Annotated in this window: 17 protein-coding genes (1 of these 17 running past the window's edge); 8 read left to right on the plus strand and 9 right to left on the minus strand. The window is 48.7% G+C overall.

The window, feature by feature from the left end; genetic code table 11:
* Positions 1–274 precede the first annotated feature (274 nt).
* From AAC854_RS01705 to fadR, 5 genes are all read right to left on the minus strand, one after another.
* Positions 275–712 (minus strand): GNAT family N-acetyltransferase, encoded by a 438-nt coding sequence (locus AAC854_RS01705; RefSeq protein ID WP_340615621.1) that lies wholly within the window; start codon positions 710–712, stop codon positions 275–277.
* A gap of 179 nt (positions 713–891) precedes the next feature.
* Positions 892–1206 carry a helix-turn-helix domain-containing protein gene (locus AAC854_RS01710; protein WP_340615622.1) on the minus strand — a complete coding sequence of 105 codons (315 nt, stop codon included), beginning with the start codon at positions 1204–1206 and terminating at the stop codon, positions 892–894.
* Complete coding sequence (locus AAC854_RS01715) at positions 1178–1351, minus strand: hypothetical protein (RefSeq protein ID WP_340615623.1); 174 nt, start codon at positions 1349–1351, stop codon at positions 1178–1180. Before AAC854_RS01715 ends, AAC854_RS01710 begins: the two co-directional genes overlap by 29 nt.
* Before the next feature lie 6 nt (positions 1352–1357).
* The gene (locus AAC854_RS01720) at positions 1358–1717 is read right to left on the minus strand and encodes an NAD-binding protein (RefSeq protein WP_340615624.1); all 360 of its coding nucleotides are present in this window, start codon (positions 1715–1717) and stop codon (positions 1358–1360) included.
* A gap of 350 nt (positions 1718–2067) precedes the next feature.
* Complete coding sequence (gene fadR / locus AAC854_RS01725) at positions 2068–2790, minus strand: fatty acid metabolism transcriptional regulator FadR (RefSeq protein WP_340615625.1); 723 nt, start codon at positions 2788–2790, stop codon at positions 2068–2070.
* Positions 2791–3054: 264 nt separating this feature from the next.
* On the opposite strand from fadR, the gene nhaB reads away from it, so the two are divergent.
* The 3 genes from nhaB to AAC854_RS01740 all read left to right on the plus strand — a co-directional run bounded on the left by nhaB (position 3055) and on the right by AAC854_RS01740 (position 6228).
* Positions 3055–4599: a sodium/proton antiporter NhaB gene (gene nhaB / locus AAC854_RS01730; RefSeq protein WP_340615626.1), complete on the plus strand. Its 1545-nt coding sequence runs from the start codon at positions 3055–3057 to the stop codon at positions 4597–4599.
* Between the two features lie 172 nt (positions 4600–4771).
* The gene (gene dsbB / locus AAC854_RS01735) at positions 4772–5290 is read left to right on the plus strand and encodes a disulfide bond formation protein DsbB (RefSeq protein WP_340615627.1); all 519 of its coding nucleotides are present in this window, start codon (positions 4772–4774) and stop codon (positions 5288–5290) included.
* A 176-nt stretch (positions 5291–5466) separates the two neighbouring features.
* The gene (locus AAC854_RS01740; protein ID WP_340615628.1) at positions 5467–6228 is read left to right on the plus strand and encodes an IS5 family transposase; all 762 of its coding nucleotides are present in this window, start codon (positions 5467–5469) and stop codon (positions 6226–6228) included.
* A gap of 49 nt (positions 6229–6277) precedes the next feature.
* On the opposite strand, the gene AAC854_RS01745 is transcribed toward AAC854_RS01740, so the two are convergent.
* The 4 genes from AAC854_RS01745 to AAC854_RS01760 form a co-directional block, all read right to left on the minus strand.
* Positions 6278–6778 (minus strand): adhesion domain-containing protein, encoded by a 501-nt coding sequence (locus AAC854_RS01745; protein ID WP_340615629.1) that lies wholly within the window; start codon positions 6776–6778, stop codon positions 6278–6280.
* Positions 6779–6798: 20 nt separating this feature from the next.
* Positions 6799–7785 carry an inverse autotransporter beta domain-containing protein gene (locus AAC854_RS01750; protein ID WP_340615630.1) on the minus strand — a complete coding sequence of 329 codons (987 nt, stop codon included), beginning with the start codon at positions 7783–7785 and terminating at the stop codon, positions 6799–6801.
* A gap of 303 nt (positions 7786–8088) precedes the next feature.
* The gene (locus AAC854_RS01755; RefSeq protein ID WP_340615631.1) at positions 8089–8808 is read right to left on the minus strand and encodes a tyrosine-type DNA invertase; all 720 of its coding nucleotides are present in this window, start codon (positions 8806–8808) and stop codon (positions 8089–8091) included.
* A gap of 335 nt (positions 8809–9143) precedes the next feature.
* Positions 9144–9299: a DUF333 domain-containing protein gene (locus AAC854_RS01760; RefSeq protein ID WP_340615632.1), complete on the minus strand. Its 156-nt coding sequence runs from the start codon at positions 9297–9299 to the stop codon at positions 9144–9146.
* A 949-nt stretch (positions 9300–10248) separates the two neighbouring features.
* Here AAC854_RS01760 and AAC854_RS01765 point away from each other — a divergent pair.
* The 5 genes from AAC854_RS01765 to AAC854_RS01785 form a co-directional block, all read left to right on the plus strand.
* On the plus strand, positions 10249–22560 hold the full coding sequence (locus AAC854_RS01765) for an amino acid adenylation domain-containing protein (protein ID WP_340615633.1): 12312 nt from the start codon (positions 10249–10251) through the stop codon (positions 22558–22560).
* A gap of 3 nt (positions 22561–22563) precedes the next feature.
* The gene (locus AAC854_RS01770; RefSeq protein WP_340615634.1) at positions 22564–31224 is read left to right on the plus strand and encodes an amino acid adenylation domain-containing protein; all 8661 of its coding nucleotides are present in this window, start codon (positions 22564–22566) and stop codon (positions 31222–31224) included.
* A gap of 244 nt (positions 31225–31468) precedes the next feature.
* The gene (ttcA, locus tag AAC854_RS01775) at positions 31469–32362 is read left to right on the plus strand and encodes a tRNA 2-thiocytidine(32) synthetase TtcA (protein ID WP_340615635.1); all 894 of its coding nucleotides are present in this window, start codon (positions 31469–31471) and stop codon (positions 32360–32362) included.
* A gap of 521 nt (positions 32363–32883) precedes the next feature.
* Entirely contained in the window at positions 32884–55695 is a 22812-nt protein-coding gene (locus AAC854_RS01780; RefSeq protein ID WP_340615636.1) for a non-ribosomal peptide synthetase, read from the plus strand.
* Positions 55695–57671, plus strand: partial view of an amino acid adenylation domain-containing protein gene (locus AAC854_RS01785; protein WP_340615637.1) — the 5' end (the start) only. Its footprint extends 4779 nt past the window's final position; only the first 1977 of its 6756 coding nucleotides appear in the window; the start codon lies at positions 55695–55697; its stop codon lies beyond the right edge, outside the window. The genes AAC854_RS01780 and AAC854_RS01785 overlap by 1 nt, the downstream gene beginning before the upstream one ends.

A 57671-nucleotide genomic window follows, 5' to 3' on the forward strand; every position in this document is an offset into this window, starting at 1 on the left:
GCAAGCATGAGCAAACCCGTTCCTCGCGTACGGATGTCCCGGTGTCTGTGATTCAGGGCAAGTTGTTGTAATGTAATACGTTCAGCTTCAGACAGTGTGATATTCGATTTCGATTTCAAAAGAACAGGCGGTAAGTCATCGGATGAGCGATTATAACACCAATGCAGATCATTTATCCGATCAACTTAGCTATAGTTTCTCCGTTGTATGAGCATAGCCGCGCTTTTGCGCGGCGTTGACTGACAGTTTTTACTGCCTAACCTGATATTGGATTTCAAACCCCGATAACAGCTAGCATCTCTTCAACTTCTTCATCCATGCCAACATCAACGAAACCAACACTGGCATAAAGATTTTTCGCAACGAGATTATCCGGACTATAACTGATTCCTATTGCTTTCAACGGATCTGTGCGCCTGATTTCATCAATTGCCAGCGATAATGCTTTACGCCCAATGCCCTTATTTTGATGGTTTTTATCCACCATAAAGCGCCAAATTGTTATTCTTTGGTCATCATCAGGCACCCACATGAAAAAACCAACAGGCTTCCCATCCAGACAAATTGCGCGCGTTTGGTATGAAGGGAAAAATTTGGATTGAGCAATGGAGTAAGCATTTTCCGCAATATAGTCAAGTTGGTCATTAGTTACTGATAGGTCGCAGACAGCGTCATAATTGTTTTTGTCTACGTCAGTTAAGGTGATCAACATACACCGCTCCTAAGTGATACATAATGTAGGGTTTGAAAACCGCCGATCACAAATCGGACGGTTTTCGATAATCATCTCTTCAAATAGACCTTCAAACATTCAATCACCTGATCTACATCGGCGTTTTGGGTTCGTTTATAAAAGAATGAGGCGGTCAGACCAAATTCAGCCTATTTCTCTCAGAGAAAAATATCTGGTTTAACATCAAAACGTTCGGAAAGCGCTTTGATATGTGCAATAGTTAATGAGCGTTTGCCAGAAAAAATTTGGCTAATAAGTGATTTTGAGCCTATCTCGTTTTGCAAATCTGAGTACGACAGGCCATGTTGAACCATTAACACTCGTAGAGCAGCTACACCAGTAGGCATATCTTCAACCGCTTTGTTAAATTCAGCAAAGTGTTCGCTGTTGTTTTCATACTCCGCTATTTTTGCGGCTAATATATCGATCAATGGGCTCTCATCATCATTTTCGATGAGATAATCCTCCTCCAATTAATCCCCCGCTAGCCACGGCAAGATTAAACCCTGTCACCAACATCGACTGTGCAACATCTGCACCATCACCAGCGGTATCAGCAATCGCCGTCTGTAATAATGTTGGTGCTCCACCAAAAGAGAATCCAGCCAGACTCAGCATTGTGTCTTATACAGAATCATAATGACTTGCAAAGTAAGTGGCGGCCATATCTTTATTGCCATGACCCGCTTGTTGTGCTCGTTTAAAGCGTTCAAGACCAGCTTCAACGCTATCCACTTTTACACCGGCACGTTTAGAGGCATCGACAATTAATTCAGCATCCTTAACCGCATTATCCAAAGAAAAGCTGGGATCATAATTTCCAGCAATTATCGCCGCAGATTTAAGCTGGAAATATGGACTATCCATTGGTCCATCCTTGACCACATCGATGACAAATGATGGATCAACACCCAGAGACTCAGCAATAGATAAGCTTTCAGCTATCCCATGTGTTAAAGCAAAAGCCCAGCCTGATGATGGCAACTATGACTAGGATTCTTTTTTTGAGTAGGTGCTGGCTGTTAGCGCGCTCTTATTAGCCTTTCACTGAATAGCCATGTTTTGACGCCTCAAATGAATAATGGTGAAATCATTGCCGACAACGCGACACGCAATGAATCCATCTATCAAACACGATCGTTTTCGGCACGTCTGATAAAATAGGTGAACTCAGGTATCTGTTGGCGGTTATCTCAGCTACCTGATTTTGAGCCAGAATGGGATAAAGGAATACCCCCAGAAACATAGAGAACTTTATAGAACATGACTATGTAACTGGGGCAAACAAGCGTCATCAACAACGCAACAAGTCAAAAAATAATATAAAAAGTATATCAGCCGAAATGTGATTCTGTTAACTCATTGATCATGGCGCCTTGTATACCATGCCAGATAATCCCGCTATCTTTACCGTAATTACGCACACAATCCATGATCTTGTCATACGATTGTTCCTGACACAGTAAACCTAACTGTTGGTAGAAATTCATTGCCAGCTTACGGGCTTCAGGGCTGGAGAAATAATAACGACCAACACGGGTATATAACCCTTTCAGCCCATTAATAATCAAACCATAGATCGGGTTGCCTGATGCAAAGGCCAAGCCACGGAAAATATTATAATCCACAGAACTGAAAGACTCGGCGGTATCTTCCACATTTTCTTTTTCTGCCAGAATTTCCAGTGATTTTTCAGGGTCATGCCTAAACGCCGTACGAATAAAGATAGCGGCGATATTCGTTCTCACGGCCAATAAATTGTCGATTAACTGGGGAACGCGATCATGATCAAGACGCGCCAAGGTTTCCAGAATATTAAGACCGGATGTTTCCCAGAAGTTATTGACCTTTGTTGGTTTTCCATGCTTAATAGTCAACCAGCCATCACGGGCAAGGCGCTGCAACACTTCACGCAAAGTCGTACGGGTGACACCGATCAATTCAGATAATTCACGTTCTGCCGGCAGTATAGAACCGGGTGGAAAGCGATTATTCCAAATACTTTCAATGATATACTCTTCCGCGAAACTCGCAGGACTTTGAGCCTTAATTACCATAATTTTAATTATTCCAAAGCAGTTTTCTTGGCTAATAATAGCTGTTGATCATACCAGAATGTGTTTGTCCGACATAGTTACCTGGTAAATAAACCGTGAAAGAGTGAAAGGGCTCATAAAAAACTCAATCATTCACGGATTAATTATGCGCTGATACCCTTAAATTGCTATCGTGTTGAGCGTACTATGGTTTAGTTTTGGATTGCCCAGATTTGGCAATTTAGAATTATTCCACGTATCCACTAAAGAGGAATGTTAACAATAATGGAAATCAGTATACGACGTGCAGTGGTGAAAAACTTTCTCGGCAATTCGCCGGACTGGTACAAATTGGCTATCATTGTTTTTCTTATCATCAATCCACTGGTTTATTTTTTTGTCAGCCCCTTTATTGCTGGCTGGATGCTCGTTGTTGAGTTTATCTTCACTCTGGCAATGGCATTGAAATGTTATCCTTTGCAACCCGGCGGGTTACTTGCCATTGAAGCAGTCATCATCGGAATGACTTCGCCAAAACAGATAGGCCATGAAATCAGCAACAATCTGGAAGTCATTTTACTCTTGATTTTCATGGTTGCAGGTATTTATTTCATGAAACAGCTCTTGCTGTTTGTTTTCACAAAGCTGTTATTAAACATCCGCTCCAAGAAAATGCTGGCACTGGCGTTTTGTCTGGCAAGTGCTTTTTTATCTGCCTTTCTTGATGCCCTGACTGTCATTGCCGTTGTGATCAGCGTTTCAGTCGGGTTTTACGCCATCTACCACCAATTCCTTTCCCAAAATGGCAGTTCTGAACTCAATGACGATAAGTTCATTGATAGCGAAGATAAAAAGCAGACACTGGAACAGTTTCGTGCCTTTCTGCGCAGCCTGATGATGCACGCGGGTATTGGTACTGCTCTGGGGGGCGTAATGACTATGGTTGGTGAGCCACAAAACCTGATTATTGCCAAGCACGTTGGCTGGGATTTTGTCACCTTCTTTATTCGTATGTCACCTGTCACTATTCCTGTATTTGTTTGCGGTTTGCTGGTCTGTTTGCTGGTTGAACATTTTAAACTGTTCGGTTACGGGGCTGAACTGCCTGAGCGTGTTCGTTCTGTTCTGGAAGATTATGACCAAAAAGCCGGGGAAAAGCGTACCCGTCAGGAAAAAGCCCAGCTCGCCGTGCAGGTGTTAATTGGTATTTGGCTGATTGTAGCATTGGCTTTCCACTTAGCCGAAGTGGGTTTGATTGGCCTGTCAGTGATTATTCTCACGACGGCGTTCTGCGGTATCACTGAAGAACACGCCTTGGGTAAAGCATTCGAAGAAGCCCTGCCGTTTACTGCATTGCTAACGGTATTCTTCTCTGTGGTTGCCGTGATTGTTGACCAACAACTGTTCACGCCATTCATCCAATTTGTCTTGCAGTCTTCGCCGGCTTCGCAGCTTTCCTTGTTCTATTTGTTCAACGGCTTGCTTTCTGCTGTTTCGGATAACGTCTTCGTTGGTACGGTGTATATTAGTGAAGCCCTGACCGCCCTGAACAACGGCCTGATTTCACAACAACAGTATGAATATTTAGCGGTTGCCATCAATACGGGAACTAACTTACCTTCTGTGGCAACGCCAAATGGACAGGCGGCTTTTCTGTTCTTACTGACTTCCGCCCTGTCTCCGCTGATTCGTCTCTCTTATGGCCGCATGGTGATGATGGCACTGCCTTATACTATTGTGATGACATTAGTCGGTTTGTTGAGCGTTGAGTTCTGGTTGGTTCCTGCCACTGAATATCTCACCAAACTGGGTTTGATTGCCCCGCTATAACTGTTAACAGAATTGACTGTTGTATCCTGCCGGATAGTGTGTAAAACCACACTATCCGGTTTTTTATTAACGCTCTTCCTGAAAAAATAGCGTAGTTGACTTTAATTTTATTTTTTTATGGCGGATGAAACGGCACAATAAGCCAATTATTTCATACATGGGAAGAACAAAAATGTTCCAGTTTTTAAAACAGAGTTCCCAAGGGCGAGGCACATGGTTATTAATGGCGCTGACAGCTCTTATCTTAGAAGCAACCGCACTCTATTTTCAGCATATTAGGCAATTACAGCCCTGTGTAATGTGTATTTACGAGCGTGTCGCCCTGTTCGGCATTTTGGGTGCTGCACTGCTTGGTGTCATTGCGCCTAAAACCCCTTTGCGCTGGCTGGCAATCCTGCTATGGGTTTACAGCGCATGGCAAGGTTTGCAGCTGGCATGGGATCACACCATGATGCAGTTACACCCTTCTCCCTTTAATACCTGCGATTTCTTTGTCAGCTTCCCGTCCTGGTTACCGTTGCATGAGTGGCTGCCTTCGGTGTTTCAGGCTTATGGGGATTGCTCGGTAAAACAGTGGGAATTGTTAACGCTGGATATGCCGCAATGGATGATTGGCATTTTTGCCGCTTATTTGGTGGTGGGTGTATTGGTGCTGGTGAGTCAGGTTTTTCGGGTTCGGAATAGGTACTGAGAATAAAAACTGCCCCTTGGTGTTGGTGGAGATAACGTTAGGGGCAGTTTTGGTTTTCATGATGATTTTATTTAAGTATTAAATTAGGGGCTGTTGACGTTTTGTGAAGGGAATTTGAACGGCATGATGATCTGGTATCCTTGTTTTCGCCAAAAAACCGTTACCTTGAGAACACCATGCCGAGAACGATGTTACCCGCTCCTTTGTGGAATAAGCTATTTTTATTCATGCAACAAAATGGACTTGTCTACAACAAAGAAGAACATCGCCTCACTTTCGAAGGCATTCTTTACCGCATGAGAACGGGGATTCCATGGCGTGACTTACCGGATGAATTTGGAAAATGGAACACGGTATTTCGACGTTTTAATGCCTGGTCAAAAAAAGCTATTTTTGGTTCATTATTCAAAATGTTGTCTGAAGACACGGATACCGAATGGTTGTTTATTGATGGCAGTATTGTCCGTGCACATCAGCATAGTGCGGGGGCCTCCTCAGAGGAAGATGAAGCCATCGGCAAAAGTCGTGGCGGGCTCTCAACCAAAATCCATTTAGCCGTAGACAGTTATGGTTTTCCTGTGCATTTCGAGCTGTCAGGGGGCCAAACCCATGACATCGTTCATGCTGAAAGTCTCGTCGCGCAATCCCCGGTCACAGATTTTGTGATTGCAGATAAGGGTTACGATAGCGAAGCCTTCAGGGAAGTCGTCAAACAAGCAGGCGGGACGCCGGTCATTCCCTACAGGAAAAACAGCCGCAAATCGGAGAAGAAGATTGATAACTGTTTATATCGTTACCGTCATTTAGTGGAAAATGCGTTTGCAAGAATCAAGCATTTTCGTGCAATAGCCACAAGATACGATAAATTAGAACGAAATTACGCCAGTATGTTAGCGCTGGCGTTTATCATTGTCTGGCTACCCATGTGGGCGGAATAAATGATGAACATAAAACATCAACAGGCCCTAGGAAAATAAAACTTATTTTTTAATTGTGACAACTTACAAATAAAAGTTGATTTGATCCCCAACGAACTTTATCTTTATTAAGATATATTGAAGCTCTCTCCTGACTAGAATTAACATCCGAAACATAATAATCATCATTAATAGGCCAACCATATTTTTGATGGATCACATAATTATACTTTTTAAGTAGTACACTCTTGACATCATTCAGACTTGCAAGTTTCAGACTCCTCGTACTCTTGCAATATGCTTCTATATTTGCAGACTTAAAATATGCCCATAGTTCATTACGATCCAATGGATCACTTCCTCCCCCATCTTTCGGATCTCCCTTGGTTTCTGTTAACAATGTAGGGCGATGAAAAGTCATTCCACCTGCTGATATTGTATTCTCCATATGCCCCCAATAATTAGCCACAGACACATCAGGGCTGGTAATCACCGTAAAGGTAACATCCTTATCTTTTTCTGGAAGAGCACCACTGGCCCCCTCCGCAGTCGCTTTCAAAGTCGTTTTCACCCCTTTTCCATTAGGGTCGGTCAACTTGATAACGAGATCACCATTTCCCCTCCGCCAGAGGCACTTTGCCGGCGGTCAAGCCCCAGGGTCACCAGCGGGATGGGGGTATAGTTAACCCCCAGCGTAAAGGCCGCCGGGTTTTTCTGCCGGCGTGTTTCACTCAGCAAGCCGACTTCATCCCCAAAGTACTGCTCATAGATTAGCTTGCCCCCCAGTTGCGGGTAGGCAGGCATGTACCCTTCGCCGCGCAGGTCAAATCCGTTGGCCTGACGCTCATCATAATCTTGCAGTTTCTTGCCGTCTTTCCAGCCGCTGGCACGGAAATAGCCGTTCGCTCCGAACTTCATAAAATCACGGGCATATTCGGCACCCACCCCGAAGCGAGTGTGGTCACGGGTGATGTCGTGGTCAAGAAAAGCGTTATAGCCAAACATGCCACCATCAAGAAAATGGCGTTGCCCCAGCACCCAGTTGGCGGTGGTGCGGCTGTCGATGTGACGCAAGCCGAACTGGGTAAAGGTCATCCGTTTTTCGGTGTCATACAGCGGCAGCAGCATATCAAACTGGCTGCCATCCAGCCGCCCGCGGTCATCCACATTGGCCTGTAATTTGACGGTGCCGTACCGTTGCAGCCAGTTCTGCACCGTCTGGTTGGCCTCGCTGACCGCCATGCCGCGTAACTGGCTCTTGGTGCTGTCCACAAGATTGCCGCTTTTCAGCAGGCCAGCGGCACGGGAGGCCGCACCTGCCAGCCAGCGCTCGGTGTTGTCCCCGGCATTGGCAGAGGGCGCGTCATGGCTGTCGGCTTGTCTCAGGCTATCTGCCAGTCGCTGACGGGACTGGGATGAAGGCACATCAATTTCATCGCCGGTTCTGGCGGTCGCCACGGCGGGAGAAAATGCCCCCGCCACGGGGAATAAAATCTGGGCAGCGATATTCACCCATGCTACCTGTTTCAGCCGGTAGCGTTGTTTTTCTGTCCACTGCCTGTCTTGTTTCTTTAGCATATTTATCAACCTTCCGAATCAACATTTATCCCCACCAGACGCCGTCAAGCGCCGGTGCGATTGACTCATCCCGGAGCGGTGTGACTATCCCCTCGGCGAATTGACAATTCGTACCAAACTGTTAACTAAGGATTTTTCATCCGAAAAATAATAAAAATTAGTCAATTAAACCAACTTAAACAGACATTTAAGCAAATGAATCTTTCGAATTTGAGTGATGCACAAGATTGGAAAATTGTATAGGAGAAGAGGAAAAAAATTTTCTGGCTATAGAAATGGGATTAATCAAAAACCAATAATTTATTAATATTTTAATATCAATATGTTATTTGGAGTTTTGCAGATAATAAGAAAATGAACTACGTTTAAAAATAGCTGTTTTAGGTGACTTGACAGTTTGGTATTAATTGTTAACTTTTTTCGTTTTCCTTTACCATCCCATATTGTCTCAAATCTTCCCGCATTACTCGCGGTGTAGCGGACGGTATGACGAATATTCCGGTGACCTAAATAGTCCTGAATCAAGCGTGTATCTACCCCATTGTCTGCCAACGCATAACCACAAGCATGCCTCAACATGTGCGGATTCGCGCAAATCGACAATTTTGCCTTTTGGCTGGTTTGCCGAAGAATTTTATAAACCTGCTGGCGTGACATACGTTGACCACTACGAGATAAAAATAACCAATCGGGTTCTTTACTATCGATTGCCTGCCCGTCTAATAATGCGGATTTCTTCGGCAAATACTTCGAACGTTCAGCTAACCAGAGACGTATCAATTGAATTTCACGGGATACTATTGGGTGAATAGTAGAAAAACCATTTTTTAATCGTTGTACCCGCAAACTTTTTCCTTCCAAATCAACATCAGAAATTCGCAAATTCAATAATTCAGATACCCGGAAACCATGAATAAATCCCATAAATATCATGCAAATATTACGTGTTGCGTGAGAATATTTATCCAACGCAGTGAGCAATACCTCAATTTCAGACTGAGTCAGATATTTACGCTTTAGCATATTTTTTATCTCCAGATAATTAATTGAAAAGAAGTTATAAGGAATACCTTAATTATTCTTGCTCATTATTTTCAGACTGCAACGTCAACCACAGAATAATCTGATAATTTTTCTGTAAATAAGATTTATGACGATAAAAACAATTGTCATTTTAACCAATAATTTCTATAGCTGTATCGTGTCAATTATCTAGAGAAAAAATAAATATTTTTACAGGCTGGATAATGTTTTTCCTTTTTACTAAGAAAAAACATTATAAGAATGAAATATTATGCGGATTAAAAGTTGACAGAAATATGTTTATGCAGGCAGTGACATATTTCTGTCATAAAGAATCAAATTGACGCACATCCGCCATCCAGCAAAGCCTGCTCATTACAGCGACGGCCATTTGCCAGTTGGCACACAGGAACTTTCTGACCATTCAATTGATTAGTCAGTGTCTGAATCCCGCCTGCGTCAGTGCAAGTTTCACTTGCATCTTTGCTCAAATGAATCCCCAGATCAGAATATTGATAATGTTTGTACCGATTTAATGAAGCACTTGTTTGATGCCCACTGCAACCAGCCAATATGCCTCCAACCAACAACAAATTACACAAAATAACTCTCCGCCTTAAAAGCATATTTCCCCCTTTGGATTATCGAGTTAATCTATACCCGTCGCCTTTCAAGTTGCCGCAATGATTAAAACGCCGGCAATAATCAGCAAAATGCCAATAACTGCGGGTAAATTCACCACAATTAAGAATGTAACGCTTTAACGAAAAGCAACATCACTTCTCTATCACAAACAATACCTCCTTCACAACAGATTTAATCAAAATACTTCACATGATTGATAAAAAGTATATTTAAAATGAATTAATAACCCAATGGTAAAATTACTTATAATAGCCATTTATTTCAATATAAAAAAGGATAAAAAGAATAGAAAGTTATTTATTTCAATAAAAACAAAATGATGAAAAGTTCAATATCAATTCAAAACCATAAACAATATAAATTGTATCGTATTGAGATTCATAAGCCATTAAAAAAATTAACCATATTAAATAAAAAATAATATAGACTTCAATCCAAATGACAATCACTATTACAGCGAAAATAATTATGACCATGTAATAATAATGAGTGGCAGACAATGATTTCTATAGAAAATAAAAAGAATTTTGGTGAAACAGGGTGGGTGACAAGGATGTATACTTGAAATAATCAGAAATAAAATTTTAACCATTGCCCAACCATTGACTGAAAAACAAACATTAACTATTTTGCATAAGGAAGAATGTTGAAAGATTGCGAGATTGGCTGTAATGATACCATAGTGAATAATGCTAAAAGCATAATTAAATTAAGGTTAGTCAAGCACTGAAATTTATCAATTTGTATCATAAATTACAAATAACTTGCAAGCGGAATGCATTCGTATAATTTATTATGAAAACAACTGAAGGTTCGCTAAATTCGAACTTATATGACCTTCACCCCGCTCAAGAAGATGTGTTTTACGAGCAAACCCTTTATGAAAACACTCCATTACACAATATAGGCTGGTATACCTTGATGGAAGGTGAGATTGATATCGTCATCTTGCAACAAGCCTGGCAATTACTGCACCAACATATTGATACACTAAGATTACGTTTCTCGATTAATTCGGATAATGAAGCAACGCAATATCTTGAAAATCAGAGTAATCCAGAGTCAATCATATTCCATGATTTTTCAACGCTGCCTGATCCTGAAGAAAAAGCCAGGCATTGGATGCAACAACAGGTAAGCCAGCCCATAAACTTCCCAAATGAGATCTTGTATCAGACTTCATTAATTCGCATTACTAGCGAAAGATTTTGTTTTTTCAATAAATTCCACCATATTATAATTGATGGAACCGGTTTATTGCGACTTCATGAATATGTTTTTAAGTTGTATTCATGCCTGAAAAATGGAACATCAACAGCCTGGTTATCAGAAATTCCACAATATTTAGATGTAATAGAGAAAGCGAAAGAATACCTGAATTCTTCCCATTACGAAGAAGATAAAAGCTACTGGTATGATTTTTTAGTAAAAAATGACATCCATCAATTAACGCCTTATTATCAAAATAAGGGTTCTGGTAGCGATGAGTTGGTATTGCCACTGTCAATTAAAGCTGACTTGCGCGCTTTTTGTGAAGAAAATAAAACGAACCTTCTCGCTGTCTTCTCCAGTCTGGTCATCATTATGATGTCAGAACTGACAGGGCAACAGGAATTAACATTTAATACCATCACTCATGGAAGAAAGTCGAAATCAGAGAAAAATACCGTGGGAATGCTGGCAAATATATATCCCGTACATTGCCATGTTTCAGACGAAATCAGTGTAATTGAGCAGATTAAACTAACAGAATCAGCGCTGAAAGAGAGTTATCACCACGGTCAATTCCCTCGTTCTCATTTGGTCAGAATGGCTAATCATCATGGAGTTGCTTTACCCAATATATTTATATTCTATGAAAGGCTTTCAGGGTCAACATCTGAAATCAGCCAAGCACAACATCATGTTATAGACGGGTTCTCTAATATTGATCCTATCGTTTTTCGATTAAAAGATTTTGGGCATAATCAGGAAATAACAATAACGATAGATTATTTGCAGGAATATTTTAGTCCTCAGGATATAAAAAAAATATTTGAACGATTGCAGAACTTATTGACTGCGTTGCTCGACTCACCTTCTTCATTAGTCAGTGAATTACCTGTTTTATTAGAACAAGAGCGCCATACCCTATTGCACTGCTGGAACCAGACCAACACTCCCTACCCGCAAGAGATGATCCTGCAACAACAGTTTGAGGTTCAGGCAGCAGCAACACCCGATAATGTGGCGTTGATATTCGAAGAGGAAACCCTGACCTACCGTCAGCTCAACGAACAGGCAAATCAACTTGCGGTTGTGATACGCGAATGTTACCAGCAGCAACATAATGCGCCAATGCAGGCAGATACACCAATAGCTCTCTACCTCGATCGCAGTCTGGAGATGGTGATCAGTATTCTGGCAGTGCTGAAAGCCGGCGGTGCCTATGTGCCTATTTCCCCCGAATATCCACCGGAGCGAGTTCAGTTTATTCTGGAAGATACCGGAATCCCGTGTGTGATAACCCAACAGCGATACCTGACGACACTGGAGAAATGTGCACATACCTTACCCATTCAACCCACTCTGATAGCCGCAGATAACGGTACAATTACCAAAGACCAACCAGCGGAAAACTTAGTGCCGGTGAACAAAAGTACGGATCTGGCATACATTATCTACACTTCCGGAACGACCGGTCAGCCGAAAGGTGTTGAGCTGACCCATCAGAACGTCATCAATCACCTGTGTTGGATGCAGGCTCAATATCCCTTAAGCGCATCGGATAAAGTTCTGCAACAAATCCCTTATACCTTTGATGCCTCAGTCTGGGAGCTGATTGCAGCTAACTGGTTTGGTGCCAGTATCGTGATGCCCTCACCGGATGTTCATAAACAACCCGAAGTCCTGCATCAACTGATACAGAAAACCGGCGTGACAGTTGTGCAGTTTGTCCCATCCATGTTAGGTGCTTTTTGCCAGACAATACGGGATTTAGGCCAGCAATTGCCTGACACTATCCATTATGTGCTATGTGGCGGAGAGGCGTTGACGATGTCCCATGTCAGCGCATTCAGAGCCATAAATAAGGGTTCGAGTATTTTAATCAACCTCTATGGCCCGACTGAAACGACAAATGATATCACTCACTTTGATGTCACTGATGAATTTAGTGGCCATGTCCCGATTGGCAGGGCACATCATAACACCCATCTGTATGTCCTTAATCATAATGGCAAACTATCTCCTATTGGTGCGCCCGGAGAGTTGTATATCGGTGGTGCCGGACTGGCACGGGGATATCGGAATCGTCCGGAACTGACTGCCGAGCGTTTTGTCGAAAACCCGTTTGCCAGCGCTGAAGATAAGGCTAACGGTTATACCCGTCTGTACAAAACCGGCGATTTGGTACGCTGGCTGCCGGATGGCAACCTCGAATATCTGGGGCGCAATGATTTTCAGGTCAAAATCCGCGGTTACCGCATTGAGTTGGGTGAAATTGAAACAGCTTTATCCTCCCACCCACAGGTGAAACAGGCCGTGGTGATTGACCAGGAGCATGCGGGCCATAAAGCACTGGCCGCTTATCTGGTGACCGACGAAACGCTGACCAATGACACTCTGCTGGAATATCTCTCCACCCTTCTGCCGGAATATATGATCCCCGCCAGCTTTACCCGCATTGACGCCATCCCCCTGACCACCAATGGCAAACTCGACCGTCATGCTTTGCCAGCGCCGGTATGGGAAAACCGGGATCGTTATATAGCACCGCGTACTGAGTTGGAAACCCAATTGTGCGCACTCTGGCAAGATGTTTTGGGATTAGAACGGATTGGCATTGAGGACAACTTCTTCCGTATCGGTGGCGATTCTATTGTCAGTATCCGGTTGGTTTCCAAACTGCGGCAGGCAGGCTTCTCTCTTCAGGTCAAATCGATTTTTGAAGCACCAACGGTATCGCGTCTGGCGCAACTACTGACACAAACAACACCCACAGTTGCCGTGATTGCTGAGCAGGGGTTATTAAGCGGGGAATTTGGTTTATTACCTATCCAGCAAGATTTCTTCAATCAAAATCTGCCATATCCACACCATTGGAATCAGGCATTTATATTCCGGCTTCCCGGAAATATCCAGCACGAATACATTGCACAGGCTCTGATAGCGCTGGCCGAGCGACATGATATGTTACGTGCCCGTTTTATCGACACAGCACAGGGCCATCGTCAGTACTATCACGCAGGAATGCCCTTCTGGCTGCCTGAATTACTGCATTGTGATGTGAGTGAGCTGGATGACGCTGAGCGACACCAGCAACTGACCCAATGGCAGAGTGGTTTTGATTATTATGAGGGGCCGTTATGGCAGGCCGCCCACCTGACCGGCTATGCCGACGGCAGTGCCCGGTTATTTTTCGCCTTTCACCACCTGATTATTGATGCCGTATCGTGGCGAATTATCGCTGAAGATATGCGCCTGCTACTGCAAGGCATAACGCTGCCAGCGAAAACCAGCAGTTACCGGCAATGGGTCACTGCTGTCCAGCGCTATGCCGTACAGCATCAAGACGAAGTGCCTTACTGGCAGGGTGTCATGGCAGGGAAAGAAAGCTATCCGGCGATGGGAGAAATCAACTCGCAACGGCTGAGCATATCATCCGAACTGACCAGTACCCTGCTGCGTGAAGCCAACTCAGGTTACCACACTGAAATCAATGACCTATTGCTCAGCGCCCTCACACTGGCCTTGCAGACAACCTTCGCCCAGCCGGTGAACACCATCATTCTTGAAGGGCATGGACGGGAAGCCATTGACAATACGCTGGATGTTTCAGAAACCGTCGGTTGGTTTACGACCGTGTACCCTGTTCGTCTGACCATGCAGGATGATATTGCAGAAACTATTATTCACACCAAAGAGATGCTTCGTGCTATCCCCAATAGGGGTATTGGCTACGGTGCTTTACATCAGGCGGGATACCTGACCGGTGATTTACCAGCCATCAGCTTTAACTATCTCGGTCAATTCCTCGGCAAATTGGGCGGTGAGACGGGACAAGCCAATCATCAGGATTGGGCGCTGACCGACGATAGCTGTGGCTCGATGATCGCCAGCGAGAACGGCAGTCATTTACTGCTGGATATCAATGGTGCTGTTCAGGCGGGAAGACTGCAATTCAGCGTAGTGTCCCGTTTGCCATCAGACCAGACGCAAATGTTTATCACCGCTTTTGAGCAAGCCCTCAATCATGTCATCACTGCCGGACAGAAACAGGCTCAATCGGGCGGAATAAAAACACCCAGTGATTATGAATTTAAAGCCGTTTCAATTGAACGCCTAAAACATCTGCAGCAAAGCTATCAGGTGGAAACCCTGTACCCTGCCACCAGTTTGCAGCAAGGACTCATTTATCATCATCTGGCTCAACCACGGGATGATGCCTATCGTGTGCAACTATTATTGGATTATCACACCAATATCGATCTTGCCGCCTATCAACAAGCCTGGACGCTGGCTTCACTGCGCTTCCCTATCCTCAGAACCGCATTTGATTGGGAAGGGGAAATTTTGCAGATTGTGACTGAGGGTCCAAGCCTTGGCCCGGCTGATTTCACCATCAGGGATATCAGTCAATTACCAGAAGAAGAGAAGGATCGGACGATTGAAGCGATCCAACAGCATGACCGTACCCTGCCTTTTGATTTAAATAAGCCCGGCTTAACCCGCTTTACGTTCATCAAACAACATGAACAGTTGGTAACAATACTGATCACGCAACACCACTCGATTATCGACGGCTGGAGCGGCCCTGTTTTATTACAAGCGGTACATGAGTATTACAACGCTCTGGTACAAGGAAAAAATCCTCAGATCGTCGTGGAACAGGCTTATCTGGCAACCCAGCAATACTATCTGGCGCATCAGGCTGAATCTGAAGCCTATTGGACTGAGCGTAAAACGCATTTCCGGGAAACTAATGATTTGTCCGCTCTGTTAAGTCATCACGCTGATTTGACACAGATTAAAACCGTCGAAAAACCAGCCGAACAGATGCTCACTGTACAGGAAGATTTTTATGGGCAACTAAAGAGCATGTGTCGGATGCAGGGCATTACGCTCAGTGTAGTCCTGCAATTTGCCTGGCATAAATTACTGCACAGTTACACCGGGGATGAACAGACCATCGTAGGCACCACCGTTTCAGGCCGTGATGTACCGGTGGATGGCATTGAGTCCAGTGTTGGTTTGTATATTAATACCTTGCCGTTGATGGTGCAGTGGACTCAGTCGGACAGTATCACTGCGGTTTTACAAAACATACAGAAAGATATCGCCGCACTCAACAGCCACAGTGCCGTATCACTCGCCAGCTTGCAGCCGGATGGAGAACGGTTATTCCATAGCCTGTTCGTCTTTGAAAACTACCCGGTTCCTGTAGTGAGCGAAAACGAGAAAGGGATTGAGAATACCCAGAAGTTCCGCCAGGCCATCGAAAAAGTGGATTATCCGTTGTCATTAATGGGCTATGAGCAAGATGACAGTTTAGTCATAAAATTAGGTTATGGTGAAGACTGGCTGGCAGATAAACAGGCGCAACGTTTGCTTGGTCAGCTTGAGCGCATTCTGCACGCCGTGGCCTGTGAGCCACACCAGCCGCATACATCAATAATGTTCCTCAGTGAGGAAGAGCGTCATACCCTGCTGCATACCTGGAACCAAACTGATGCCCCCTACCCGCAGGATAAAACCCTGCAACAGTTGTTTGAAGCTCAGGTGGAAATCACGCCAAACGATGAGGCGCTGGTGTTTGAGGGGGAAACGCTAACCTACCGCCAGCTCAACGAACGTGCGAACCGGCTGGCAAGTACCCTCCGCGAACATTACCAGCAACAAAAAAATGCACCGATGCCAGCCGGTACACTGATCGCCCTCTATCTCGACCGCAGTCTGGAAATGGTGATCAGTATGTTGGCAGTGCTGAAAGCGGGGGGTGCTTATGTGCCCATTTCACCGGAATACCCTGCGGAACGCGTCAATTTTATTCTGCAAGATACCCAGACCTCGTACGTATTGACTCAGCAACATCATTTGGCTGCACTGGCTGCCTATACCCAAATATTTGCTGAACAGCCGGCACTGATAGCCACAGATGACCCGACAGTCACCGCTGGCCGGCCCGTGGAAAACCCGGCACCGATCAACAAACCGACCGATTTGGCCTATATCATCTACACCTCCGGCACCACCGGTCAGCCAAAAGGCGTCATGATTGAGCATAAAAATGTTGCTCATTTAGCTGAGGCACAAACCAAAATTCTTAATGTCACAAAGAGAAAAAAAGCATTAATGTTTGCCGCTTATGTCTTTGATGGCTCTGTTTTTGAACTGTTTTTCAGTTTATTTAACGGTCTTACCATTTACATTTGCAGTGAAACAGAACGCAATGCCCCTGCGGTTGAAAAACTCATTCAGCGGGAAGGCATTGAAATAGCCATCTTACCGCCCGTGATACTGAAATTATTAAACGGTGCGGACTTACCCTCCTTACAAAGATTAGTTACGGGGGGAGAATCGCCCACATTAGACTTCCTTGAGCATTTCAGTAAAAACGCTTGTATGTTAAATGCTTATGGCCCAACAGAAGTGACTGTCTGTACAACCGTGAAAGAATACCAAAACGGGGACATCGCAACGAATATTGGCCGGGCTATTAATAACACCCATCTGTATGTCCTTGATAAACACGGTAACCTGTCTCCAATCGGGGCACCCGGAGAACTGTACATCGGTGGAGCAGGACTGGCACGGGGATATTTAAACCGGCCTGAACTGACCGCAGAGCGTTTTGTGGAGAATCCCTTTGCCACCACAGAAGACAAAGCCAGAGGCTATACCCGCCTGTACAAAACCGGCGATTTAGTGCGCTTGCTACCGGACGGCAATCTAGAATATCTGGGACGCAATGACTTTCAGGTCAAAATCCGCGGTTACCGCATTGAACTGGGAGAAATCGAAAACGCCCTCGCTGCTCATCCGCAGGTGAAACAGGCCGTGGTGATTGACCGCGAACACCAAGGGAATAAAGTACTGGCCGCCTATCTGGTGGCAGAGGAAGCCCTGTCTGATGAAACCCTGATTAATTACCTCTTCGACCGTTTGCCGGAATATATGCTGCCTGCCAGTTTTACCCGCATTGCGTCCGTGCCGCTGACCCTGAACGGCAAGTTAGATCGCCGCGCCTTACCGGAACCGACACAGGAAAATCGGGGCAATTATGTCGCTCCCCGTAATGTACTGGAAACCCAGCTATGTACCATTTGGCAGGAAGTATTAGATTTAGAACGTGTTGGCATTGAAGATAACTTCTTCCGCATTGGCGGTAACTCCCTCACGGCAATTAAGCTCACGGCAGCTATTCGCCGAACCCTGACAATGGAAGTATCACTGGCGCAATTGTTTGAGCTGAAAACCATCGCTGGCTTGGTCACTCACTCAGGACAGCAGCCCCATACGATCATCCCTCACCTTGCATTAGAACATTACCCTTTATCGTTTGCTCAGGAGCGGATGTTATTTATCGAGCAGTTTGAACAAGGCACTAACGCCTACCACATCCCTTATCTGGTTGAGCTGGATAACGATGCCTGTCTGCCCTTGTTAGAAACCGCCATTAACCGGCTGGTTGAACGCCATTCCGTGATGAAGATGATCTATCCCAATAATGATAAGGGACAGATTTACCAACAAATGTCGGGCGATAATTTAATTATCAAGTCACAATCCTGTGGAGATACCGGCACGCTTCTGAGCATGGTTCACGCTGAAATAGCCACCCCCTTTGATCTGGCTACCGAACCGAGCCTGCGTTTGTGTCACTATCATTTGATCAATAAGCAAGTGAGCGATAAACATTACCTGTTAATGTTGTGGCACCACATCGCCATTGATGGCTGGTCCATTGATATTTTTCTGGATGAACTGGCAGAGATTTACCATTCCTTGTCAGAAGGCCGTGACAGCCAACTGGCGCCTCTGGATATCACCTATGGCGACTACGCCGCATGGCAACGGGAATATTTACAGGGTGAAGTGCGTGAACGCCAGCTTACTTACTGGCAGCAAACCCTGTCCGGCTATGAACCACTGGCTTTACCGACAGACCACCCCAGACCCGCTCAGGTGAATTATCAAGGACGGGATTTCAACTTTACGCTGGATACAACGCTGTCCGAGCAGCTAAGAACATTGGCTAAAACTCAGGAAACCACCTTATATACTGTGCTGCTCAGTGGCTTTTATGTCACGCTGGCAAAATTATCCGGACAGGATGATATCGTACTGGGTACTCCTACCGATAACCGACACCATGCTCAAACTCAGTCCCTGATTGGTATGTTCGTCAACTCACTGGCCTTAAGAACACAGCTTCAACAAACTGCCAGTGTGGAAAGCCTGATTAAACAGACTCATAAGTTGGTGACCGAAGCCAAGAACTTTCAGGATATGCCGTTTGAACATCTGGTTGAAACACTGGGAATTGAACGTGACACCTCTCGCCACCCGATTTTTCAGGTGATGTTCAGCTTGCAAAGTTTTGGTGAGAGCCTGCCAAACGAAACCCCCCTGCCGTTTAATCCGGTTGTACTGGACGACTCTCTAGATAGTCCCGCCAAGTTTGACCTGAGCCTGTTTTTGTCAGACAGACAAACCGATATTACGGGTTGTCTGAATTACGCGGTCAGCCTGTTTGACGAGGAAACCATCGTGCGGTTGGTGGGTATCTACCAACGGGTGCTGGCCGCATTGGTGGCAAACCAGAAACAATCTCTGTCTGAGCTTGATATCCTGCCTGCACAAGACCGTCATACCCTGCTGCACACCTGGAACCAGACCGATGTTCCCTATCCGCAGGACAAAACCCTGCAACAGTTGTTTGAAGCTCAGGCAGCCCAAAACCCCGATGCCACCGCCGTCATATTTGAAGATCAAAGAATGAGCTATGGCGAACTCAACCGGCGTGCTAACCGTCTGGCGCATCATCTCATTGCGTTAGGGGTGCGTCCGGATGATTTGGTCGCTCTTTGTCTTGAGCGCAGTCCGGACATGGTGGTGGGATTGCTCGCTATCCTCAAGGCGGGCGGGGCTTATGTGCCGCTCGATCCGACTTATCCGGCTGAAAGGCTGGCCTATATGCTGGAAGATTCCAGGCCGGTGGTTTTACTGACTCAGACAGCACAGGCCGAGAAACTGACCAGTGACATCCCCATGACTTTGATCGATAACACCGTGTTGCTCGATAATCAGGCCCCACTCTTTGAAACTGTATTCGATAATAAAACCCTGCCGGACATTAATCCGGATACACAGGCTCTGGGGCTGACATCACGCCATCTGGCCTATGTGATCTACACCTCTGGTTCTACCGGACTGCCCAAGGGGGTGATGGTCGAGCACCGCAATGTACTGCGCCTGATTATCAATAGTGGCTTTGCCGACATTGGTCCCGATGACTGCATCGCCCATTGTGCCAATACCTCATTCGATGCCGCCACATGGGAGATTTGGTCTGCCCTGCTCAACGGCGGATGCCTGTATATTGTTCCATCGTCAGTGTTACTCGAACCGGTACGCTTCCGTCACACCTTAATCGAGGGAAAAGTCACCGCGTTATGGTTAACCGTTGGTTTGTTTAACGAGTACCTTGATACGCTTCTCCCGGTGTTCGGGCAACTGCGCTACCTGCTTGTCGGCGGGGATGTACTCAATCCACAGAAGATAAGGCAAGTGCAACTGGCAGAAACTTCGCCTGTACATCTGATTAACGGCTATGGCCCGACAGAAACGACAACCTTTGCCACCACTTATGCTATTACTTCCCTTGTCGATATGGGCCAGTCAATCCCGATTGGCCGCCCCATCGGTAATACCCGGATTTATTTGCTTGATCCTCATGGGCAGCTTGTTCCGGTGGGTGCAATCGGTGAAATTCATATCGGCGGAACGGGTGTCGCCCGTGGCTATCTGAACCGCCCTGAACTGACAGCAGAGCGTTTCCTGCCAGATCCCTTCTTTCCGGAACCGGATGCCCGCATGTACAAGACCGGTGATCTCGGTCGTTGGCTGCCGGACGGAAATATCGAATACCTTGGCCGCAATGATTTTCAGGTCAAGCTGCGCGGTTTCCGCATTGAGCTGGGGGAAATCGAAAATGCCCTTGCTTCCCATCCACAAGTCAAACAAGCGGTGGTGATTATCCATGAGCATAACGGGAATAAAGTACTGGTCGCATATCTGGTCACAGAGAGTGCACTGGCTGATGACACCCTGATCAGATATCTCTCCTCCCGCCTGCCGGAATATATGCTACCTGCCAGCTTTACCCGCATTGAATCCATTCCCCTGACCCGGAACGGCAAAGTGGATCGCCACGCCCTGCCAGAGCCAATCTGGGGAAACAGGGACAACTATGTTGCACCCCGCAATGAACTGGAAACCCAGCTATGTGCCATTTGGCAGGCGGTATTGGGGCTGGAACACATTGGCATTGAGGATAACTTTTTCCGCATTGGGGGTGATTCGATTGTCAGTATCCAGCTGGTTTCCAAACTGCGTCAGGCTGGCTTTTCCCTTCAGGTTAAATCGATTTTTGAGGCACCCACGGTGGCCCGGTTAGCCCAACTGCTGGCATTATCATCATCTACAGCAAAAGTCATTGCAGAACAGGGATTATTAAGCGGGGAATTTGGTTTATTGCCTATCCAGCAAACTTTCTTCGACTGGAGCTTATCGAATCCGCACCATTGGAATCAGGCATTTATGCTCCGGCTTCCCGGAGGCATCAAACAGGCGGATATTGAGCAAGCTTTAATAAGCCTGACTGAGCGGCATGATATGTTGCGTACCCGTTTTGCACATACTGAAAATGGCTACCGCCAGTGTTACTCTGCGAAAACAGCGCCCTGTCTGCCGGCATTACTGCACTGTGATGTCAGTAAGTTCTCAGAAGCTGAATTACATCAACAATTGACCCAATGGCAAAGTGGGTTTGATTACCATCACGGGCCATTATGGCAGGCTGCTCACCTGACCGGATACGCTGATGGCAGTACCCGGTTATTCTTCGCATTCCACCACCTGATTATTGATGCCGTGTCGTGGCGCATTATTACTGAAGATATACGTCTGTTATTGCAGGGCATGGCTTTGCCAGCGAAGACCAGCAGTTACCGGCAATGGGTGACCGCTGTCCATCATTATGCAGAGCAACACCAAGATGAAGTGCCCTACTGGCAGCGGATGATGGCACAACAAACGGCAGCAGGAAACAACCTCAAACCAGCGCTGGACAGCATCACCCAGCACGGGTTAAGCATTTCTGCTGAGATGACGAACATCCTGCTACACGAAGCCAACACCGGTTACCACACTGAAATTAACGACTTACTGCTGGGCGCACTGACACTGGCCTTGCAGGAAACTTTCTCACGAGATGTAAACTACATTCTTCTGGAAGGTCATGGGCGGGAATCCATTGATAACACATTGGATCTTTCCGAAACCGTTGGTTGGTTTACAACCATGTACCCCGTTCGTCTGGAAATGCAGGCTGAGATTGCAGAAACCATTATTCACACCAAAGAGATGCTTCGTGGCATACCAAACAAAGGCATTGGCTACGGCGCATTACATCAGGCGGGATATCTGACAGGCGATTTGCCGACCATCAGTTTCAACTACCTCGGACAATTAGGAGGAGCCAGCCATCAAGACTGGCTCATAACCAGCGATGGTTGCGGGGATATGATCGCCAGCGAAAACGACAGCCATTTACTGTTGGGCATCAACGGCGCAGTTCTGGCAGGAAAACTGCAATTTAGTGTGGATTCCCGTCTGCCCCCATCCCAGACAACGGTGTTTATCAAGGCATTTGAACAAGCGCTCAATAACATCACCGCGACGGGTCAGAAACAGGCTCAGGCAGGAGGAATAAAAACCTCCAGTGATTACGGTATCAAGGGCGTTTCGATGGAGCAGCTAAACCAGCTCACTCATCGTTTTGGTCATGTGAATAATGAAAATTCGCACCTCCACCCACAAAAGAAAACAATTTTGGACGTGTAAAAAATGTTGATGCTATTAAACGAACTCAAGAAAAATCATGTCGCAGTATGGGCTTGTGAGAATAAGTTGAAACTGGCATTTACAGGGGAGGCTCCCCCTGTTCAACTTATCGACAGAGTTAAAGAGAAAAGGGAAAACATATTAGATTTATTAAATGAGAGAAATATCTTCTCCGAAGAGGATTTTAAACATTTCACCTTTAGTGAAAATCATGCTGGTTCTGATTGGCCCGCCACATCCTCTGGGAATAACATTGAAATGATATTTCCCGCCACCAGCCTGCAACAGGGGTTTATTTATCATTATCTGGCCCAACCCCAGGATGATGCCTACCGTGTACAACTCCTGTTGGATTACCACACCCATATGGATCTTGCTGTCTATCAGCAAGCCTGGTCACTGACTTCACTGCGCTTCCCTATCCTCAGAACCGCATTTGATTGGGAAGGCGAGATTTTACAGATAATCACAACGGGTTCCAGTATTGGCCCAACGAATTTTACTACTCTGGATATCACTCAATCACCAGAAGAAGACCGCAACAAAGCAATTAAAGCGATCCAACAAAATGACCGCAATCTGCCTTTTGATTTAAATCAGCCCGGATTAATCCGTTTCACTTTTATCAAACAGGATGAGCGGCTAATAACCGTGTTAATCACTCTGCATCACTGCATTATTGATGGCTGGAGTTACCCGATTTTATTACAGGCTGTACATGAATATTACAACCAACTGATAAAGGGACAAATACCACAAGTTGTAGTGGAACAGGCTTATCTGGCAACCCAACAATACCATCTGGATCATAAAGCCGAATCAGAAGCCTATTGGACTGAATGTAAAGCACAATTTCAGGGAGCTAATGATCTTTCAGCTCTGTTAAGTCATCACACTGACTTAACGCAGATAAAAGCCGTTGAAAAGCCTGCTGAACAGATACTCACTATACAGGGAAGCATTTATGAACAGCTAAAAGACACGTGCCGGACACAAGGCGTTACGCTCAATGTGGTACTGCAATTTGCCTGGCATAAATTATTACATCTTTATACTGGCGATGACCAAACTATTGTTGGTACGACTGTGTCCGGGCGTGATGTGCCGGTGGAAGGGATTGAGTCCAGTGTCGGTTTGTATATTAATACCTTGCCGTTGATGGTTCAGTGGAACAAGGCAAACAGTATTATCAGCGTGTTAGAAGACATACAAAAGGACATCGCGGCACTCAACAGTCACAGTGCTGTATCACTTGTCAGCCTGCAACCCGATGGAGAAAGTTTATTCCACAGCCTGCTGGTCTTTGAGAATTATCCTTCTCCCGCAGCCCATGAAAATCAAGAAGGTATCGAAAATACACTAACGTTCCGCCAAGGCATCGAAAAAACAGATTATCCGTTGTCATTAATGGGCTATGAGCAAGATGACAGTTTAGTCATAAAACTGGGTTATAGTGAAGATTGGCTGACAGATAAACAGGCACTGCGTTTGCTCGGTCAGCTTGAGCGCATTCTGCACGCCGTGGCCTGTGAGCCACACCAGCCGCATACATCAATAATGTTCCTCAGTGAGGAAGAGCGCCATACCCTGCTGCACAGCTGGAACCAGACTGATGCCCCCTATCCGCAGGACAAAACCCTGCAACAGTTGTTTGAAGCACAGGTGGAAATAACCCCAAACGATGTGGCACTGGTGTTTGAGGGAAAAACGCTAACCTACCGCCAGCTCAACAAACGGGCGAACCGGCTGGCAAGTACCCTCCGCGAACATTACCAGCAACAAAAAAATGCACCGATGCCAGCCGGAACATTGATCGCCCTCTATCTCGATCGCAGTCTGGAAATGGTTATCAGTATTCTGGCGGTGCTGAAAGCGGGGGGCGCTTATGTACCCATTTCACCGGAATACCCTGCGGAACGCGTCAATTTTATTCTGCAAGATACCCAGACCTCATGCGTATTGACTCAGCAACATCATTTGGCTGCACTGGCTGCCTATACCCAAACATGCGCTGAACAGCCGGCACTGATAGCCACAGATGACCAGAGCATCACCGCAGGCCAGTCCGTGGACAATCCGGCACCGATCAATAAACCGACCGATTTGGCTTATATCATCTACACCTCAGGTACTACCGGGCAGCCAAAAGGCGTCATGATTGAGCATAAAAATGTTGCTCATTTAGCTGAGGCACAAACCAAAATTCTTAATGTCGCAACGCGAAAAAAAGCATTAATGTTTGCCGCTTATGTCTTTGATGGCTCCGCTTTTGAACTGTTTTTCAGTTTATTTAACGGTCTTACCATTTACATTTGCAGTGAAACAGAACGCAATGCCCCTGCGGTTGAAAAACTCATTCAGCGGGAAGGCATTGAAATAGCCATCTTACCGCCCGTGATACTGAAATTATTAAACGGCACTGACTTACCCTCCTTACAAACATTAGTGACAGCGGGCGAATCGCCAACATTAGACTTCCTTGAGCATTTCAGTAAAAACGCTTGTATGTTAAATGGTTATGGCCCAACAGAAGCGACTGTCTGTACAACCGTGAAAGAATACCAAAACGGGGACATCGCAACGAATATTGGCAAGGCTATTAATAACACCCGTCTGTATGTCATTGATAAACAGGGTAACCTGTCTCCAATCGGGGCACCCGGAGAACTGTATATTGGTGGAGCAGGACTGGCACGGGGATATTTAAACCGGCCTGAACTGACCGCAGAGCGTTTTGTGGAGAATCCCTTTGCCAGCGCAGAAGACAAAGCCAGAGGCTATACCCGCCTGTACAAAACCGGCGATTTGGTGCGCTGGCTACCGGACGGCAATCTGGAATATCTGGGACGCAATGACTTTCAGGTCAAAATCCGTGGTTACCGCATTGAATTAGGGGAAATCGAAAACGCCCTCGCTGCTCATCCGCAGGTGAAACAGGCCGTGGTGATTGACCGCGAACACCAAGGGAATAAAGTACTGGCCGCCTATCTGGTGGCAGAGGAAGCCCTGTCTGATGATACCCTGATTGATTACCTCTTCGACCGTTTGCCAGATTATATGCTGCCTGCCAGTTTTACCCGCATTGAATCTGTGCCGCTGACCCTGAACGGCAAGCTGAATCGCCGTGCCCTGCCAGAACCAACATGGGAAAATCGGGACAATTATGTCGCTCCCCGCAATGCACTGGAAACCCAGCTATGTATCATCTGGCAGGAAGTATTAGATTTAGAACGTGTTGGCATTGAGGATAACTTCTTCCGTATCGGCGGTGATTCCATTGTCAGTATCCGATTAGTTTCCAAACTGCGATTGGCGGGTTTCTCCCTGCAAGTCAAATCGATTTTTGAAGCACCAACAGTAGCAAGGCTGGCGCAACTCCTGACACAAGCGTCATCCACGGTAGCCATTGTTGCAGAACAGGGATTATTAAGCGGAGAGTTTGGTCTGTTACCTATCCAGCAAGATTTCTTCAACTGGAATTTGTCGAGTCCACATCATTGGAATCAGGCATTTATGATCCGACTGCCCGGTAACATTAGCCACGCCGCTATTGAACAGGCCCTGATAGTACTGGTTGAGCGACATGATATGTTACGTGCCCACTTTGTCAGTACAGAAGGCCGTTACCATCAATGCTACCACGCAGATATGCCATCCTGGTTGCCGCCTTTGCGACAGAGTGGCGTCAGTCAGTCAGATAAGGCTGAGTTACACCAGCAATTGACCCAATGGCAGAGTGATTTTAATTACAATAACGGTCCATTATGGCAAGCCGCTCATCTGACCGGATATACCGACGGCAGCGCCCGGCTATTTTTCGCATTTCACCATCTGATTATTGACGTAGTGTCCTGGCGAATTATTGCTGAGGATATACGCAGATTGTTACAGGGTGAAACACTGCCAGCGAAAACCAGTAGCTACCGGCAGTGGGTCAATGCTGTCCATCACTATGCAGAACACCACCAACAGGAAATTCCCTACTGGCAACAAGTGATGGCAGAGAACCAGATTCACTCTGTTTCAGATGAAAGCAGTCAACATATGTTGGGTATTTCCGTTGAATTAACCGATATTCTGTTGCGTGAAGCCAATGCCGGTTACCACACCGAAATCAATGACCTGCTTCTCAGTGCCCTGACGTTGGCATTACAGGCCATCTTCTCGCGCCCTGTTAACCACATCATACTTGAAGGTCATGGACGGGAAGCCATCGACAACACACTGGATGTCTCCGAAACCATCGGTTGGTTTACAACTGTGTATCCTGTTCGTCTGGCAATGCAGGATGATATTGCGGAAACCATTATTCACACCAAAGAGATGCTCCGTGCTATACCAAACAAAGGTATTGGTTATGGGACGTTATGTCAGGCAGGTTACCTGACCGATGAGCTTCCAGCGATCAGCTTTAACTACCTCGGCAAATTAAGCGGAGAGGATGAGCAAAACTGGTCACTGACCAATGACGATTGTGGAACCGTAGCGGCAGACGATAATCGTAGTCATTTGTTGTTGAATATTAATGGCCTGATTCAAGCGGGAAGATTGCAGTTTAGTGTCAGCTCGCACTTGCCACAGGCTCAGACGCAGGTATTTATCACCGCATTTGAACAGGCACTCAATTCTGTCATCATGGCAGGCCAGAAACAGGCTCAATCGGGTGGAATAAAAACCCCCCATGATTATGGCATTAAAGGAATTTCCATTAAGCTTCTGCGTCGCCTTCAGAAGATGTATCACATTGAAGCGCTGTATCCTGCTACCAGCTTGCAGCAGGGATTTATTTATCATCATCTGGCTCAACCACAGGATGATGCCTATCGCGTGCAACTGCTGTTGGATTACCGCACACAACTGGATCTTACCGCTTACCAGCAAGCCTGGGCGCTGGCTTCACTGCGCTTCCCCATCCTCAGAACCGCATTTAACTGGGAAGAGGAAGCCTTGCAGATTGTGACTGAGGGCGCAAGTCTTGGTGCGGCAAATTTCACCATCAAGGATATCAGCCAATTACCAGAAGAAGCCAGAAACAAAGCGATTGAAGCGATTCAACAACATGACCGCAATCTGTCTTTTGATTTAAGTCAACCCGGTTTAATCCGCTTCACCTTAATTAAACAGAATGAACAGTTAGTAACGGTTCTCATCACTCAACACCACTCGATTACTGACGGTTGGAGTAACCCGATTTTATTACAGGCTGTGCATGAATATTACAACGAGCTGATACAAGGACGGGCCCCCCAGATAACGTTAGACAAAGCTTATCTGGCAACCCAACAATACCATTTGGATCATAGAGCAGAATCTGAGGCTTATTGGGATGAATGCAAAACACAATTTCACAGAGCCAATGATCTTTCGGCTCTGTTAAATCACGACATTGATTTAACGCAAATAAAAGCGATTAAAAAACCAGCGGGAAAAGCGATTACCGTACAAGGAAACGCTTACCATCTGCTTAAAAAAATGTGTCGCGAACAAGGTGTGACTCTGAATGTGGTACTGCAATTTGCCTGGCATAAATTGCTACACAATTACAGCGGGGATGAACAGACCATTGTCGGCACGACTGTATCCGGGCGTGATGTGCCGGTGGATGGAATCGAGTCCAGTGTTGGCCTGTATATCAATACCCTGCCATTAGCAGTGCAATGGACTCCGGCAGGAAATATAGCTACGGTTTTACAAGACATACAGAAGGATATCGCCGCACTTAACAGCCACAGTGCCGTATCACTTGCCAGCTTACAGCCCGATGGGGAACGGTTATTCCATAGCCTGTTGATCTTTGAAAACTACCCTGACCCAGTAGTGAGCGAAAATGAGGAAGGAATTGAGAACACTCTGGTGTTCCGTCAGGCTATCGAAAAAGTGGATTATCCGTTGTCGCTGATGGCTTATGAGCAAGATAATCGCCTGATAGTGAAATTAAGTTACGGCGAAGATTGGATAACCGGGGAACAGGCACAACGTTTGCTTGGTCAGCTTGAACGCATTCTGCACATCGTGGCCTGTGACCCACACCAGCCACATACGTCCATGACATTCCTCAGTGAAGAAGAGCGCCATACCCTGCTGCACATCTGGAACCAGACCGATGTTCCCTACCCGCAGGATAAAACCCTGCAACAGTTGTTTGAAGCTCAGGTGGAAAGCACGCCGGATAACGTGGCGCTGGTGTTTGAGGGGGAAACGCTAACCTACCGCCAGCTCAACGAACGGGCGAACCAGTTGGCACACACTATCTGCGGGCATTATAAACAGCAATACGATCAACAACAGCGTAATGCACCACTGCAAGCCGATACGCCAATCGCCCTGTATCTTGACCGCAGTCCGGAAATGGTGATCAGTATGTTGGCAGTACTGAAAGCCGGCGGTGCTTATGTGCCCATTTCACCGGAATACCCTGCGGAACGCGTCAATTTTATTATGCAGGATACCCAGACCTCATGCGTATTGACTCAGCAACATCATTTGGCTGCACTGGCTGCATATACCCAAACATTCGCTGAACAGCCGACACTGATAGCCACAGATGACCCGACCGTCACCGCTGGCCGGGCCGTGGACAATCCGGCACCGATCAATAAACCGACCGATTTGGCCTATATCATCTACACCTCCGGCACCACCGGGCAGCCAAAAGGCGTGATGATTGAGCATACCAGCGTCAATAACTTAGCCCGGTTTATTGCCAGAACACATTTATTGTGCCCGCAAACCAAGGCGCTGTTTTTCTCCAATTACGTCTTTGATGCCTCTGTCTTTGAGATTTTCCCTGTTCTGATAACGGGAGCTTCCCTGTTTATTGCCCCCGCTTCGGTGACCAAAGACAGTGAACAACTGTTGGCATTCATCAATACCCATGACATTACCAAGGCGTTTATTCCAACGGCCTTGATGAACCATTTTTCCGCTGAATTATTCCAGTCCGCCTTGCAGGTTATCCATACGGGCGGGGAGGCCCTGAATGCCCTGAGTTTACGTTCAGGGATCACCCTGTTTAATCAGTATGGTCCCACTGAAATCACCGTCTGTGCGACCCAGCACTTATTACAGGACGGGGACAGAGCCATCGGTAAAGGCATCGACAATACCCGTCTGTATGTTCTTGATGATGACGGTCATCCGGCTCCTGTCGGTGCACCGGGAGAACTGTACATCGGCGGTGCGGGACTGGCGCGGGGATACTGGAACCGGCCTGAACTGACCGCAGAGCGTTTTGTGGAAAACCCCTTTGCCAGCGCAGAGGACAAAGCCAGAGGCTATACCCGCCTGTACAAAACCGGCGACCGGGTGCGCTGGCGACCGGACGGCAATCTGGAATATCTGGGACGCAATGATTTTCAGGTCAAAATCCGCGGTTACCGCATTGAACTGGGGGAAATCGAAAACGCCCTCGCTTCTCATCCGCAGGTGAAACAGGCCGTGGTGATTGACCGCGAACACCAAGGGAATAGAGTGCTGGCCGCCTATCTGGTGGCAGAGGAAGTCCTGTCCGATGAAACCCTGATTAAGCACCTTTCTGCCCGCCTGCCGGAATATATGCTGCCCGCCAGTTTTACCCGCATTGCGTCTGTGCCGCTGACCCTGAACGGCAAGCTGAACCGCCGAGCCCTGCCGGAGCCGGTATGGGGGACACAGGACAGTTATGTTGCTCCCCGTAATGCACTGGAAACCCGACTGTGTGCTATTTGGCAGGAAATATTGGGGCTGGAGCAGGTTGGCATTGAAGATAACTTCTTCCGCCTTGGTGGCAATTCCTTAACGGCGATTAAACTGACCGCCGCAATGCGCAATGAAACAGACGTTGATATTCCTTTAAATATTCTGTTTAGCTACAAATGTATTGATTTGTTGGTTCAATGGCTGGAAACAGGCAGTGTTAAACCTGATTTACTTAATTTCTTAACACCAGAATCAACGGCAACCAATAAACTGTTTATGGTTCATCCGGCTAATAGCGGTAGTGAAGTATATACCTCTCTGGCAAATACCTTATCTGATGCGTATAACTGCATAGGCATCAATAATTATAATCACTGCTTGGATAATCAAACAGACTCTCTACAGAAGATAACTCAAATTTATATGGAGTTAATCCTGACAGAAACTGCTATTGACCAACCTATTCGCATATTAGGTTGGTCATTGGGAGGGCAATTAGCTATGGAAATTGCATTTCAGTTAGAACAGCTAGGCGCAAAAGAGATTCATTTGTTCTTATTAGATACTGTCATCAATAACGATGCGATAAAAAACCTTAAGAATAAACTGGATATGCCAAGTGAATATAAGAAAGCCACCAGAAAATTGCAGGAAATGGGGGCAGGCGATGCTTATATCAATACAGTATTGAGTGCAATACCACTTGAGCTTGAAATAGGGAATGGTAATTTAAGCGGGAAACTAACACATACAGATATCACCTTATTTAAAGCGGGCAGAACAAACCCATACTATAAAGAAGGTGTTGGATTTGAGCTTAATCAATTAATAAGAAAAATACCGGATAATAATATTTCTCAATTTACAGACAATCCATTAATAATTACATTGGTTGATGATTTTTATCATGAGAATATTATAGAAGCCGCTCCCATTATCAGCACGGAAATAATCAATACATTATCAATTAAAGATAATATAAGTTAATTTGATTACAATTAATGAGGCCAGTTTTGCTGGCCTCATATTTTCTTACTTCTATTTGATTAACAATACCTTGTTTGAGCCATTCCCAATAAAATTAACTTTAGTTGATAAGCTAAGCGATTATCCGGCCTGATCAGACACAGATCTGTTTCAAAAAAAAAGAAAAATCCGTATAATCCCCCCCTGCAAAAAATTCCTATAAAAAATCTATCGTCGATACGATCGGCAATGGTGAGAAGTCGCAATGAATCAGAAAGATACGAGAAAAGAAACACTTGAATTCAACAAGCTCCAGAAACGACTGAGGAGAAGTGTTGGTAATGCTATTATTGATTACAATATGATTGAAGCTAATGATGTTGTAATGGCATGTATCAGTGGCGGCAAAGATTCATTTGCGATGTTAGATATTCTATTGAATCTGCAAAAGGCTGCGCCAATAAAATTTGAAGTCGTTGCAGTGAACCTTGATCAGAAACAGCCTGGTTTTCCTGAGTACATCTTACCTCAATATTTTGAAAGTCTGGATATTCCCTATTATATCGTTGACAAAGACACGTACTCAGTAGTGAAAGAAAAAGTACCGGAAGGCAAAACCACATGTGGTTTGTGCTCAAGATTGCGCCGGGGCACGCTTTACTCTTTTGCAGAAAAAATTGGGGCGACGAAAATTGCACTCGGACATCATCTGGATGACATTGTTGAAACCCTGTTTCTTAACATGTTCCACGGTTCACGAATGAAAGCAATGCCGCCAAAGCTACGTTCTGATGATGGCCGTAATGTCGTCATAAGACCGCTGGCATATTGCCGGGAAAAAGATCTGATTAACTATGCGGAATACAAAGCATTCCCAATCATTCCCTGTAATTTATGTGGTTCTCAAGAAAACCTACAGCGCAAGGCAATCAAAGCGATGTTGATGGATTGGGACAAGAAAACACCGGGCAGAGTAGAAAGTATTTTCAAATCCCTGCAAAATGTCAGCCCAAGCCAATTGGCCGATAGAACGCTTTTCGACTTTGTTAACTTGCCATTATCCCGCGAGGGAGAAAGAGAAGAGTATGCGTTTAACGAAGCGGTCGTATCATCGACAAACATTAATGAAGCAATGTTTATTGATGTTACAAACATTTAAAAGCACATATTTAAATTAATGCCCCCACTGACAGCGCACATAATTGTGCCTGTCAGAATTCCCCTGTATCTCCCAAAGCAGCCTTTATGACAGGCTGCTTGAATTCTTTTTTTGCCCACCATCAAGGGAAATACGCCCACTGCCTTTCCGGTTGCACCTTAACCCCAACCCATAATACCAATCGACATAGAATCCACATGGGTGCTAATAAATATTAGTTAAGAAAATATTTTCCATTACTGGACATCCACGATTTTCCCGCCATACACGAATTACGTTGAATATGCAGATAAATTTATTCGTCATGCTATTTATCACGACAGCCATATTAGAATTTTTATAAGACTCTATCAAAAATAGATGAGGAATTGCTCTTTCATAATGGAAATTAACAAAATAAAGTAATCATTTATGGTTACTGAATGGTTAATCCTTTAACGTCTTCATCTTATCGCGATGTCACATAAACCACATTTAATTCATTAGTCTGGTTTATTTGAATCGCGAGCAGGAGTTAAGTAATGTCTATGTCATGCAATCGCATTAACAACGAAAATCAACTTTCGTCTGAAAATTGTTCTTCCTCCCCCTCTCACCTATTTCCCCTCAGCTCTCCCCAGCAAGTCGTCTGGCTTGACCAGATTCTTCGCCCTGACAGCACCTGTTACAATCTTGGTTCAGTTATTCTCATTGAGGGGGAGCTGGATGAAGCGCTGTTAGTACGCGCCTTTGAAACCGTTGTTAATCGTCATGATGGATTGCGCTTACGACTCGTTAATACCCAGGAATTACCACTGCAAGAACTGACAGACACTTTGCCCGTTTCCGTAACAATTCATGATTTCTCTGGTCATGCCAATTCAGAAGAACTTGCTGAGCAACATATTCGGGCAGCCCTGATACGTCCGTTCGATTTGAATGGTGAACTATGGCGCTTTGAGCTGCTGCGGGTGAATGATAACCGCTGGTACTGGCAGTTCAGTTGCCACCACCTGATTGCTGACGGGATAACGTTAGGACTTATCCCCGAAGAGATAGCCAACACTTATAGTCACTTAGCCAAAGGTGAGGAACTCACCGAAGCGGTTCCCTCTTATCTCGACTTTATTAAGGAGGACATCGCTTACCTGAACTCACAACGCTATAGACAAGACCGGCAATTTTGGCTGGAACGCTATAAAAATTTACCGCCCGCATTAATTCAACCATCAAATTCAAACAAAATAACAGAACACGAACACCCTGAACCTTTAATTTGGCAACTGGATAAGGCGATTTATCAGCGAATTGAAGATCTTGTGGCCGCACAAGGGTTATCTGTCCTGCATTTTATGTATGCCGTTCTGGCTAGTTACTTCTCACGCACCAGCCATGTTGAGGAAATTGTTCTTGGCATCCCCGTGCACAACCGTAAAAACGTCAAACAAAGACGCATGGCAGGGATGTTTTCATCCGTTATTCCCGTCGGTATTACCGTCACCCCGCATGATACTTTCCTCGATGTGATGGGAAAAACCGCAGCAGAATTGCGTCGTTGCTATAAACGTCAGCGTTTACCGATTGCAGAGCTGAACCGGCACATACAGGCCCAACAAAAGACCGGGCAAACTCAATTATTCGATATCATGCTGTCATTTGAGCAGATCGAAGTGAATGCCAGTATGCCAAACACCACTCTCGAATACTCAAAAATACAACGTGGTGCCCCATTCCCTCTCGTCGTTGCAATCCATCAATACGCCTTCGCCAACAGTAAAGATGCCCATAAACCTTACACACTTGAGTTTGATTATTCACCCGATTATCTGAGTCGTGCCGAAGCCATCGCGCTCCAATCCCGCCTGATGACACTGATAGAAGGTGCCCTCACGTCTCCGGAGACTCAGGTCCGCAACCTACCGATATTACCACTGGCAGAACACCAACAATTGTTGGTGGATTTCAATGCCACGCAGGCGGATTACCCGCAAAATGCTTTAGTTCATCCATTGTTTGAAACGCAGGCTGCACAGCAGCCTGATGCCACAGCCGTGATGTTTGCAGAACAAACACTCAGCTATGGCGAACTCAATCGCCGCGCCAACCGTTTAGCGCATCATCTGATTGCGCTGGGTGTTCGACCGGATGAACGGGTGGCGATTTGCGTTGAACGCAGTCTGGAGATGGTGGTGGGGTTACTCGCTATTCTCAAGGCCGGTGGTGCTTATGTTCCGCTCGACCCCGCCTACCCGACCGAACGGCTGACGTATATGCTCAGGGATTCGGCTCCGGTGGCATTACTCACCCAGACGGCCCTCGCTGAAACCCTGAACGGTGCCGTACCTGATGCCGGATACACAACCGTATTACTGGATACCCGGCAACCTTATCTGGCTGAACAGCCAACTCATAATCCGGATACTCAGGCTCTGGGGCTGGCATCACATCATGTGGCCTATGTGATCTACACGTCAGGTTCAACCGGATTACCCAAGGGGGTAGAAATGCCGCTTGCAGCGTTATCAAATTTGCTGCATTGGCACCGACATTCCCCTTCAACTCCCACCGGTACCGGTAAAACCCTGCAATTTGCTGCACTGGGATTCGATGTTGCTTTTCAGGAAATCTTTACCACCCTGTGTGAAGGTGGCTGCCTGATTCTGATTAATGAAGCCATGCGTCGGGAGCCTCAACAGTTCCTGCGGCTGATCCGGCAAAAACAGGTTGATCGTATTTTTCTTCCCTACATTGCCCTCCAGCACCTTGCGGAAGCCGCCAGTGACAGTGAGGACGATTTTTCTTATCTGGCTCATATTATTACTGCCGGTGAGCAATTACGTATTACACCCGCCATTCAGCGGTTCCTGCAACGGGCTGGTCACTGCCAGTTACATAATCACTATGGCCCGACAGAAAGCCATGTCGTAACGTCATATACCTTGGGCAAGGACATTGAACAGTGGTCAACGCTTCCTCCCATCGGCCGCCCGATAGCGAATACCCGGATTTATATTCTTGACGAGTATGGTCAGCCGGTGCCCCCTGGCATAACGGGAGAAATCCATATCGCGGGTGCGGGGGTTGCCCGTGGTTATTTGAACCGCCCCGAACTCACTGCCGAACGTTTCCTTGCCGACCCCTTCTCCGCCGATCCGAATGCCCGCATGTACAAAACCGGCGACCTCGGCCGCTGGCTGTCTGACGGCAATATCGAGTACCTCGGCCGCAATGATTTTCAGGTCAAGCTACGTGGCTTCCGTATTGAATTGGGGGAAATTGAGGCCCGGCTGATGCGGTGTCATGGGGTACGTGAAGCAGTAGTTATCGCCCGCGAAGATACGTCTTATGAACAAGTCGGGGATTATGAAAAAACAGGGAGCCAGAAGCGGCTGGTCGCTTATCTGCGTCCACTGGAGGGGGTTGAACTGGTTCCCGCTGAACTGCGTCAGCAACTCGCCGAACATCTGGCGGAGTATATGCTGCCCAGCGCCTTTGTCACGTTAGCGACTTTCCCGTTAACGCCTAACGGCAAACTTGACCGTAAGGCACTGCCTACCCCGGATTCATCTGCCGTGGTGACGCGCGGTTATGCAGTACCGGTCGGTGAAATGGAAATCGCTTTGGCGCAAATCTGGCAAGACTTGCTGGGATTAGAGCGAGTGGGCCGTCATGACCATTTCTTTGAACTGGGCGGTCATTCCCTGCTGGCTGTCCAGCTCGTAGCTCGCATACGTCAGACGCTGGCTAGGGAGTTGCCGCTACAACAGCTCTTTGCACAGCCTGTTCTGATGGCGTTGGCGCATACCATTACCGAGGCGGCCACAACCACTCAGGCCATGATTGCCGTGGCTGACCGCAGCCAGCCATTGCCATTATCTTTTGCCCAACAGCGTTTGTGGTTCCTGAGTCAGCTCGATCCGGCGGCAAGTCTGGCTTACCATATTCCCGTGGCATTGCGTCTGACTGGTGAACTTAACTTCCACGCCCTGACGACCGCACTGGAACGTCTGGTTGCCCGCCACGAGAGCTTACGGACTCGTTTTGTTCTGGTGGAAGGTCAACCCTGCCAACACATCGATCCCGCTGATATTGGTTTTGCCCTGTCCAGCCATGACCTGCGTCAGCTCGATCCGGCTCTGCACATCAGCCATATCACCAAACTCACTGACCTTGAGGCGCAAACCCCTTTCGGTTTTACTCAAGGCCCGCTTATTCGTGGTCAATTGTTGCAATTGACCGACGAAGAACATGTGTTATTGCTCACCCTGCATCACATTATTACTGATGGCTGGTCTATTGGTGTATTAGTACGCGAATTTGATGTTTTCTATCATGCCGTCCTCAACGGCTATGACGCTCCCTTGCCGCCTTTGCCGATTCAATATGTCGATTATGCTGTCTGGCAGCGTGAATGGTTGCAGGGAGACAACCTTACAGAACAACGGAATTTCTGGTATGCACAACTCGAAAATGCACCAGCCCTATTGTCACTTCCCACTGATCGGCCACGCCCGGCGGTACAAACTTATGTTGGCAGTCAGGTGCCCTTCCATCTTGATGCCAACGTACTGACATCACTTAAGTCACTTGGACAACGTCATAACACCACCTTATTTATGACGGTACTGGCAGCCTGGAGTATTGTCCTTGCCCGACTCAGTAGTCAGGATGATATTGTGATTGGTACGCCGGTCGCCAATCGCCCACACCGTGAGCTTGAAGGGTTAATGGGCTTTTTTGTCAATACGCTGGCTTTGCGTGTCCGGCTCAGTGATGACCTCAGCGTTGCTGACCTGCTTACCCAAGTCCGGGAGCAGGCACTCGCCGCCTATGCCCATCAGGATTTACCCTTCGAGCAAGTGGTAGAAACGTTACAGCCTGAACGCAGTCTCAGCTACAGCCCCATTTTTCAGGTGATGCTGGCCTTGGACAATACGCCGGTTCAAGAGCAGACTTCGTCCGGCTTACAGATCTCACGCATTGAACAGGTAAGTCATAGCGCACACTTTGATTTGATGTTGTTATTGACTGAAACCGACACTGGCCTGATTGGCGGATTGGAGTATGCGTCTGATCTGTTCGATTCCGCCACCGTTGAGCGTATGGTCGGCTATTTACAACGAGTGTTGGCAGCAATGGCAACCGATACAACCCAAGCCATTGCGCGTTTACCGATGTTGTCAGAATCGGAGCGGCAACAATTGTTGGTGGATTTCAACGCCACCCGCGCCGATTTCCCGCAAGATGCCCTGATCCACCAGCTATTTGAAGCTCAGGCGGCTCAATGCCCTGCTGCAACAGCCGTTATATGTGAAAACCAAACGCTCAGTTATGACGAATTAAACCGTCACGCCAATCGTCTGGCCCATCATCTGATTGCATTGGGGGTACGCCCGGATGATCGGGTGACCATTTGTGTTGAGCGCCGTCCCGAAATGGTGGTTGGCCTGCTCGCCATTCTCAAAGCCGGCGGGGCATATGTGCCGTTAGATCCGGCCTATCCCACCGAACGGCTGGCGTATATGCTGGAAGATTCAGCACCGGTGGTGATACTGACCCAAACGGCACTTATCGACAAGCTGAGCAGCCCTGTACCCAAGGTTCTGCTCGATAATATACTCGGCCCCCAAACACCATTCCTGACAGAACAGCCAGACCACAATCCCGATATGCAGGTTCTGGGGCTGACTTCACGCCATTTGGCGTATGTTATTTACACATCAGGATCTACCGGTCTGCCCAAAGGGGTGGCAATCGAACACCGCAATACCGTGAATTTCCTGACATGGGCACAACAAGTGTTCAGCCCGACGGAACTGGCACACACGTTGTTTGCCACTTCGCTGAATTTTGATCTGGCTGTGTACGAATGTTTTTCCCCTTTGCTCTCTGGCGGTACAGTGCACCTTGTCCCTGATGTGTTGTCGCTGGTTAACGCAGAATCAGCCATCACAAAACAGTCCATCAGCCTGATTAACACCGTGCCATCGGCTATCGCAAGACTGATTGAAGTTAATGCAGTACCCATGAGCGTCCGAACCATCAATTTAGCTGGTGAAGCCCTGAAATCACACGTTGTTGAACACTTATTTGCCCACACCCATGTCCAGAATGTATGCAATTTGTACGGCCCTTCTGAAACGACAACGTATTCAACGTGGGCACGAATGAACCGTGCAACGGGATTTGACAGCCATATCGGCCGCCCGATTGCCAATACCCGGATTTATCTCCTTGATTCTTATGGTCAACCGGTGCCACTTGGTGCTGTCGGTGAAATCCATATCGCCGGCGTGGGGGTTGCCCGCGGTTATCTGAATCGCCCTGAGTTGACCACCGAACGCTTCCTTTCCGATCCGTTCTCTTCCGAACCCGATGCACGTATGTACAAAACCGGTGACCTCGGCCGCTGGTTGTCTGATGGCAATATCGAATACCTTGGCCGCAATGACTTTCAGGTCAAAATACGCGGCTTCCGTATTGAGTTGGGTGAAATCGAAGCGCAACTGATGCAGTGTCACGGTGTGCGCGAAGCGGTGGTTATTTCCCGTGAAGATGAGTCCGGACAGCCGCGATTAGTCGCCTATTTACGTCCACAGGAGGGTGTTGAGTTACTTCCCAACGAACTGCGCCAACAACTTGCCCAACATCTTGCTGAGTATATGTTGCCCAGTGCCTTTGTGACGTTAGCGGCTTTCCCGTTAACGCCTAACGGTAAACTTGATCGTCAGGCGCTTCCTGCTCCGGATGCCTTCGCTGTTATCGCTCGCGGCTATGAAGCCCCGATCGGAGAGGCGGAAACTGCGCTGACGCAAATCTGGCAAGATCTGTTGGGGTTAGAGCAAGTCGGCCGTCATGACCATTTCTTTGAACTGGGCGGCCATTCGCTGATGATTGTCAGCCTGATTGAACGATTGTACAGCCTCGGCTGGCAACTTGACGTTCGCAGTGTGTTTTCTGCTCCCGTACTGTCTGCAATGGCACAGGCGATTCAGGGAGATTTTGATACCTTCTTTGTGCCGCCTAACCGTATTACTGACAGTTGCACCGCCATTACACCTGATATGCTGCCGTTGGTATCACTCTCCCAAGCTGAAATTGATGCGATCGTCGCAGCAACCCCCGGCGGGGCCGGCAATATACAGGATATCTATCCTCTGGCACCACTACAGGAAGGTATTCTGTTCCATCACCTGTTACAAACGCAAGGCGATACCTATCTGTTGCATTGCATGCTCGCCTTTGATACCCACAGCGACCTTGATGCTTTCCTGTCCGGCCTGCAACAAGTCATTGACCGCCACGATATCCTGCGTACCGCCGCCTGCTGGCAGGAATTGGTCAAACCGGTTCAGGTGGTTTGGCGTCAGGCATCGCTGCATGTCAATGTGTTCACGCCAGCGACGGCGGATGACGTGCCATCTCAATTACAGGCCCATGCTAACCCACGTGAAAGCCGTCTCGACCTCAGCCGGGCACCGCTGTTTGCCGCGGATATCGCCCATGATCCCGCACAAGACAGATGGCTGCTGGCCCTGCGCTTCCATCATCTTGTCAGCGACCATATGACTCTGGAGCTGATTTTTGCTGAGATTGCCCAGATACAACAAAGGCAAACCGAAGCACTGCCTGCGGCACTCCCTTACCGGAACTTTATTGCCCAGACGTTGAATGTGCCGACAGATCTGCATGAAGCGTATTTCCGTACTCAACTTGCTGATATCGACACCCCGACCGCGCCCTTCGGTGTCCTTTCAATGCAGGATGATAATGAACCTATCGTTGAAGCGCATCTCTCGCTCGATCCTGCCCTTGCGGAAGCGATCCGCGCTCAGGCCCGCCGTCTGGGCGTCAGTCCGGGGGTATTATTCCATGTCGCCTGGGCGCAAGTGCTGGCACAAACCAGCGGTTGCAACGAGGTTGTTTTCGGTTCTGTGCTGTCAGGCCGTCTACAGGGCGGTGCGGGCGCGTCCCGAACACTGGGGATGTTTATCAATACGCTGCCGGTACGGGTTTCTCTCACCGGTCATCGTGTGCAGGATGTGATACAGGCCACCTATCACAATTTAACGGCCCTACTGGAACACGAGCAGGCACCACTGGCGCTGGCACAGCGTTGCAGCGCCGTAGCGCAGCCAATGCCACTGTTCAGTGCGTTACTCAATTACCGTCACACTCAACTTAATGAGACGGACGTTATTGAGATGCCCCAGATAGGTATGCGTATTATCGCTATTGAAGAACGGACTAACTATCCCGTCACGTTGACAGTAGATGATACGAACGTCGGTTTCCGCCTCACAGCGCAAACAGTCACCCGTATTGATCCAACACGCATTACCACTTATCTGATGACCGCCATTCGTGGTCTGGTCGATGCGTTGGCTCATCATCCGCAACAGTTGATTCAAGCGCTGTCAATCCTGCCAGCGGCAGAGCAACAGCAATTATTGGTGGACTTTAATGCCACGCAGGTGGATTTCCCACAAAATGCCTTAATCCACCAACTGTTCGAAGTCCAAGTACAACATCATCCCGATGCGATCGCCGTCGTGTTTGGAGGCGAGTCATTAAGCTATGACGAACTGAACCGTCGTGCTAACCGTCTGGCCCATCATTTAATTACACTGGGCGTACGTCCTGACGATCGGGTGGCGATCTGTGTCGAGCGTAGTCCGCAACTTATTGTGGGTTTGCTCGCCATTCTTAAGGCGGGTGGGGCTTATCTGCCGCTTGACCCGACTTACCCGGCCGAACGGCTGGTGTATATGCTCGAGGATGCAGAGCCAGTAGCCTTGCTGACTCAAACACCCCATGTGGACAAACTGGGCAGCCATATCCCTGCTGTGTTGCTTGATGTACAAGAATCGTTTCTGGCAACACAACCGGCGCATAATCCGGACATTCAGGCACTGAATCTGACATCACGCCATCTGGCCTACGTGATTTACACATCAGGCTCCACCGGATTGCCTAAAGGGGTGATGGTCGAACACCGCAATGTGCTTCGCCTTATCATCAACGGGGGTTTTGCTGATATTGGCCCTGATGACTGTGTTGCCCACTGCGCCAATATTGCTTTTGACGCATCAACGTGGGAAATCTGGTCTGCCCTGCTCAATGGCGGGCGTCTGCATGTTGTTACACAATCCGTACTGCTTGATCCGGTGCGTTTCTGCGATTCCCTGATCAAGGGGCAAGTCACTGCGCTCTGGTTGACGGCGGGCTTATTCAATGAGTACCTTGATGCGCTCAAGCCCCTGTTCGGGCAGTTGCGTTACCTGCTTGTCGGCGGTGATGTACTCGACCCCAAAAAGATACAGCATGTTCAGTTGGCTGAATCGCGGCCTGCCTGTTTGATTAACGGATATGGCCCGACGGAAACTACCACGTTTGCCACAACCTATGCGATTACCTCACCCGTTGATGTGACTCGTTCTATTCCCATTGGCAGTCCGATTGCGAATACCCGAATCTATATCCTTGATCCCTACGGGCAACCGGTTCCTCTCGGGGCGACCGGTGAAATTCATATTGCCGGCGCTGGCGTTGCCCGCGGTTATCTGAACCAGCCCGGACTGACCGCAGAACGTTTCCTCGTCGATCCGTTCTCTTCAGATACAGATGCCCGCATGTACAAAACCGGTGACCTCGGCCGCTGGCTGTCCGATGGCAATATCGAATACCTCGGTCGCAATGATTTTCAGGTCAAACTGCGGGGTTTCCGGATTGAACTGGGTGAAATAGAGGCAAAACTTGAGCAATGTGATGGCGTGCGCGACGCGGTTGTGGTCGTCCGTGACGATAAACGTCTGGTCGCCTATGTGCAACCGATGGATGGCATTGAGTTGGTTCCGGCTGAACTGCGTCAGCAACTCGCCAGACATCTTGCGGAATATATGCTACCGAGTGCTTTTGTCACGCTTAAGGCTTTCCCGCTGACACCTAATGGCAAACTTGATCGTCAGGCACTCCCAGCCCCTGATTTATCGGCTGTGATCGCGCGCGGCTATGAAGCGCCTGTTAGTGAGACAGAAATTGCACTGGCCCGGATTTGGCAAAAATTGCTGGGACTGGAACAGGTTGGCCGCCATGACCATTTCTTTGAACTGGGTGGTCATTCACTGCTGGCTGTCCAACTCGTCGCGCATGTTCGTCAGGATCTGGCGCGGGAGTTGTCACTACAGCAACTCTTTGACCAACCGCTTCTGATGGAGTTGGCTCAAACGCTTACTGACGCTTCGACAACCGCTCCGCTAACAATTCCTGTGGCTGAGCGAAATAAGCCACTACCGCTCTCCTTTGCTCAACAGCGGTTATGGTTCCTGAGTCAACTCGATCAGGCAGCCAGTCTGGCCTATCATATTCCCGTGGCATTGCGCCTTACGGGGCAACTCAATCATCAGGCACTGAGCCACGCACTTGATAATCTGGTCGCCCGACAGGAAATCTTACATACCCGTTTTGTGCTGGTTGCAGGTCAACCCTGCCAGCAAATCGATCCTGTTGATACTGGCTTTACCTTGTCTTATCAAGACCTGCGCCCATTGACACCAGAAGAACGTCATCGCCGGATGACTGAGCTTGTCTCGCTTGAAGCCCAGACACCTTTTGATTTTATTCAAGGCCCGCTGATCCGGGGCCATTTGCTGCAACTGACAGACGAGGAACATGTTTTATTGCTCACCCACCATCATATTATCTCTGATGGCTGGTCTATCAGTGTGCTGATGCGCGAGTTGAGCACCCTCTATCGTGCGGCCCTTGATGGTGAAAGCGATCCCTTGCCGCCCCTGCCCATTCAATACGCTGACTATGCCGTCTGGCAGCGTCACTGGCTGCAAGAAACGGCCCTGACAACACAACGCGATTTCTGGTGCGCCCGGCTTGAAGAGGCTCCGGCCTTACTGGCACTGCCGACTGACCGTCCGCGCCCGACAGTACAATCCTTCACCGGAGGCCGGGTTCCTGTCCATTTTGACAGGGAGCTATTGGCATCACTGAAAGGATTCGGACAGCGCCATAACAGCACCCTGTTTATGGCTGTGCTGACTGGCTGGAGTATCGTCCTTGCCCGCCTCAGCGGACAGGATGATATCGTCATCGGCACACCGGTCGCTAACCGGCCCCATCATGAACTTGAAGGGTTAATGGGTTTCTTCGTCAATACGCTGGCCTTGCGTGTCTCGCTGCATAATTCCATCAGTGTCTCTGAACTGCTCAGTCAGGTTCGTGAACGGGCACTCGCGGCCTATGCCCATCAGGATCTGCCCTTTGAACAAGTGGTGGAAGCCCTACAGCCTGAGCGTAACCTGAGCTATAGTCCAATCTTTCAGGTCATGCTGGCCCTGAACAACACGCCATCTCAAACGCTGACGTTACCGGACCTCCGGTTCACACCGGTTGAACAGACGCATTACAGTGCTCATTTTGATTTAACCTTGTCACTGACTGAAACTGAAACCGGTTTAGTGGGTGATCTGGTTTATGCCGCTGATTTGTTCGATTCCGCAGCCATTGAACGTATGGTCGGTTACCTGAACAATGTGTTAGCTGCAATGGTGGCTGATGAAACACAATCCATTGCCACTTTGCCGATGTTACCCGCATCGGAGCGGCAACACCTGCTGGTGGACTTGAATACCACTCAGGCTGATTTCCCACAAGACGCGCTGATCCACCAACTGTTTGAAGCTCAGGCGGCAAACACTCCCGATGCCATTGCCGTCGTATTTGAGGGGCAGGCGCTCAGCTATGAGGAATTAAACTGCCGCGCTAATCGTCTGGCCCATTATTTGCTCACACTGGGTGTTCGCCCGGATGACCGCGTAGCGATGTGTGTCGAGCGCAGTCCGGAAATGGTGGTCGGCTTAATGGCTATCCTCAAAGCCGGAGGTGCTTATGTGCCGCTTGATCCTGCCTATCCCGCTGAGCGGTTGACTTATATGCTTGAGGACGCGGCACCGGGAGTATTGCTGACACAAGAAACGCTGGCCGGCAAACTGCCCGATTCAGTCCCTGTGATACTGCTCGATAGCCAAGGCTTACTACTGGCTTCACAGCCAGCCCACAATCCGGATACTCAGGCATTAGGGCTGACATCCCGCCATCTGGCTTATGTCATCTATACTTCCGGCTCCACAGGGTTGCCTAAAGGGGTCATGGTTGAACATCGCGGCTTAAGTAACCTGATTACGACACAGCAGGATGCCTTAGCGATCACACCAGACAGCCGTATCCTGCAATTTGCTTCAAACAGTTTCGATGCCAGTATCTGGGAATGCTGCATGGCACTTTTGGGTGGCGCTCGTCTCCATCTTGCCCGCCGTACTCATCTTTTACCCGGCCCTGCATTGCAGGAGGTGTTAGAAACGCAGGCCATTACACACACACTTCTGTCCCCAACGGCACTGGCAGCCATGGATGCCATACCTGAAACACTGGAAACGCTGCTCGTGGGTGGTGAAGCCTGCCCAGCTTCACAGGTTAAACGCTGGTCAGAAGGACGGCGTATGCTGAACGCTTATGGCCCTACTGAAATTACAGTTTGTGCGGCGATGTATCTGTGTGACAGTCAGGAACAAAGCGCGCCACCTATTGGTCGCCCCATTGCCAACACCCAAATCTATATCCTTGATCCTGAGGGCCAGCCTGTACCTGTCGGAGTAACCGGCGAAATCTATATCGCAGGTGCCGGCGTTGCCCGTGGCTATCTGAACCGCCCCGAACTGACTGCGGAACGTTTCCTTACTGATCCATTCTCTTCAGAACCTGATGCCCGCATGTACAGAACCGGTGACCTTGGACGCTGGCGTGCTGATGGCAATGTTGAATACCTCGGACGCAATGATTTTCAGGTCAAATTGAGGGGCTTCCGGATTGAACTTGGCGAAATTGAAGCCAAACTGGTGCAATGCCAAGGCGTGCGTGAAGCTATCGTCCTTATTCGCGAAGATGAGCCGAACCAAAAACGTCTGGTCGCTTATTTGTGTTGCCAGACCGGCGTTAAACTACTTCCGGCTGAACTACGCCAGCAACTTTCCCTGCATCTTGCGGAGTATATGCTGCCCAGCGCGTTTGTCACGCTTGAGGCTTTTCCGCTGACACCCAATGGCAAGCTTGATCGTCAGGCGCTTCCTGCGCCTGATGTGTCCGCTTTGGTCGCAAATCACTATGAATCGCCAATCGGTGAAGCAGAAATCGCTCTTGCCCAGATCTGGCAAAATCTATTAGGGCTGAAACACGTCAGCCGCCACGACCATTTCTTTGAACTGGGCGGGCATTCGCTGATGATCGTCAGCCTCATTGAAGAATTGCGTGGCAGTGGTTGGCAACTTGATGTTCGCAGTGTGTTCGCTACACCGGTGCTTGCTGATATGGCAAAAGCGGCTCAGCGTGATGCCGACGCGTTTGTCGTACCGCCTAACCCAATCCCTGATGGCTGTACCGCTATCACGCCTGATATGTTGCCACTGGTTTCCCTGTCCCAGACTGAGATTGACGCCATTATCAGTAATATTCCTGATGGCGCGGCTAATGTTCAGGATATCTATCCGCTGGCCCCGTTGCAGGAAGGTATTTTGTTCCATCACCTGTTACAGACACAAGGTGATGACTATCTGTTACAAGTCTTACTTGCCTTTCATACCCGCGAGCGCCTTGATGCTTTTCTGGGTGCTTTGCAACAAGTTATCGACCGCTATGATATCCTGCGCACCGCGGTCTGCTGGCAGGATCTGGCAAAACCTGTTCAGGTGGTTTGGTGTCAGGCACTTTTGCCCATCAATGTGTTTACCCCGACGACGGGAGATGATGTTACCACCCAGTTGCGGGCTCACACTGATCCGCGCCGGCATCGTATCGATCTGACTCAGGCTCCCTTGTTCGCGGCTGATATTGCTCACAATTCGGCCCAAAATGAGTGGCTGCTGGCCCTGCGTTTTCATCATGTCGTCAGCGATCATATGACGCTGGAACTTATCTTCGCGGAAATTGACCAGATTCTACAGGGAAATACTGAGGCATTGCCTGTTGCCGTGCCCTATCGCAACTTTATTGCCCAAACCCTGAGTGTACCGGTTTCAGTACATGAAGCTTACTTCCGCGAACAACTCGCCGATATCGACGAACCAACGGCTCCGTTTGGTGTTCTCACCATGCCAAAAGCTATTTCAAAGCACAGGGAGTTACCCGAAGACAGTGAAACCGTAGCAAAAGCCACGCTTTCACTCAGTCCCGATCTGGCAGAAGCCGTCCGCATTCAGGCACGCCGTCTGGGCGTCAGCCCCAGCGTATTATTCCATGTCGCCTGGGCTCAGGTACTGGCAAAAACCAGCGGTCGTGATGATGTCGTCTTCGGCTCCGTACTTTTGGGCCGCCTGCAAGGTGTCGCGGGTGCTAATCAAACACTGGGGATGTTCATCAATACCCTGCCTGTGCGAATTTCCCTGAGCGGACGCAATGTGCAGGAAATTGTGCAGGATGCCTATCGCAACCTGACAACATTGCTGGAACATGAGCAGGCACCATTGGCATTGGCACAACGGTGCAGTGGCGTGGCACAACCGATGCCGCTGTTCAGTGCGTTGCTGAATTACCGCCATAGTCAAACCGGTCAGGGAGATAAGACTGGCACAATATGGGCAGATATGCGCGTGCTCACTGCCAAAGAGCGGACTAATTATCCCATTACGCTGTCAGTGGATGATTTAGGCAGCGGTTTCCAACTTACTGCGCTGACCGTCACTGAAATCTCGCCGGATCAAGTCACCGCCTATCTGGCGACTGCCGTCAAAGGGTTGATCGATGCTTTGGTTCACAATCCGCAACAATGGGTTCTGGATGTTCCGGTTTTACCGGAAGCCGAACGGCAACAACTGCTGGAGGACTTCAACACAACTCAGGCAGATTTTCCACAAGATGCGTTGATCCACCAGCGGTTTGAGGCTCAGGTATTACAACGCCCCAATGCTACCGCTGCGATTTACGAAGGCCAGACACTGAGCTATGACGAGCTGAACCAACGCGCTAATCGTCTGGCGCATCATTTGATTACGTTAGGTGTGCGTCCGGATGATCGCGTAGCAATCTGTACCGAACGTAGTCTGGAAATGGTAATCGGCTTACTGGCTATCCTCAAGGCAGGCGGGGCTTATCTCCCTCTCGACCCGACCTATCCGGTTGAACGACTGGCTTATATGCTCAGGGATGCAACCCCTGTGGCTTTACTGACCCAAACTAAGTGGATTGATAAGCTTACCAGCGCGTTGCCTACGATCTTACTTGATACTTTACTGAACGATGATGTCATGGGTGATGAACTCAATGTTCAGGCGCCGTTCCTGATGACACAACCGACTGACAATCCGGATGTTCAGGCACGAGGCCTGACATCACGTCATCTGGCCTGTGTGATTTACACTTCGGGTTCAACCGGTCAGCCAAAAGGCGTGATGATCGAGCACCGCAGTGTCCTTCGCCTGATTATCAATAATCGCTTTGCTGATATCGGGCCTGATGACTGCATTGCCCATTGTGCCAATATTTCATTTGATGCCGCGACCTGGGAAGTGTGGTCTGCTCTGGCTCATGGGGCGCGGGTTCTGTTGATTCCGGAAAAAACCCTGCTGCAACCCGCCCGGTTTAGTCAGTGCCTGATATCGGAAAAGGTCAGTGCGCTATTCCTCACCACGACACTGTTTAACCAATATGCGGATTTGATTGCGCCATCATTATCTGGCTTACGTTATGTGCTTTTCGGTGGTGAACAAACTAATACCCATTCAGCCATTCGCCTCAAAGCTGAACATCCGCCACAACATTTACTGAATGTCTACGGGCCAACGGAGACAACCACTTTTGCCACCACCTATGAAATACCTTTCATAGAAGATAAATGGGACGAAAGTGAAATTAAAATCCCTATCGGTCAACCGATCTCTAATACCCGGATCTATATTCTGGACAGGCAAGGCCAACCTGCGCCTCTTGGGGTTGCCGGCGAAATCTATATCGCGGGGGTCGGCGTTGCCCGTGGCTATATGAATCGCCCTGAACTGACTGCCGAGCGCTTCCTTGCCGATCCGTTCTCCTCCGATCCCGATGCCCGCATGTATAAAACCGGTGACCTCGGTCGTTGGCTGCCCGATGGCAATGTTGAATACCTCGGTCGCAATGATTTTCAGGTCAAACTGCGTGGTTTCCGTATTGAACTGGGTGAAATCGAGGCAGGACTCAGACAATGCCACGGTGTGCGTGAAGCTGTGGTACTGATTCGCGAAGATCAGCCGAACCAAAAACGGTTGGTCGCTTATTTGTGTTCCCAGACCGGCGTTAAACTGGTTCCGGCTGAACTGCGCCAGCAACTCGCCCGGCATCTTGCCGAGTATATGTTGCCCAATGCCTTTATCATGCTTGATGCTTTCCCGCTGACCCCTAATGGCAAACTTGATCGGCAGGCACTCCCTGCCCCTGATTTATCGGCTGTGGTCACACGTGGCTACGAGGTTCCTGTTGGCGAGACAGAAATTGCACTGGCCCGGATTTGGCAAGATTTACTGGGACTGGAACGCGTCGGTCGCTATGACCACTTCTTTGAACTGGGCGGGCATTCGCTGCTGGCTGTCCAGCTCGCGGCGCGTGTACGTCAGGTACTGGCACGAGAATTACCGTTACAACAACTGTTTGATCAACCCCTTCTGACCGATTTGGCCCGAGTGCTTATCGCTGTTCCGATAACAAATCAGGTCGCAATCCCGGTGGCTGACCGTAACCAGCCACTGCCACTGTCTTTCGCCCAGCAACGCTTGTGGTTCCTCGGTCAACTCGATCCGGCAGCCAGCCTGGCTTATCATATCCCCGTGGCATTACGCCTTATGGGTCAACTTAATCGCCATGCGTTGACCCGTGCACTCGACAATTTGGTTGCCCGACAGGAAATTCTACGCACCCGCTTTGTACTGGTTACAGGCCAGCCTTGTCAGCAAATTGATCCTGCGGATATTGGCCTTACCCTGTCTTACCAAGACCTGCGCGCACTGGCATCAGATGCACACATTAACCGTATCACTGAAATTGCGACCCTCGAAACCCAGACGCCTTTTGACTTTACCCAAGGCCCGCTGATCCGGGGCCATTTGCTGCAACTGGCAGATGAAGAACATGTATTACTGATCACCCAGCATCATATTATTTCTGACGGCTGGTCCATCGGTGTGCTGATACATGAAATGGGGGTTCTCTACCGTGCGGCCCTTGACGGACAAGATGCGCCATTACCTCCCCTGCCCATTCAGTACGCGGACTATGCCGTATGGCAACGTGACGGGCTGCAAGCAACCGCCCTTGCTGCACAACGTGATTTCTGGTGTACCCAACTCAAAGGTGCTCCGGCCCTGCTGGCACTCCCGACCGATCGCCAGCGTCCGGCGGGACAATCCTTCGTCGGTGGCCGGGTTCCTATCCATTTTGATGCTGACTTATTGGCTTCGCTGAAAGGGCTGGGACAGCGCCATAACAGCACCTTGTTTATGGTTGTGCTGACAGCGTGGAATATCGTACTCGCCCGGCTCAGTGGTCAGGATGATATCGTTATCGGTACACCCGTTGCTAACCGCCAGCGCCAAGAACTTGAAGGAATGATCGGTTTCTTCGTCAATACCCTCGCTCTGCGCGTCACGCTGAATGATTCCTCCCGTGTTGCCGATTTGCTCACACAGGTCCGGGAACGGGCATTTGCCGCCTATGCCCATCAGGATCTGCCCTTTGAGCAAGTCGTGGAAGCCCTACAACCTGAACGCAGTCTCAGTTACAGCCCGATCTTTCAGGTGATGTTGGCCTTAAACAACACGCCGATCCAAGATTTGGCGTTATCTGGTTTACAACTCACCCCGATTGAACAAGTGCACCAGAGCGCTCACTTCGATTTAACGTTGTCATTAACTGAAGCCGACTCGGGTCTGGCAGGCGAACTGGCTTATGCCATTGACCTGTTTGACTCTACAACCATTGAGCGCATGGTGGGTTATTTGGCAAATGTACTGGCAGCAATGGCGGCGGATGAGACGCAGATCATTGCTACTTTGCCGATGCTGCCCCTGTCAGAGCAACAACAATTACTGGAAGGGTTCAATGCTCATCAGGTTGATTTTCCGCAAGACACACTGATTCACCAACTGTTTGAAGCTCAGGCAACACGCCGTCCTGATGCCGTTGCCGTCGTATTTGAGGAACAGACTCTCAGTTATGGCGAGCTAAACTGCCGGGCCAATCGTCTGGCTCATCATCTGATTGCGCTGGGCGTGCGTCCTGATGATCGGGTCGCGATTTGTGTCGAGCGCAGTCTGGAAATGGTGATTGGCTTACTTGCTATCCTCAAAACTGGTGGGGCTTATGTCCCGCTTGATCCGGCCTATCCTGCCGATCGGCTGGCCTATATGCTTGAGGATTCGGCACCGGTGGTAATACTGACTCAGGCAACGTTAACCGACAAACTCACCAGCGCCTTGCCTACGGTTTTACTTGATGATCAGGCATCGTTCCTGACAACACAGCGAACCGATAACCCAGACCCTCAAACGCTGGGACTGACATCACGGCATTTGGCCTATGTCATTTATACGTCGGGGTCGACCGGAAAACCCAAAGGTGTCATGGTCGGGCACGCCAATGTCATTCGCCTGTTAGCCGCAACACAGGATCGCTTCCGGTTTGATGACAACGATGTATGGACGCTGTTCCACTCCTTTGCTTTTGATTTCTCAGTATGGGAATTGTGGGGAGCCTTGTCTTACGGTGGTCGGTTGGTTGTTATTTCCGCCGATTGCGCCCGCTCACCACAAATGTTCTATTCACTGCTGTGTCGTGAACGGGTCACTGTCCTGAATCAAACACCCAGTGCTTTCCGTCAGTTGATTGCGGCTCAGGATGCTACCCCGCACTCTCTGCGCTGTATCATATTCGGAGGGGAAGCATTAGAACTGCATACACTTGCCCCGTGGGTTGCCCGTAACCCTACCCGACAAACTCGTCTGGTGAATATGTATGGCATCACCGAAATTACCGTGCATGCCACCTACCGTGAACTGACAGAATCCGATATCAACTCAGGGCGCGGTAGCCTGATTGGTCAGCCACTGTCCGATCTGCGGATATATATTCTCGACGCTTATGGTCAACCGGCTCCTCTGGGGGTGGCCGGTGAAATCTATATCGTCGGTGCAGGGGTTACCCGTGGCTACCTGAACCGGCCTGAACTGACCGCAGAACGCTTCCTTGCCGATCCGTTCTTACCGGATTCAGATACCCGTATGTATAAAACGGGTGACTTAGGTCGCTGGCTGTCCGATGGTAATATCGAATACCTTGGCCGCAATGATTTTCAGGTCAAGATACGCGGATTCCGGATTGAACTCGGCGAAATTGAGGCACGGCTTGAGCAATGTTCCGGTGTGCGCGAAGCGGTGGTTCTGGCGCGCGAAGACGAACCCAATCAGAAACGTCTGGTCGCCTATCTGCTGCCTCAGACGGGTGTTTCACTGGTTCCCGCCGAATTACGTCAACAACTCACACAGCACCTTGCTGAGTACATGTTGCCCAGTGCTTTTGTGACGCTCGATGCTTTCCCTCTGACTCCGAATGGGAAACTTGACCGCCGCGCACTGCCTGCGCCTGATTCATCCGCTATGGTGGTACGCAGCTATGAATCCCCGATTGGCGAAATGGAAACCGCTCTCGCCCGAATCTGGCAAAATCTCTTAGGGCTGGAGCGGGTCGGTCGGCATGATCACTTCTTCGAACTCGGCGGGCATTCTCTGATGATTGTCAGCCTGATTGAAGAACTGAGAAACATCGGTTGGCAACTCGACGTTCGCAGCGTGTTTGTCGCTCCTGTTCTTGTCGATATGGCACGAGCTGTCCAGCGGAATGTTGACACCTTTGTTGTGCCACCTAATCGTATTCCTCAGGATTGCACGGCTATCACGCCGGATATGTTGCCTCTGGTTTCACTGTCTCAGACAGAGATCGATACCATCGTCGCGACGATTCCCGGCGGCGCGGTCAATGTGCAGGATATCTATCCACTGTCACCATTGCAGGAAGGTATTCTGTTCCATCACCTGTTGCAGACACAAGGTGACAATTATCTGCTGCAAAGCTTGCTCGCTTTTGATACCCGTGAACGCCTTGATACTTTTCTGACGGCCCTGCAACAAGTCATTGACCGCCATGATATCCTGCGCACCTCTGTTTACTGGCAAGAGCTGGCACAACCCGTTCAGGTTGTCTGGCGTCAGGCACCGTTGGTGGTTAACGTTTTCAACCCAACCACAACCGATGATGTCGCTGCCCAACTAAGGATTCACACAGATCCACGTCGGCATCGTATCGATCTGAATCGCGCACCGCTGTTTATCGCGGATATCGCTCACGGCATTATCACTCACGGCATAGCACAGGATGAATGGCTGCTGGCCCTGCGCTTCCATCATCTGGTCAGTGACCATATGACACTGGAGCTGATTTTTGCGGAAGTTGCGCTCATGTTGCAAGGAAAATTGCAGGGAAATACGGATATGCTGCCCGCTGTACTGCCCTATCGCAACTTTATCGCCCAGACGCTGAACGTACCTGCTTCCGATCATGAAGCGTATTTCCGCGAGCAACTTGCTGATATCAGTGAGCCAACTGCGCCGTTTGGTGTGCTCAAAGTCCCTACTGACAGCGAGTGCGTTACGGAAGCGCGTCTCTCTATTACATCCAAACAGGCAGAAACCATACGTTCCCAAGCGCGCCGTTCAGGAGTCAGTCCAAGTGTTCTGTTCCATGTTGCATGGGCTCAGGTACTGGCACAAACCAGCGACCGTAATGATGTCGTATTCGGTTCTGTATTATTGGGCCGGCTTCAGGGCGGAGCAGGGGCTGAACGCGTACTGGGAATGTTTATTAATACCCTGCCGATGCGGGTTTCCCTGAGCAACCGCACCGTTCAGGAAGTGGTGCAGGACACTTACCACAATTTGATGATGCTGTTGGAGCACGAACAGGCCCCATTGGTATTGGCACAACGTTGCAGCGGCGTGCCACAGTCTATGCCGCTGTTCAGTACGTTGCTGAATTACCGCCACAGCCAGACCAGCGAGGCTGAGGGAATTGATACAACCTGGGCAGGCATACGCGTTCTGTCCGCAGAAGAGAGAACCAACTATCCAATCACTCTGTCAGTAGATGATTTGGGTGTCAGTTTCCAACTGACCGCCCAAGCAGTGGCGGGTATCGAACCCGCCCGGGTTATCAATTATCTGGCTACGGCGATTGGCGGTTTGATTGATGCGCTGGCTCGTGACCCGCAACAGTTGATTCGAAATGTATCAATCCTGCCCGCCACAGAACAGCAACAATTACTGGTCGATTTCAATGCCACTCAGGTAGACCTGCCACACAATACCCTGATACAGCAATTGTTCGAAGCTCACGCGGCGCATCATCCCGATGCCACTGCCATCGTATTTGAAGAGCAAACTCTCAGTTACGGTGAGCTGAACCGCCGTGCTAATCAGTTGGCCCACTATCTGATGACACTGGGTGTACAACCCGATGATCGGGTCGCGATATGTATCGAGCGTAGCCCGGAGCTGATCGTTGGTCTGCTCGCTATCCTCAAGGCCGGCGGCGCTTATGTTCCGCTTGACCCAAGCTATCCGACCGAACGGTTGGTTTATATGCTTGAAGATTCGGCTCCCGTCGTCTTGTTGACCCAAGCGACACAAGCCGACAAGTTACCCCGTTCTGAGTCTGTGATCTCTGTGCCTGTTTCTGTCCCTATCGTGGTACTCGACACGCAGGCAGCGCGACTGGCGGAACAACCGACCTGTAACCCAGACGCACAGACATTGGGACTAATGCCACACCATCTGGCATACGTGATTTATACCTCAGGCTCTACCGGTCTTCCCAAAGGCGTCATGATTGAGCATCGTAATGTCCTTCGCCTGATTATTGATAATGGCTTTACGGATATCAGGCCCGATGATTGCGTTGCTCATTGCGCCAATATTGCCTTCGACGCATCGACATGGGAAATTTGGTCTGCCCTGCTCAATGGTGCACGCCTGCATATTGTTTCCCAATCCGTTTTACTTGATCCGGTGCGTTTCTGCGATTCACTGACCCAGGGGCAGGTTACTGCGCTCTGGCTGACCGCCGGTTTATTCAACGAATATCACCACCATCTTGAGCCGGTATTTGGTCAACTGCGTTACCTGCTGGCGGGTGGAGATGTGCTTGACCCAAGAAAGATACGGGCTGTTCAGTTGGCTGAGTCACAACCCGCCATGCTGATCAATGGATACGGCCCCACGGAAACAACAACCTTTGCCGCAACTTACGCGATTGCATCACCTGTCGATGTTGCCCGCTCTATTCCCATCGGCCGGCCAATTGCCAATACCCAAATCTATATTCTTGACGAATATGGACAACCCGTTCCCTTTGGTGTGACCGGAGAAATTCACATCGCCGGCATGGGGGTTGCCCGCGGTTACCTGAATCGTCCTGAACTGACCACAGAACGTTTCTTTAGCTGTCCGTTCTCCTCAGAGCCGGACGCGCGCATGTATAAAACCGGCGACCTCGGACGCTGGCTGCCCGATGGCAATATCGAATATCTCGGTCGCAACGATTTTCAGATCAAACTACGTGGTTTCCGCATCGAACCTGGCGAAATCGAGGCGCAGTTAATGCAGTGTCACGGTGTACGTGATGCGATTGTTCTTGCTCGTGAAATTGTTCTTGCCCGCGAAGATGAGCCAGATCAGAAACGTCTGGTCGCTTATTTACAGCCTCAGGAGGGTGTTGAGCTGGTTCCTGCCGATCTGCGCCAACAGCTCACGCAGCAGCTCGCCGACTATATGCTGCCCAGTGCCTTTGTGATGCTTGACACCTTCCCGTTGACACCGAATGGCAAGCTTGACCGGCAGGCGCTTCCTGCCCCGGATGCGTCTGCCGTGGTGACACATGACTATGAGCCGCCACAGGGAAGAATAGAAGCGGCCTTGGCACAGATTTGGCAGGACTTATTAGGACTCGCGCGTATTAGTCGCCACGACAATTTCTTTGAACTCGGTGGTCACTCGTTGATGGTGGTACGGCTGATAACACGCATAAAAAACCAATTTATGGTCAACATTCCTCTGACCTCGTTGTTCATTTCGCCCACATTGATGGAACAGGCCAACATCATCTTTTCGGCTCAAATGAACGAGGTAGGAGAAAACGAGATTGAATCAATGCAAAGCGATCTTGATTCAATGTCAGCAGAAGAACTAATGGCAATTTTAGGCGGGGACAATGAATAATGACAAGGCTTAACATGAATCTCGATGACTTGAAACGTGCGGTTCTGGAGAAAAGACTCGAAGAACAATTGAAAACCCATGGAAATCAGCAACAACAGTCATTGATAAAACAAGCGGATCGAAATCAACCATTACCGTTATCCTTCGCACAACAACGGTTATGGTTTCTCAGTCAACTCGATCCGGCGGCCAGTCTGGCCTACCATCTGCCGGTGATACTGCGCCTCAGTGGTCAACTCGACCACCATGCGCTGGTGACATCACTCGACTACCTAATTGCCCGCCATGAGAGCCTGCGTACTCGTTTTGTGCTGGTCGAAGGCCAACCCTGCCAGCACATCGAACCGGCCGATATTGGCTTTGCCCTGTCTTGCCATGACCTGCGTCAGTCAGACCCGGCCTTGCATACTGACCGTATTACCGAACTCATTGATACTGAGGCTCAGACCCCCTTCGATTTTACTCAGGGTCCGCTTATTCGCGGTCAACTGCTGCAATTGACCGACGAAGAGCATGTGTTACTGCTCACCCTGCATCACATTATCACTGATGGCTGGTCCATCGGTATTCTGGTGCAGGAACTGGGCGCCTTCTACCGTGCCGCTCTTGAAGACCACGAAGCTCCCTTACCATCGTTGCCCATTCAGTATGCTGACTATGCTGTCTGGCAGCACGATCAATTACAAGACAGACAGTTACAAGAAAAGCAATTACAAGGAAGCCGGTTGCAAGGCACTTCCCTCACAGAACAGCGTGATTTCTGGTGTGATCAACTCAAGAGTGCTCCGGCTTTATTAACGCTTCCCGCTGACCGCCCACGCCCGGCAGTACAGACCTATATCGGCGGCAAAGTTTCCTTTCATCTTGATGCCACTTTATTGGCATCACTTAAGGGGCTTGGGCAGCGCCATAACTCTACTCTGTTCATGACCGTGCTGACTGCCTGGGGTATCGTACTCGCCCGGCTTAGTGGTCAGGATGATATTGTGATTGGTACGCCAGTCGCTAACCGACCTCATCATGAACTTGAGGGATTGATTGGTTTCTTTGTCAACACGCTGGCTTTACGTGTCACATTAAATAACGACATCAGTGTGGCGGAGCTGCTTGCACAGGTTCGGGAGCGGGCGCTTGCCGCCTATGCCCATCAGGAGCTGCCTTTTGAGCAGGTTGTGGAAGCACTACAGCCTGAGCGCAGCCTCAGTTATAGCCCTATCTTTCAGGTGATGCTGGCCTTAAATAACACCCCGAGCCAAGAGTTGACATTACCGGGTTTGCAACTCACGCCGATTGAACAGGAACGTCGTGGGGCACATTTTGATTTAACGCTATCACTGAACGAAACTGAGACCGGCTTAATCGGTGATCTGGAATATGCTGCTGATTTGTTCGACTTTACCACCGTTGAGCGCATGGTCGGCTATTTGACGAACGTGTTAACGGCAATGGCCGTTGATGAGACACAAAGCGTTACCACTCTGCCAATGCTGCCAGCATCAGAACGGCAACAACTGCTGGTTGATTTCAATGCCACTCAGACGGATTTTCCGCAAAATAGGCTGATCCACCAGCTAGTTGAGGCTCAGGCATTAAAGAGTCCCAATGCCACTGCGGTGGTCTGTGAAGGTCAGACACTGAGCTATGATGAACTGAACCGCCACGCCAATCGTCTGGCCCATCATCTGATTGCGTTGGGCGTGCGTCCGGATGATCCGGTGGCCATCTGTGTTGAGCGCAGTCTGGAGTTGGTGGTGGGTCTGCTTGCCATCCTTAAAGCAGGCGGAGCCTATGTGCCGCTCGATCCCAACTATCCCGCCGAGCGGCTGGCCTATATGCTTGAGGATGCAGCCCCCGTGGTTTTACTGACCCAGACTGAATGGGCCGGCAAGCTGGGCAACTTTGTGCCCACTGTTCTTTTAGATACCGTTCTTTTAGATACCGTTCTTTTTGCGGATCTGACAACAGACTCTGTTCAC

Origin of the sequence: Xenorhabdus entomophaga (genome assembly GCF_037996725.1) — a bacterium.
Lineage (GTDB): Bacteria > Pseudomonadota > Gammaproteobacteria > Enterobacterales > Enterobacteriaceae > Xenorhabdus > Xenorhabdus khoisanae.

What these genes read in the sequence shown, in the direction of transcription:
- AAC854_RS01705 (WP_340615621.1), bottom strand. Translation starts at nt 712, where the DNA reads ATGTTGATCACCTTAACTGACGTAGACAAAAACAATTATGACGCTGTC.
- AAC854_RS01715 (WP_340615623.1), bottom strand. Translation starts at nt 1,351, where the DNA reads ATGCTGAGTCTGGCTGGATTCTCTTTTGGTGGAGCACCAACATTATTA.
- fadR (WP_340615625.1), bottom strand. Translation starts at nt 2,790, where the DNA reads ATGGTAATTAAGGCTCAAAGTCCTGCGAGTTTCGCGGAAGAGTATATC.
- nhaB (WP_340615626.1), top strand. Translation starts at nt 3,055, where the DNA reads ATGGAAATCAGTATACGACGTGCAGTGGTGAAAAACTTTCTCGGCAAT.
- dsbB (WP_340615627.1), top strand. Translation starts at nt 4,772, where the DNA reads ATGTTCCAGTTTTTAAAACAGAGTTCCCAAGGGCGAGGCACATGGTTA.
- AAC854_RS01740 (WP_340615628.1), top strand. Translation starts at nt 5,467, where the DNA reads ATGCCGAGAACGATGTTACCCGCTCCTTTGTGGAATAAGCTATTTTTA.
- AAC854_RS01750 (WP_340615630.1), bottom strand. Translation starts at nt 7,785, where the DNA reads ATGCTAAAGAAACAAGACAGGCAGTGGACAGAAAAACAACGCTACCGG.
- AAC854_RS01755 (WP_340615631.1), bottom strand. Translation starts at nt 8,808, where the DNA reads ATGCTAAAGCGTAAATATCTGACTCAGTCTGAAATTGAGGTATTGCTC.
- AAC854_RS01765 (WP_340615633.1), top strand. Translation starts at nt 10,249, where the DNA reads ATGAAAACAACTGAAGGTTCGCTAAATTCGAACTTATATGACCTTCAC.
- AAC854_RS01770 (WP_340615634.1), top strand. Translation starts at nt 22,564, where the DNA reads ATGTTGATGCTATTAAACGAACTCAAGAAAAATCATGTCGCAGTATGG.
- ttcA (WP_340615635.1), top strand. Translation starts at nt 31,469, where the DNA reads ATGAATCAGAAAGATACGAGAAAAGAAACACTTGAATTCAACAAGCTC.
- AAC854_RS01780 (WP_340615636.1), top strand. Translation starts at nt 32,884, where the DNA reads ATGTCTATGTCATGCAATCGCATTAACAACGAAAATCAACTTTCGTCT.